This window comes from Streptomyces sp. NBC_00212 (assembly GCF_045206365.1).
GTDB lineage: Bacteria > Actinomycetota > Actinomycetes > Streptomycetales > Streptomycetaceae > Streptomyces.
The window spans coordinates 4,537,414-4,594,152 of record NZ_CP108115.1; the positions used below are offsets into that span (position 1 = coordinate 4,537,414).

General features: G+C 71.8%; 50 protein-coding genes, 1 pseudogene and 1 riboswitch (2 of these 52 cut by a window edge). Of the genes and pseudogenes, 29 read left to right on the forward strand and 22 right to left on the reverse strand.

The window, feature by feature from the left end:
- Positions 1–153, reverse strand: partial view of a hypothetical protein gene (locus tag OHA17_RS20820; RefSeq protein WP_406507839.1) — the start only. Its footprint begins 738 nt before the window's first position; the window shows 153 of its 891 coding nt (coding positions 1–153); it begins with the start codon at positions 151–153; its stop codon lies off the left edge, out of view.
- Between the two features lie 95 nt (positions 154–248).
- Between OHA17_RS20820 and OHA17_RS20825 the strand changes: the two genes are divergently transcribed.
- From OHA17_RS20825 to trpS, 4 genes are all read left to right on the forward strand, one after another.
- Complete coding sequence (locus OHA17_RS20825) at positions 249–644, forward strand: hypothetical protein (RefSeq protein ID WP_406507840.1); 396 nt, start codon at positions 249–251, stop codon at positions 642–644.
- 79 nt (positions 645–723) lie between these two features.
- Positions 724–852, forward strand: a complete 129-nt coding sequence (locus OHA17_RS20830; RefSeq protein ID WP_398874606.1) for a DUF6126 family protein — start codon at positions 724–726, stop codon at positions 850–852.
- A gap of 231 nt (positions 853–1,083) precedes the next feature.
- The gene (locus tag OHA17_RS20835; protein ID WP_406507841.1) at positions 1,084–3,210 is read left to right on the forward strand and encodes an FG-GAP-like repeat-containing protein; all 2,127 of its coding nucleotides are present in this window, start codon (positions 1,084–1,086) and stop codon (positions 3,208–3,210) included.
- Positions 3,211–3,470: 260 nt separating this feature from the next.
- A complete protein-coding gene (gene trpS, locus OHA17_RS20840) occupies positions 3,471–4,499 on the forward strand; it encodes a tryptophan--tRNA ligase (protein WP_406507842.1) in 1,029 nt (342 codons plus the stop codon).
- A gap of 137 nt (positions 4,500–4,636) precedes the next feature.
- Here trpS and OHA17_RS20845 read toward each other — a convergent pair whose 3' ends face one another.
- Positions 4,637–5,539, reverse strand: coding sequence for a LysR family transcriptional regulator (locus tag OHA17_RS20845; protein WP_406507843.1), 903 nt, complete (start codon positions 5,537–5,539; stop codon positions 4,637–4,639).
- Between the two features lie 186 nt (positions 5,540–5,725).
- On the opposite strand from OHA17_RS20845, the gene OHA17_RS20850 reads away from it, so the two are divergent.
- From OHA17_RS20850 to OHA17_RS20860, 3 genes are all read left to right on the forward strand, one after another.
- On the forward strand, positions 5,726–6,178 hold the full coding sequence (locus OHA17_RS20850; protein WP_406507844.1) for a nuclear transport factor 2 family protein: 453 nt from the start codon (positions 5,726–5,728) through the stop codon (positions 6,176–6,178).
- A 46-nt stretch (positions 6,179–6,224) separates the two neighbouring features.
- A complete protein-coding gene (locus OHA17_RS20855; protein ID WP_406507845.1) occupies positions 6,225–7,163 on the forward strand; it encodes a zinc-binding dehydrogenase in 939 nt (312 codons plus the stop codon).
- Positions 7,164–7,451: 288 nt separating this feature from the next.
- Entirely contained in the window at positions 7,452–8,153 is a 702-nt protein-coding gene (locus tag OHA17_RS20860; RefSeq protein WP_406507846.1) for a transglycosylase SLT domain-containing protein, read from the forward strand.
- A gap of 19 nt (positions 8,154–8,172) precedes the next feature.
- Here the strand turns inward: OHA17_RS20860 and OHA17_RS20865 are convergent, their stop codons facing one another.
- Positions 8,173–8,874 (reverse strand): DUF2690 domain-containing protein, encoded by a 702-nt coding sequence (locus OHA17_RS20865; RefSeq protein ID WP_406507847.1) that lies wholly within the window; start codon positions 8,872–8,874, stop codon positions 8,173–8,175.
- A gap of 161 nt (positions 8,875–9,035) precedes the next feature.
- Positions 9,036–9,428, reverse strand: coding sequence for an SH3 domain-containing protein (locus tag OHA17_RS20870; RefSeq protein WP_406507848.1), 393 nt, complete (start codon positions 9,426–9,428; stop codon positions 9,036–9,038).
- Between the two features lie 350 nt (positions 9,429–9,778).
- Here OHA17_RS20870 and OHA17_RS20875 point away from each other — a divergent pair, with 350 nt between their 5' ends.
- Complete coding sequence (locus OHA17_RS20875) at positions 9,779–11,401, forward strand: MFS transporter (RefSeq protein ID WP_406507849.1); 1,623 nt, start codon at positions 9,779–9,781, stop codon at positions 11,399–11,401.
- Positions 11,402–11,588: 187 nt separating this feature from the next.
- Positions 11,589–12,104 (forward strand): hypothetical protein, encoded by a 516-nt coding sequence (locus OHA17_RS20880; protein WP_406507850.1) that lies wholly within the window; start codon positions 11,589–11,591, stop codon positions 12,102–12,104.
- A 108-nt stretch (positions 12,105–12,212) separates the two neighbouring features.
- On the opposite strand, the gene OHA17_RS20885 is transcribed toward OHA17_RS20880, so the two are convergent.
- On the reverse strand, positions 12,213–13,523 hold the full coding sequence (locus tag OHA17_RS20885; protein WP_406507851.1) for an MFS transporter: 1,311 nt from the start codon (positions 13,521–13,523) through the stop codon (positions 12,213–12,215).
- A complete protein-coding gene (locus OHA17_RS20890; RefSeq protein WP_406507852.1) occupies positions 13,520–14,479 on the reverse strand; it encodes a RimK family alpha-L-glutamate ligase in 960 nt (319 codons plus the stop codon). Before OHA17_RS20890 ends, OHA17_RS20885 begins: the two co-directional genes overlap by 4 nt.
- A 396-nt stretch (positions 14,480–14,875) precedes the next feature.
- On the opposite strand from OHA17_RS20890, the gene OHA17_RS20895 reads away from it, so the two are divergent.
- Positions 14,876–15,343, forward strand: coding sequence for a hypothetical protein (locus tag OHA17_RS20895; protein ID WP_406507853.1), 468 nt, complete (start codon positions 14,876–14,878; stop codon positions 15,341–15,343).
- A gap of 12 nt (positions 15,344–15,355) precedes the next feature.
- Here the strand turns inward: OHA17_RS20895 and OHA17_RS20900 are convergent, their stop codons facing one another.
- From OHA17_RS20900 to OHA17_RS20910, 3 genes and pseudogenes are all read right to left on the reverse strand, one after another.
- Positions 15,356–15,586, reverse strand: a complete 231-nt coding sequence (locus OHA17_RS20900) for a hypothetical protein (RefSeq protein WP_406507854.1) — start codon at positions 15,584–15,586, stop codon at positions 15,356–15,358.
- 25 nt (positions 15,587–15,611) lie between these two features.
- Entirely contained in the window at positions 15,612–15,938 is a 327-nt protein-coding gene (locus OHA17_RS20905) for a DUF397 domain-containing protein (RefSeq protein ID WP_406507855.1), read from the reverse strand.
- Positions 15,935–16,762: pseudogene (locus OHA17_RS20910) on the reverse strand (Scr1 family TA system antitoxin-like transcriptional regulator). Before OHA17_RS20910 ends, OHA17_RS20905 begins: the two are co-directional and overlap by 4 nt.
- A gap of 167 nt (positions 16,763–16,929) precedes the next feature.
- On the opposite strand from OHA17_RS20910, the gene OHA17_RS20915 reads away from it, so the two are divergent.
- The 5 genes from OHA17_RS20915 (at position 16,930) to OHA17_RS20935 (ending at position 23,246) form a co-directional block, all read left to right on the forward strand.
- Complete coding sequence (locus OHA17_RS20915; protein ID WP_406507856.1) at positions 16,930–18,861, forward strand: APC family permease; 1,932 nt, start codon at positions 16,930–16,932, stop codon at positions 18,859–18,861.
- A 226-nt stretch (positions 18,862–19,087) separates the two neighbouring features.
- Positions 19,088–20,107 (forward strand): alpha/beta hydrolase, encoded by a 1,020-nt coding sequence (locus OHA17_RS20920; RefSeq protein WP_406507857.1) that lies wholly within the window; start codon positions 19,088–19,090, stop codon positions 20,105–20,107.
- The gene (locus tag OHA17_RS20925; RefSeq protein ID WP_406507858.1) at positions 20,100–21,272 is read left to right on the forward strand and encodes an acyltransferase; all 1,173 of its coding nucleotides are present in this window, start codon (positions 20,100–20,102) and stop codon (positions 21,270–21,272) included. The genes OHA17_RS20920 and OHA17_RS20925 overlap by 8 nt, the downstream gene beginning before the upstream one ends.
- A gap of 10 nt (positions 21,273–21,282) precedes the next feature.
- Positions 21,283–22,587 (forward strand): sensor histidine kinase, encoded by a 1,305-nt coding sequence (locus tag OHA17_RS20930; RefSeq protein WP_406507859.1) that lies wholly within the window; start codon positions 21,283–21,285, stop codon positions 22,585–22,587.
- Positions 22,588–22,616: 29 nt separating this feature from the next.
- Positions 22,617–23,246 (forward strand): response regulator, encoded by a 630-nt coding sequence (locus OHA17_RS20935; protein ID WP_406510773.1) that lies wholly within the window; start codon positions 22,617–22,619, stop codon positions 23,244–23,246.
- Between the two features lie 343 nt (positions 23,247–23,589).
- Here the strand turns inward: OHA17_RS20935 and mgtA are convergent, their stop codons facing one another.
- Positions 23,590–26,316 carry a magnesium-translocating P-type ATPase gene (gene mgtA, locus OHA17_RS20940; protein WP_406507860.1) on the reverse strand — a complete coding sequence of 909 codons (2,727 nt, stop codon included), beginning with the start codon at positions 26,314–26,316 and terminating at the stop codon, positions 23,590–23,592.
- Between the two features lie 433 nt (positions 26,317–26,749).
- On the opposite strand from mgtA, the gene OHA17_RS20945 reads away from it, so the two are divergent.
- Both OHA17_RS20945 and OHA17_RS20950 read left to right on the forward strand, forming a co-directional pair.
- Positions 26,750–26,992 (forward strand): hypothetical protein, encoded by a 243-nt coding sequence (locus OHA17_RS20945; protein WP_406507861.1) that lies wholly within the window; start codon positions 26,750–26,752, stop codon positions 26,990–26,992.
- 59 nt (positions 26,993–27,051) lie between these two features.
- Positions 27,052–27,873: a trimeric intracellular cation channel family protein gene (locus tag OHA17_RS20950; protein WP_406507862.1), complete on the forward strand. Its 822-nt coding sequence runs from the start codon at positions 27,052–27,054 to the stop codon at positions 27,871–27,873.
- Here the strand turns inward: OHA17_RS20950 and OHA17_RS20955 are convergent.
- Complete coding sequence (locus OHA17_RS20955; protein ID WP_406507863.1) at positions 27,769–28,641, reverse strand: lytic polysaccharide monooxygenase; 873 nt, start codon at positions 28,639–28,641, stop codon at positions 27,769–27,771. The genes OHA17_RS20950 and OHA17_RS20955 overlap by 105 nt on opposite strands.
- Before the next feature lie 442 nt (positions 28,642–29,083).
- Here OHA17_RS20955 and cbiE point away from each other — a divergent pair, with 442 nt between their 5' ends.
- Both cbiE and cobM read left to right on the forward strand, forming a co-directional pair.
- Positions 29,084–30,352, forward strand: coding sequence for a precorrin-6y C5,15-methyltransferase (decarboxylating) subunit CbiE (gene cbiE, locus OHA17_RS20960; protein ID WP_406507864.1), 1,269 nt, complete (start codon positions 29,084–29,086; stop codon positions 30,350–30,352).
- On the forward strand, positions 30,349–31,092 hold the full coding sequence (gene cobM, locus OHA17_RS20965) for a precorrin-4 C(11)-methyltransferase (protein ID WP_406507865.1): 744 nt from the start codon (positions 30,349–30,351) through the stop codon (positions 31,090–31,092). Before cbiE ends, cobM begins: the two co-directional genes overlap by 4 nt.
- 334 nt (positions 31,093–31,426) lie before the next feature.
- Here the strand turns inward: cobM and OHA17_RS20970 are convergent, their stop codons facing one another.
- Complete coding sequence (locus OHA17_RS20970) at positions 31,427–32,548, reverse strand: cobalt-precorrin-5B (C(1))-methyltransferase (RefSeq protein ID WP_406507866.1); 1,122 nt, start codon at positions 32,546–32,548, stop codon at positions 31,427–31,429.
- 63 nt (positions 32,549–32,611) lie between these two features.
- Between OHA17_RS20970 and OHA17_RS20975 the strand changes: the two genes are divergently transcribed.
- Positions 32,612–33,358, forward strand: coding sequence for a cobalt-precorrin-6A reductase (locus OHA17_RS20975; RefSeq protein WP_406507867.1), 747 nt, complete (start codon positions 32,612–32,614; stop codon positions 33,356–33,358).
- On the opposite strand, the gene OHA17_RS20980 is transcribed toward OHA17_RS20975, so the two are convergent.
- The 3 genes from OHA17_RS20980 to OHA17_RS20990 all read right to left on the reverse strand — a co-directional run bounded on the left by OHA17_RS20980 (position 33,343) and on the right by OHA17_RS20990 (position 36,936).
- Positions 33,343–34,830 (reverse strand): precorrin-2 C(20)-methyltransferase, encoded by a 1,488-nt coding sequence (locus tag OHA17_RS20980; protein ID WP_406510774.1) that lies wholly within the window; start codon positions 34,828–34,830, stop codon positions 33,343–33,345. The genes OHA17_RS20975 and OHA17_RS20980 overlap by 16 nt on opposite strands.
- Positions 34,831–34,844: 14 nt before the next feature.
- Positions 34,845–35,486: a precorrin-8X methylmutase gene (locus tag OHA17_RS20985; RefSeq protein ID WP_406507868.1), complete on the reverse strand. Its 642-nt coding sequence runs from the start codon at positions 35,484–35,486 to the stop codon at positions 34,845–34,847.
- A gap of 91 nt (positions 35,487–35,577) precedes the next feature.
- Entirely contained in the window at positions 35,578–36,936 is a 1,359-nt protein-coding gene (locus tag OHA17_RS20990; RefSeq protein ID WP_406510775.1) for a cobalamin biosynthesis protein CobG, read from the reverse strand.
- 806 nt (positions 36,937–37,742) lie between these two features.
- Positions 37,743–37,836, forward strand: a riboswitch (cobalamin riboswitch).
- Positions 37,837–37,908: 72 nt separating this feature from the next.
- Between OHA17_RS20990 and cobN the strand changes: the two genes are divergently transcribed.
- On the forward strand, positions 37,909–41,538 hold the full coding sequence (gene cobN, locus OHA17_RS20995) for a cobaltochelatase subunit CobN (RefSeq protein ID WP_406507869.1): 3,630 nt from the start codon (positions 37,909–37,911) through the stop codon (positions 41,536–41,538).
- 59 nt (positions 41,539–41,597) lie between these two features.
- On the opposite strand, the gene OHA17_RS21000 is transcribed toward cobN, so the two are convergent.
- Together OHA17_RS21000 and OHA17_RS21005 are read right to left on the reverse strand one after the other, a co-directional pair.
- On the reverse strand, positions 41,598–43,241 hold the full coding sequence (locus tag OHA17_RS21000; RefSeq protein WP_406507870.1) for a sigma-70 family RNA polymerase sigma factor: 1,644 nt from the start codon (positions 43,239–43,241) through the stop codon (positions 41,598–41,600).
- Between the two features lie 259 nt (positions 43,242–43,500).
- Positions 43,501–44,319 carry a class I SAM-dependent methyltransferase gene (locus OHA17_RS21005; protein ID WP_406507871.1) on the reverse strand — a complete coding sequence of 273 codons (819 nt, stop codon included), beginning with the start codon at positions 44,317–44,319 and terminating at the stop codon, positions 43,501–43,503.
- Positions 44,320–44,375: 56 nt separating this feature from the next.
- Between OHA17_RS21005 and OHA17_RS21010 the strand changes: the two genes are divergently transcribed.
- From OHA17_RS21010 to OHA17_RS21030, 5 genes are all read left to right on the forward strand, one after another.
- The gene (locus OHA17_RS21010) at positions 44,376–45,104 is read left to right on the forward strand and encodes a GntR family transcriptional regulator (RefSeq protein ID WP_406507872.1); all 729 of its coding nucleotides are present in this window, start codon (positions 44,376–44,378) and stop codon (positions 45,102–45,104) included.
- Positions 45,105–45,307: 203 nt separating this feature from the next.
- Entirely contained in the window at positions 45,308–45,655 is a 348-nt protein-coding gene (locus OHA17_RS21015; protein ID WP_406510776.1) for a DUF6415 family natural product biosynthesis protein, read from the forward strand.
- A gap of 231 nt (positions 45,656–45,886) precedes the next feature.
- Positions 45,887–46,990, forward strand: coding sequence for a protein-L-isoaspartate(D-aspartate) O-methyltransferase (locus tag OHA17_RS21020; protein WP_406507873.1), 1,104 nt, complete (start codon positions 45,887–45,889; stop codon positions 46,988–46,990).
- A gap of 50 nt (positions 46,991–47,040) precedes the next feature.
- On the forward strand, positions 47,041–47,283 hold the full coding sequence (locus OHA17_RS21025) for a hypothetical protein (RefSeq protein WP_406507874.1): 243 nt from the start codon (positions 47,041–47,043) through the stop codon (positions 47,281–47,283).
- A 340-nt stretch (positions 47,284–47,623) separates the two neighbouring features.
- Complete coding sequence (locus OHA17_RS21030; protein WP_406507875.1) at positions 47,624–48,769, forward strand: Dyp-type peroxidase; 1,146 nt, start codon at positions 47,624–47,626, stop codon at positions 48,767–48,769.
- A gap of 200 nt (positions 48,770–48,969) precedes the next feature.
- Here the strand turns inward: OHA17_RS21030 and OHA17_RS21035 are convergent, their stop codons facing one another.
- Genes OHA17_RS21035 through OHA17_RS21055 form a run of 5 tightly spaced genes read right to left on the reverse strand, consistent with a single transcriptional unit; the run spans position 48,970 to position 54,688 of the window.
- Positions 48,970–49,995, reverse strand: coding sequence for an ABC transporter ATP-binding protein (locus tag OHA17_RS21035; RefSeq protein WP_406507876.1), 1,026 nt, complete (start codon positions 49,993–49,995; stop codon positions 48,970–48,972).
- Positions 49,992–51,008, reverse strand: coding sequence for an ABC transporter ATP-binding protein (locus OHA17_RS21040; protein WP_406507877.1), 1,017 nt, complete (start codon positions 51,006–51,008; stop codon positions 49,992–49,994). Before OHA17_RS21040 ends, OHA17_RS21035 begins: the two co-directional genes overlap by 4 nt.
- Positions 51,005–51,994 (reverse strand): ABC transporter permease, encoded by a 990-nt coding sequence (locus OHA17_RS21045; RefSeq protein ID WP_053726484.1) that lies wholly within the window; start codon positions 51,992–51,994, stop codon positions 51,005–51,007. The genes OHA17_RS21040 and OHA17_RS21045 overlap by 4 nt, the downstream gene beginning before the upstream one ends.
- Positions 51,991–52,926, reverse strand: coding sequence for an ABC transporter permease (locus OHA17_RS21050; RefSeq protein ID WP_406507878.1), 936 nt, complete (start codon positions 52,924–52,926; stop codon positions 51,991–51,993). The genes OHA17_RS21045 and OHA17_RS21050 overlap by 4 nt, the downstream gene beginning before the upstream one ends.
- Before the next feature lie 13 nt (positions 52,927–52,939).
- Complete coding sequence (locus OHA17_RS21055) at positions 52,940–54,688, reverse strand: ABC transporter substrate-binding protein (protein ID WP_406507879.1); 1,749 nt, start codon at positions 54,686–54,688, stop codon at positions 52,940–52,942.
- 243 nt (positions 54,689–54,931) lie between these two features.
- Here OHA17_RS21055 and OHA17_RS21060 point away from each other — a divergent pair, with 243 nt between their 5' ends.
- The 3 genes in view from OHA17_RS21060 to OHA17_RS21070 are tightly spaced (at most 57 nt apart) and all read left to right on the forward strand, a layout consistent with a single transcriptional unit that may run on beyond the window.
- Positions 54,932–56,101: an NAD(P)/FAD-dependent oxidoreductase gene (locus tag OHA17_RS21060; RefSeq protein ID WP_406507880.1), complete on the forward strand. Its 1,170-nt coding sequence runs from the start codon at positions 54,932–54,934 to the stop codon at positions 56,099–56,101.
- A 57-nt stretch (positions 56,102–56,158) separates the two neighbouring features.
- Positions 56,159–56,473 carry a (2Fe-2S)-binding protein gene (locus OHA17_RS21065; protein ID WP_406507881.1) on the forward strand — a complete coding sequence of 105 codons (315 nt, stop codon included), beginning with the start codon at positions 56,159–56,161 and terminating at the stop codon, positions 56,471–56,473.
- On the forward strand, positions 56,454–56,739 hold the 5' portion of the coding sequence (locus tag OHA17_RS21070; protein ID WP_406507882.1) for an FAD-dependent oxidoreductase. 1,196 nt of this gene lie beyond the right edge of the window; the window shows 286 of its 1,482 coding nt (coding positions 1–286); its start codon is at positions 56,454–56,456; the stop codon falls past the right edge of the window. The genes OHA17_RS21065 and OHA17_RS21070 overlap by 20 nt, the downstream gene beginning before the upstream one ends.

Here is a 56,739-nt window from a genome sequence, read left to right on the forward strand (position 1 = left end):
GCCGCGCACGGCTTCGTTCCCGGCGAGCGGGGCCATGGCGGCGACGTACCGGTCACTGTCGCCGATCTCCGCCTTCGCCCAGGCGGCGATCGCGCCGAGCGGGACGAGGACGGCCGCGAGCACGATCAGCACCGCCGACAGGAAGCTGCGCACCCGTCCACGAAATCCCGGGTTGCCCATCGGCGCGCGCGGGTGTGGGCTATATGGGGGACGCACACACGCCCCGGGCAAGCGGAAGGAGTGCTGCCATGGCCGCACACGCTTCGGTACCCGCCACGAGCCACCGCACGGCTCACCATCTGAGCAGGGCCGTCCTCGCCGTCCCCGTCGTCCTGGGGGTGGCCTACGGGTTGTACACCTTCGCCAACCAGCGCGGCGGCGGCGCGATCACCGGCGGCCAGATCGCCCTCGGCATCGTGTCCGGTCTAGCCGTGATGGGCCTGGGCATCGGCCTCCTCAGCATCCAGTCCGCCCTGCCCCGCGAGCTCCGCGCGGGGGCGTACGGCACGCTGTTCGGCGCCGCGATGGGCTTCCTGTACAGCCTGTCCGACCACAGCGTGCTGAAGTCGTCGGGCATGGGGGCGATCTTCGGCGGCGCGATGTTCCTGGTGTCGTTCTACGTGTTCTACACACACGAGGACTGACCACTCGCCGGTCCCATCGGCCCCGGGCCACCTCCCCCGTACCCTGGAACGCGGCGGTACGGGACGAAGGAGGTGGCCGGTGGCCGACAGCGAGAAGGGCCAGGAGCGCAGCATCGCCCTGCGCGCGGGCTTCTACATCTTCGGCACCCATGTCTTCGCCGGCTTCGTGTGGCTGCTGTTCTATGTGGGAAGCCACGCCCACAAGTAGCCTGGCAGCCCCTCCTGCGCCGACAAAAACTAGTCCCCGCAGGGGAGTTCGGGATTCCGAATCTGCTGTTAACCTCCCGGCTACTCGCATGCTGGGCCCGAGCCGGGCGGCTTCTCTATCCTCGCGCGGCATGCACGCGCGGCTTCGCGTACCCCGCATGCCTCCCACGCATGAGGCGGAGTACTTGTGGCAGAGAACAGGCACGGCCGGCGGAGCACGCTGCTGCGGCGGGTGTTAACCACGGCGCTGACGTCCGCACTCGCACTCGGCGCCCTCGGTACGACGGGCGCCGAGGCCAGCCCCGGACCTCACCCGGCCATCGAGACCGACCAGTGGGGCGCGCCGTACGCGCTCACCGACGGTACGACGATCCAGACGCTGATCGACACCCGAACGGCCAAGGACGGCACGGTGGTCGCCCTCTGGTCCAGACTCGCGGCCGACCGCTCGCAGCGCGATCTCCTGGTGGCGGTGCGTCCGGCGGGGATCACCAAGTGGGGGCCGGTGCGCACCCTGGCGAGCTCCACGTACGACACGTCCTCGCCCGTCGACGCGCACCTCCTGGCGGCGCCGGACGGCTCGGTCACCGTCGCCTGGGTCGACGTGGCCGCCGCCGGATCGGTGCTGCGCACCTCGGTGCTGCCCGCCGGGGCCACGTCCTGGTCGGCCCCGGTGCAGATAGCCACGGCCGACCGCATCCAGGACATCCAGCTCGCGGGCACCCCCTCGGGCCGCACCGTCGTGGTGTGGGCACACAGCGTCGACCCGCAGTACGAGGTGTACGCGGCCGAGCGCACCGGGGCGGGCGGTGCCTGGTCGGCGCCGGCCCGGCTCGACGCCACGGGCGCCGGGGCGCAGGACGCGTACCCCCAGGTCGCGGTGGCCGCCGACGGCTCGGTGTCGGTGGTGTGGACGGAGTACGGGGCCACGGGCGCGGCCTTCAAATCGGCCGAGCAGGCCGCGTCGACCGCCACCTGGAGCGCCCCGCACGACACGTTCCCCACCCCGGTCCCGGCGGCCGAGGCCAGGCTGGCGGCCGGCCCGGGCGGAGCCCTCGCGATGACGTGGCTCGCGAACGGAGCCCTCAACTACGCGCAGAGACCGGCCGCGAGCAGCCCCTGGGGGCCCGTCGAGAGCGCGGCGAGCACCGACAGCTTCGGCGACGCCGTGCCGGCCCCGCTCACCGGTCCCGACGGCGCCGTCACCCTCGTCTGGTCCGACTACCAGTCCGGTACGGACGGCTTCTACATCCGCACCTCGACCCGGGCCGCCGCCACCGGCACCTGGTCCCCGGTGCAGACCCTGTCGACGCAGTACGCGGGCATGACGCCGTTCGGCGCGGACATCACGGCCGACGGCACCGTGCACGCCGGGTGGAGCCAGCCCGCCGACGACGGCAACTCCGACCGCTTCGTGGTGGCCTCCCGCATGGCCGGCGCCTGGAGCACGCCCAAAGAGCTCAGCGCCAACACGACCGGATACGCGCGGGGCGGCATATCCGTGGGTGGTCCCGACAACCGCCCGACCGCCCTGTGGGAGGACCCCACCGGCACCTCCACCACCCGCCTGATGACCGCCACGACCGCCCCGGGCCCCGCCACCTGGCGCGACTACAACGGCGACGGCCGGGGCGACCTCCTCGCCCTCACCCCCGGCGGCACCCTCACCATCCGCACCGGCAACGGCAGCGGCGACGTCACCCCCGGCCCCTCCGCGCCGGGCTGGCCGACCACCTCCCGCTACGTCCCGGCGGGCGACCTCACCAACGACGGCAACAACGAGCTCCTCGTACGCGACGCCTCCGGGCAGCTCACCCGCTACGACGGCGCCGCGAACAAGGCCTTCGCGCCCGGCGGCCCGCACCTCGCGCTCGGCGCCGGCTGGAACGCGTACGACCAGCTCACCGTCCCCGGCGACCTGACCGGCGACAGCCGCCCCGACCTGCTGGCCCGCACCCCCTCCGGTGATCTGTACATGTACGTCGACAACGGCGCGGGCCGCTTCAAGGACCCCGTCAAGATCGGCTTCGGCTGGGGGATCTACAACACGGTCATCGGCGCCGGTGACCTGAACGGCGACGGCTTCGGCGACCTGCTCGCGCGGGACACGTCCGGGGTGCTGTGGCGCTACGACGGCAACGGCAAGGGCACCTTCGCCGACCGGGTCCGCCTCGGCGCGGGCTGGGGGATCTACAACGCGCTCGCCGGCGTCGGCGACATCACGGGCGACGGCAAGGCGGACCTGGTGGCCCGCGACACCGACGGCGTCCTGTGGCGCTACCCCGGCAACGGCGCCGGCGCGTACACCGACCGCGTACGGATAGGCGGCGGCTGGCAGACGTACCAGAGCCTGTACTGACCCTGAGCCCCGCGCGGCGCGTGCCCGAAGACCCTGGGCACGCGCCGTTCCGCCGGGCTACAGTGAACCCATGTCGTCCGCGTCGCAGTGCCGTACTCACCTCTGCTGGTGGCGCTCCTCCTAGGAGCGGCCACGACTCACACGCGCGACATCGTCAGCGGGCCGTTCATCACTGGACGGCCCTTTTTGTTGCCCTCGCTGGATCCCGCAGTGGGCGCCGTCCAGGCCCGCCCCACCCCACTGCCCACGAGGAGCCCAAGATGACCACCCTGACCACCACCCCGAACACCACCACCCCCACCGCCCAGGACCGCATCCTGACGGGCGACCGCCCCACCGGCCCCCTGCACCTGGGCCACTACTTCGGCACGCTCCAGAACCGGGTCCGCCTGCAGAACGAGGGCGTGGACCTCTTCCTGGTGATCCCGGACTACCAGGTCCTGACCGACAGAGACGTGGCGGAGCGCCTGACCGAGAACGTGGAGGACGTGGTCCTCGACTATCTCGGCGCGGGCGTCGACCCGACCCGGGCAACAATCTTCACCCACAGCGCGATCCCGGCCCTGAACCAACTCCTGCTCCCCTTCCTGAGCCTGATTTCGGTGGCCGAGCTGAGCCGCAACCCCACGGTGAAGGACGAGATCGCGCACTCCCGCCAGGCGGCCGTCTCGGGCCTGATGTACACCTACCCCGCCCACCAGGCCGCCGACATCCTGTTCTGCAAGGCGAACCTGGTCCCGGTCGGCAAGGACCAGGTGCCGCACCTCGAACTGACCCGCACGATCGCGCGCCGCTTCAACGAGCGGTACGGCCCGGTCTTCCCCGAACCGCGCACCCTCCTCTCCGAGGCCCCGCTCCTGCTCGGCACGGACGGCACGAAGATGAGCAAGAGCCGCGCCAACTCCATTGCTCTGAAGGCGAGTTCGGACGAAACGGCCCGCCTGGTCCGAGCCGCGAAAACGGACCCGATCCGCACGATCTCGTACGACCCGGAGACCCGCCCCGAAGTGAGCAACCTCGTCCTCCTCGCCGCCCTGTGCCAGGGCCGCGACCCGCACGAGGTGGCCTCCGAAATCGGCGACGGAGGCTCGGCCGCCCTGAAGGCGACGGTGACGGAATCCGTCAACACCCACTTCGCCCCCCTGCGGGCCCGCCGCGCCGAGTACGCCCAAGACATGTGCTACGTAAGGAAGTTGATCGGCGAGGGCAACGAGCGGGCGAACGCGATCGCCGAGGTCACCCTGGACGAGGTGAGGGAGGCGATGGGAACGTTCCGGATGGCGGCGTAGGCGCCCCGCCTATCCAGGGGCGCGGGGCTGCGTCCGTGCGGCTCCGCTGCGCAACGCTGGGCAGCCATCCAGGGGCGCGGGGAACTGCGCGACCGGCCACCGACGGCCCGCAGTCGAAGCACAGGACGCGGGAGCTCCTACGCGCGCAGCCACCCCTCACTCCGGGCCGTCTCCGCCGCCGTCCGCAGCAGCCGGGCGACGGCGGGGCGGCGGGCCCGCCCCCGGGTCAGGAGGTGGAGCTCGATCGTCGAAGCCGGGTGCAGCGGCCGCCACACCAGGGTGCCGGGAAGCCCGTCCACCGCCGACTCCCCCAGGACGGACACCGCCTCACCCCGCGCCACCGGAGTGTGCGCCGCGTCGAACGACAGCTGCCGCAACAGGAGTTGAGGTGAAACCCCCGCCCCCGCGAAGATCGCCAGAATCGCGTCGAAGTGCCCCGGGTTCGCCTCACGCGGGTGAACCAGGAGCCGTTCGCCGGCCAGCGAGGCCACCTCGACCGAATCCCGGGCGGCCAGCGCATGCGACGCCGGGAGCAGCACCCCCTGCGGTTCGAGGCGTACGACGGTGCGGACCAGCTCCGGGGTCGGGGGCGGGCACCTGACAAGGCCCGCGTCGAGCGTGCCGTCGGTCACCCCGGACACGATGTCGGCGGTGGGCATCAGGCGGGTGGTCACGGCGAGCTGGGGGTGGGCAGAGGCGAGCGCCGCCAGCAGAGCGGGCGCGGTGCCGTACCCCGTGCTGGTGCTGTACCCCAGCGTCAGCGCGTCCCGCTCCGACTCGGCGAAGCCGCGTACGTCACGCCACAGCCGGTCGGCCTCCTCGCAGAGCTCCGTGCCGCGCTCCATCAACAGGCGCCCCGCGTCGGTCGGTTCGACGGAGTGCGTCGTGCGGTCCAGGAGGCGTACCCCCAGCTCCTGTTCCAGTTGGCGGATCTGGCGGCTGAGCGCGGGCTGGGCGATGTGCAGGCGTTCGGCGGCGCGCGTGAAGTTCCGCTCCTCGGCGACGGCCAGGAAGTAGCGCAGGCGGCGGAGTTCGGACATGCCGAGCAGCTTACGACCGTGGATGAACAGCCGTTATGCCGGTACGGCATGGGCCGGTCCCTAACAGGTCTTTCCCTCAGCGCAAGCCCCCTTCCTAGTGTTCAGGTGTCGGAACGAGACACCCCGGACGCACCCAGGACGCCCCCCCCCGGGCGCCCTGCCGAAACCCACCCCGAGGAGCAGGAAATGACCACCGCTGCCGCCGCCCCCGTGAAGACCCCCGCCGGCGCCTCCGCGAACGTCACCGAAGCCAGCCGCGCCGTGATCCTCAACTACATGGACACCCTCACCACCGGCGACTTCGACGCCCTGCGCGAGTTCTTCGCGCCGGACGCCACCTGGACGCTCGCCGGTGACCTGCCCCTGTCGCGGACCTGGGTCGGACCCAGCGCGATCCTCGACGAGTTCATCCCGGCGATGGTGTCGCGGCTGGACCCGGAATCGCTTGAGCTCGAATTCGAGGGTGTCATCGCCGACGGCGAGCGGGTCTTCGCCGAGTGGAACACCCGGGCCATCGCGAAGTCGGGCCTGCCCTACGACCAGCACTGCCTGGCCGTCTTCACCGTCCGGGACGGGCGGATCGCCGAGGTGCGCGAGTACTTCGACACCTTGCACGCCAAGAACGTCGTCTTCGTCTGAGCCCCACCCGCCCCTGAGAGCCCGAGTCCCCCGAGAGGAAAGCGTCATGAAGGCCCTACTGCCCGGCTCCCCCGGCGACGCCGACAAGCCCGTCATCCTAGGCGAGGCACCCGAACCCACCCCCGCCGACGACGAGTTGGTGGTTTGCGTCGAGGCGTATTCGGTCAACCGGGGCGAGACGTTCCAGCTCGACGGGCAGCTCGACCGGACGTGGCCGGGCTGGCGGCCAGGCAAGGACGTGGCCGGTACGGTCGTACGCCCCGCCGCCGACGGGAGCGGCCCCGCCGTGGGCACCCGGGTGGTGGCGCACCCGCCCGCGTTCGGCTGGGCCGAGCGGGTCGCGGTGGCGAGCGCGAGTGTCGCCGAACTCCCCGACAGCGTCGATGCCGTGACCGCCGCGGCTCTGCCGCTCGCGGGCATCACCGCACTGCGGCTGCTCCGCGCGGCGGGCTCCGTCGCCGGCCGCCGCATCCTGATCACCGGCGCGAGCGGTGGCGTCGGCCACTATGTCACCGAGCTCGCCGCGTCCTGCGGCGCGGCCGTCACCGCTGTGGCCGCGACCCCTGAACGAGGGGCCCGGTTGGTCGAGTTGGGCGCCGCCGAGCTCGTCACGTCCGTCGCCGCGGCCGAGGGCCCGTACGACATCGTCCTCGAATCGGTCGGCGGCGACTCCCTCCCCGCCGCTCTCGCCCGGCTCGCCCCCGGCGGGCTGCTCGTGTGGTTCGGCCAGGCCGGCCGCACCCCCGTGACGCTCGACTTCTTCGACTTCTTCAAGGGCCCGAACCAGGCCCGCCTCGCTCACTTCGACTACACCTCCTCCGACACGTCGTACGGCCGCGACCTCGCCGCGCTCGTCCGCCTGGTCGAAGCCGGGCGGCTGCACCCCGAGATCGGTTCGGTCCGCGACTGGTCCCGCACGTCCGAGGTCATCGCCGACCTGCGGGCCCGCAAGGTGCGCGGAAATGCCGTACTCACCTTGTCCTGAACGGTATTCGAGCGGCCGCCGCGGCGGCTCCCCCGCGTGGGGGAGACGGATGGTCCGCTCGGGGGATGGAACGGGCCGTGCCGTGCGAGAACCTGAAAGGGCACGGGGGAGCGGACGGGGGAGTGGCGGCGACGGTGGCCCATGGGGCCGGCTCGCCGCCACTCGCACCCCACACCTCCCGCACTCCGACGTGGTCCGAGAGGGGAGACGAGTTGAGTAATTACCGTCAGGCAGCCGGGGCGCCTCGAAAGGCACTTTCCTAGACTGGGCTTTCCTGGAACGGGCGCTATGGACCCGGACTCGACGGACGGGGTGGCGATGGCTGAACAGCGCAGGCGGGGCGGGCGTGCCCAGTGGTTGCTGCTTCCGATTGCCGCGCTGATCGGCTGGGGATGCGTACACGCCGGGCTGCTGGGCTCCGATTCGGGAGGCCCGGCGCGTACACCGTCGCCCGGAGCGTCCTCGTCCGCGAAGCCGTCGGCGACTCCGTCGGCGCCGAGCGGTTCGTACGACCCGGCCGACTACGCACCCCAGGTCCGCAAGTACGCCAAGAAGGCGGACATCAGCGCGCAGCTCCTGATGGCGATCCTCTACAACGAGGACTACAAGCCGCACGACGCGGCCTTCGAGCGGAGCTGGCAGAAGTACAAGCCGGACGCGGCCTTCGGCATCGCGAACATGCACCGGGCCGCGTTCGACCAGACGAAGCGGGGGCGGGACTTCGCGTCCCGGAAATGGGAGGAGCTGCCGGACGACCGCGCGCTCGCGGTGGAGGCGGCGGCCTGGTACCTGCACGACATGTCCGCCGAGCTCCCCGCGCACTGGGCGGGCTCGTACACCAGGGAGGAGCTGATGGCGCTCGGGTACAACGCGGGCGGCGGCAACATGGCGGCGTTCGCGCGGGGCGCGAAGATGGGCAGCCAGGCGTCGGACTACCTGACGCGGCTGCGGGACAACTGGAAGAAGGCCGGGTCGGCGGTCGCGGGTTAGACATCTGACCGCAGGGGCCCTAACCCGGCGGCACGTCCCCCGTGCACAGCATTTTGTGGTTGACCTCCGCGCACGCCTCGGCCTCCTGCGGGTCGGGGGCCACCAGCATCGGGCTCTCGGTGTCGGCGCCGGTGGAGCTGTTGCGGACCTCGGACCAGATGGTGTCGCAGGACGGGCTGTAGCGGAGCTTCACCGCGTACGAGGCCGTGGTCAGGGCGCTCTGCGTGCGGGCGTCGGTGCGGCAGGGGGAGGTGGAGGGGGCGTCGCCCTGGCAGCTCGCACCCTGGCAGGCGGTCGGCGCGGGGGCGGCCGGGCTCGCCTCGTGCGGGTGCGGGAGGGCGGCCCAGGCGGCGCTTCCGACCAGCGCGAGCGCTGCGGCGGCGGTGATCGTACGGCGGTGGGGGCGGCGAGCGGGCGGGTCTTCGGGCAGCTCCGGCTGTGACGGGGCCGTGGGCTCGGGAGGTCGTACCGAGCGGTCCCAGAGTTCGAGGAGTCGCGCGTGGTGCTCGGCGCCGCCGAGGGCGCCGAAGGCGTCGACCGCGTCACGCGGCGGGAAGTTGTCCCCGTTGAGATAGCGGTGCCAGGCGGATTTGCTGTACGCGGTGCGGGTGGCCAGGCCGGCCAGGCTCAGGCCCGAGGTCTGTTTGAGATGCCTCAACTCCTCGATGAGGAGCCGGAGTTCTGGTCGGGTCGACTCGGGCAACTGTCGCCACTGGGTCACGCGGGCCCTCCCAAAAGTCCACAACATCCTGTTCCGGGGGCATCTGTACCCCAGAGGGGCCGGAGTCAAGCTCCGGCCCCGCGGGCGAACGGGCGATGGAGTGGATCGGGCCCTGACCGCCAGTCCCCGATGGTCAGGGCCCGACCGTCAGATCCCGGTGCTCAGCACCACGGCAGGGAGGACCGGGCCGGGACCCGTACGTAGTGGGCGGAGACGTAGCGGCCGTGGTGGCCGGCCAGGCGGTACCAGACATGGTTGCCGTGCACCGAGGTGCCGTTCTTCTTGCAGGTCAGGTACACCTTGTGGCCCGAGCGCAGGGTGCCGGTGGTCCGGTAGGAGGTGCCGGCGCCGGAGCGGACGTGGAGCGGGCGGCCGTATCCGGTGACCACCACACCACGGGCGTGGATCCTGTGGTGGTGGTAGGCGGTGGCGACGCTCGCCTTCGCCGGGGCGGCCGACGCGGCCGTGGGGGTCGCGGCCATCGCGGTGGCCGGGAACAGGGCGAGCAGGGCGGCGACGGCGACGACGCCGCTACGCACGGTGCTTCGGTTCATGTGTGTCTCTCCAAGGTGCGGGGTCCCCGAGTAAGTGACCCTGTGTCAGCAAATGTGTCCGGGGAGCGACGCCGGAATTCGTCCCAGCCGTGCCTGGGACGAATAGGGACGGGGCTGCTGGGGCCCGGCCCGGCACGGCGGGCGAGTACCGGCGCTCGCCGTGCCCGCGTTCACTCGCGTGGCGGAACGCCTGGGCCTCACTTAGCGTGAGGAAGGGCGATCGCCGACCGGCTGCTTTTCGCCGCGAAGCCGGTTGCTGTGCTCCGCGAAGGAGGCGGTCACGGGAGGCTCCGCGAAGGAGGCGGCCACAGGAGATCGCGGCCACAGGAGATCACCGAGGAGACCGGCACATGGGCCGTCACACCAAGGACTCTGTCGAGGTAGGACGTGCCGAGCGCATAGCGGCCGCGTCCGACCAGTTGTCAACGGCCGGACAGTCCGGGCAGTCGCCCCCGCTGCCCAACCCGCCCCCGGCCGTCGCGTACGCCGGTGAAGGTGTGCCGCCGCCCCAGGCCCCGCACACCGGGGCCAAGCACGAGCACCGCTGGCTCGTCCTCGGCGTGATCGCGCTCGCCCAGCTCATGGTCGTCCTCGACGCGACCATCGTGAACATCGCGCTGCCCTCCGCGCAGCGCGATCTCGGCTTCACCGACGGAAACCGCCAGTGGATCGTCACGGCGTACGCCCTCGCCTTCGGCTCGCTCCTGCTGCTGGGCGGACGGATCGCCGACCTCGTCGGACGCAAGGTCGTCTTCCTGACCGGCCTCGTCGGCTTCGCGCTGGCTTCCGCGATCGGCGGCGCCGCACCCAACTTCGAGGTCCTGGTCACCGCCCGCGCACTGCAGGGCGTGTTCGGCGCGCTGCTCGCCCCGGCCGCCCTCTCGCTGCTCACGACGACGTTCACCGATCCGAAGGAACGCGCCAAGGCGTTCGGCATCTACGGCGCGGTCGCGGGTACGGGCGGCGCGGTGGGACTGCTGCTCGGCGGAGTGCTCACCGAGTACCTCGACTGGCGCTGGTGCCTGTACGTCAACCTCCTCTTCGCGGCCCTCGCCTTCCTCGGCGCGTTGCGCCTGCTGCACCCGGGCGCCCCGCAGGACCGCCCGAAGCTGGACATCCCCGGCACGGTCCTCGTCTCGGCCGGCCTGTTCTGCATCGTGTACGGCTTCTCCAACGCGGAGACGCACGCGTGGAGCTCGGTGCAGACCTGGGGATTCCTGGCCGTCGGCGGAGTACTGCTCGCGACGTTCGCGGGATGGCAGACGAGAGCGAAGCACCCCCTGCTCCCCCTCCGCGTCGTACTGGACCGGGACCGGGGAGCCTCCTACCTGGCCATGTTCATCTCGGGCGCGGGCATGTTCGGCGTGTTCCTGTTCCTGACGTACTACCTCCAGCAGATCCTGCGGTACTCCCCGGTCAAGACCGGGCTCGCCTTCCTGCCGATGGTGTTCGCGATGATCGTGAGCTCGGTCATCGCGCAGAACAAGCTGGTCCCCAGGCTGGGCGCGAAGCCGATCGTGCCGCTGGGCATGGGGCTCGGCGCGGCCGGACTCGCGTGGATGACGGCCCTCGACGCGACGAGCGGATACGCCGGGCACGTACTGCCCCCGCTGCTCGTGATGGGCGTCGGCATGGGCCTGATCTTCGCCCCCGCGATGAGCATGGCCACGGCGGGGGTGGCCGCACACGACGCGGGCGTCGCCTCGGCGATGGTCAACACCAGCCAGCAGGTGGGCGGTTCGATCGGCACGGCGCTGCTCAATACGCTGGCGACGAGCGCGGCCACGAACTACTTGGTGGGCCGCGAGCCCACCCCTGCGGCGAGGGTCCAGGCCCAGCTGCACAGTTACTCGACCGCGTACTGGTGGTCGGCGGCGTTCTTCGCGCTGGGCTTGGTGGTGTCGGTAGCCCTGTACCGAAAGGGCCCGCCACGGACGGCGGTGGGACCGGCGGAGGGGCCGGTGCATATGTGAGCGGTGGGGGTGTGGGGGTCACTCACATATGGGTGGCTCACATGTGAGTGACCCACATGTGCTGCCGATGACATTTGTCCTGCGGCAGTCGGGATTCTTCGCTCTGCCGCGGGGCCCCTCACCACCGGGAGTATCAGTGGTGTCGGCAAGGGGCCGGCGGCACTGGGAAAAGGGTGAGGGGAACGCCATGAGCGCCACGGTTGCGATGGGGATGCCGGTTCAGGTCAGCGCCGAGGTTGAGGCGCCGGTTCAGGTCGACGCTCAGGGGGCCGCCGCCGAGGGCGTCACTCTCAAGGGGCTGCCGAACTGGTACTTCCCGCTCGTCGGTCTCTTCGCGGGGATCTTCGACATCGCCCGTGCCTACCCGATCCTCTACGCGCTGATCCCGGTCGTCGCCATCGTCCAGATCGTGCTGGCGTTCACGGTCCTCAAGGCCCGGATCCGGTACATGAAGTCGCTGTGGAAGAACAAGCGGACCCGGTTCCTGGCGCTTGGTCTGCTGGCCGTGCGGTTTGTCATCCGGTACGGGCTGGGTGTGGCCGGTCTCGCGCTCGGGGCGGCCACCGGCCAGCTCACGCTCGGCATCGTGATGGCGGTCATCGGTACGGCGATGGCCTGGGGCGACCAGTGGCTCATCCTGCGCACCCTCAAGCACGCCCAGGCCGCCCAGGCCGCTCAGGTCACCCACCTCAAGACCATCTGACCCCGCCCCCAGGGCTACTTCCCCGGCCGCCCGCAGCCCCCGTCCTCCAGCCCCCAGGAGGACGGGGGCTGCTGGCATGTTCCAGGGCCCGAACCAGCAGAGGCACCGTCACCGCGCGGGAGCGGGTGTGGGAGCGGGTGTGGTGACGGCGGGCTGGCTGCCCGTGTGGGCCGGTGGTCTGCGGTGGAGCACGCTGACGGTGACGGCCGCGGCCGCGGAGACGGCTCCGCCCAGAACCAGTGCGGCACGGGGACCGGCCGCGTGGGCGAGCCATCCGATGCACGGGGCGACCAGGGGTGTGGTGCCGAGTGAGGCCAGCATGTAGAGACTCATCACCCGCCCCCGTATGTCGTCGCTGACGCCGAGCTGGAGCCGGGCCTTGGCGGCGGTCAGGAACACGAGCAGCGCCGTACCCGTCGGGATGAGCATCAGCAGGAAGGCGAGGTGACCGGGCATCAGGCTGCTTGCCACTTCGAGGACGCCGAAGACGGTCGCCGCCGCCGCCATGTGGGCGCCGCTGGGCCGCTGGTAGCGGACGGCGAGCAGGGAGCCGAGCACGGATCCCGCGGCGAGTGCCGCGTTGCCGAGTCCGAAGGCGGCGGCCGGCGCCCGGTAGACGTGCGTGGCCATGAGGGCGGTGGTGATCTGGAAGTTCATGCCGAACGCGGCGACGACCGCGACGAGGACCAGCGTCCGCGCGAGATCGGGGCGGTCGCTGACGTATCGCAGCCCTGCCCGCACCTGACCGGCCGCGCGTGTGGTGGGCGGGCCCGGGTTCAGGGACCGGGGGTTCATGCGGAGCAGGCAGACGATCACTGCCAGGTAGGACAGCGCGTTGGCCACGAACGCGGGTGCCGGGCCGCACACCACGATGAGGGGGCCGGCCAGCGCCGGACCCGCCATGCGAGCGAGGTTGAGGACGGCGCTGTTGAAGGCCAGGGCGCTGACCAGCTGGCCAGGGGCGACGGATTCCGCGATGAAGGCCTGAAGCGCCGGTTTCTCGACGACCATGGTCAGCCCGAACGTCAGGGCCAGGAGGTAGAGGGCGCCCAGACTGACCGTGCCCGTCACCACCAGGGCTGCGGGAGCCAGCGCGATCACGCCCATCACCGCCTGGGTGGCCATCAAGGTCCGCCGCCTCGAATACCGGTCCACGAGGACGCCGCCGTAGGGGCCGAGCACCAGCAGCGGCAGAAACTGCAGGGCCGTGGTGATGCCGAGCACGGTCCCGTCACCGTGCGACAACTCCAGGGCCAGCCAGTCCTGGGCCACCTTCTGCATCCACGTTCCGGTGTTGGAGGCCGTCTGGCCCAGGGCGAAGAGCCGGAAATTGGGGCTCTTCAGCAGGGGCCAGCGCCGCGACGGGCGGGGCGGCAGGGGCAGCGCCCATCTCCTGGCCGGCGAGGCGTCGGTGTTCACCAGGCGGCAGGCACCTTCTGGGCTGCCGCGCCCAGACGGGCCCGGCAGGCCGCCACGACGGCAGGGGTGACGCCCGGCATCACGGCCCGCCAGCCGACATTGGCGTTGACCTCGCACAGGGTGAAGCCGCCGCCCGGCGCGAAGAGCAGATCGACCCCGGCCACCCGCAGGCCCAGCACCTCCGCGGCCCGCACGGCAAGCGCCTCGCCCTGCGGGTAGCGGCCCGTGCAGATGCGCGCGGTCCCGCCCAGCGCCAGGTTGGACCGGAAGTCCCCCTCCGGCGCGGTACGGACCTGCGCCGCCACCGCGCGCCCGTCGACCACGATCACGCGCAGGTCGCGCCCGTACGAATACTCCAGGTACTCCTGGAACAGGTACGGGCCGTCCTGGCTGAGGCTGCCCTGAATGCCTTGGAGCATCGCCCTGTGGGGAGCCAGGAACACCTGCTCGCCGCGGTGGCCCTGCACCGCCTTCACGACGCACGGCTGCGGCGCCCCCGCGGGGATCGCCTCCGCCAGCGGCGCATCGGCGTACGTCCAGGTGTCGGGCACCGGAAGGCCCGCCAGCGCGAGCTGTTGCAGGTGCCAGAACTTGTTCAGACACGCCAGCACCGCATCGACCGGGTTCAGCAGAACGGTTCCCATCGCCTCCAGGTGCCGCAGCAGTGTGATCTCGCGGTCCGTGCGCACCGCGGGAGTCCACACCCGCGCATACGCGAGTTTCGGCGGGTCCAGTTCGCACCCGTCCAGGTCGAACAGCGTCAGCCGACCGCCCCGCACGGCCATCAGGAGATCCTTGCTGCACACCACGGCACAGCGGTCACCGAACTCCGAGGAAAACGCCTCCGCGAGACGGCCCGTCAGTTCCCGCCCCTTCAGGCCCGTCCCCAGTACGAACCAGAAATCGGCCGCACGTCCCCCCAGACACCCACCACCGGTCGACTCGACATCCGCCATGGACACACAACTCCCCTCACCCACCAGGTACGCGGACTCAGTCCGGGCCGCTGTGGCGCGGCCGGGGCTGCCTCAGGAGTGCCCTTCGTACGCGGCGCTTGGGCCCGGAGAGGGCGGATCTCTCCGATCCGCTTACCGGACTGAACGTACACACTGATTGGCATTCCATAGCGCCAATAACTCCCGCTTTGCGGCATATGGGTGAGTACCCCTTTCCTGTACCACCGGCCGTTCGGGGGACGCCGGGGTCAGTCGTCACCCCCTGTCTCGGCGCTCAGGACATTTGTCCTGCGGGAGTCGGGATTCTTCGCTCTGCCGCGGGGCCCCTGCTGGACGGGAGTATCAGTGGTGTCGGCAAGGGGCCGGCGGCACTGGGAAAAGGGTGAGGGGAACGCCATGAGCGCCACGGTTGCGATGGAGATGCCGGTTCAGGTCGAGGCCCAGGGGGCTGCCGCCGAGGGTGTTGTGCTCAAGGGGCTGCCGAACTGGTACTTCCCGCTGGTGGGTCTCTTCGCCGGGATCTTCGACATCGCCCGTGCTTACCCGATCCTGTACGCGCTGATCCCGGTCGTGGCGATCGTCCAGATCGTGCTGGCGTTCACGGTTCTTCGGGCCCGGATCCGGTACATGAAGTCGCTGTGGAAGAACAAGCGGACCCGGTTCCTGGCGCTCGGTCTGCTGGTGGTCCGGTTCGTCATCCGGTACGGGCTGGGTGTCGCCGGGCTCGCGCTGGGTGCGGCTGCCGGGCAGCTCACGCTGGGCATCGTGATGGCGGTCATCGGTACGGCGATGGCCTGGGGTGACCAGTGGCTGATCCTGCGCACCCTCAAGCACGCCCAGGCCGCCCAGCTCAAGACCGCCTGACCCCGCCCGGGGTTACTTCCCCGGCGCCACGATTCCCCGGTTCTCCAGGAACATCAACACGTGCCCGCACTCACGACAGGCCAGCGACGTCAGGTAGGTCTTGCTGGCGAACATCTTGTCCGGCCGATAGAACTTCGCCGAGACGGGGGCCGCGTTGGACGCGTACAGCTCGACGGTCTCAAGCCCCCCGCCGCACAAAGGACATGACTCCGGGGGCACGGGGGAAAGCTGCGGTATCGCCATGCCGGGATCTTACGTACGACCCCGCTCAGGACGCCTTGACCGTGCTCACGAACTGCGTCCACGCGGCGACACCCACCACGAGTACTGGCCCGCCCGGGTTCTTGCTGTCCCGGACTGGGACTACCGTCCCGAAGCCGTCCGCCACCTCGACGCAGCTCCCGCCGTCCGCGTTGCTGTACGACGACTTGCGCCAGGCTCCGTCGGCCACCTCGACGCAGTCGCCGCCCTCCGCGTTGCTGCACGAGGACTTACGCCACGCGCCCTCCGCCACCTCGACGCAGTCGCCGCCGTCCGCGTTGCTGTAGGACGACTTCCGCCAGCGGGCGGTGGCCAGAGTGCGCGATATCTTCATGCTGCGTAGTCCTCCATCGCCGCCCGGATCATTTCGAGGGATGCCTTCGGCGGCAGTGCGGCGGCCCTGCCCAAATCGTAGGTCTTGAGGTAACTCGCCACCAGGGCCGGACTGTCCAACAGCTGCCCTGAGTAAGCGGATTCGGTGTACACGACGGGCGGCGCATCAGTGAACGACATGACGGCGAACATGCCGTGCATGAGCGGGTGGGCTCCTGCCGACAGCGGCATCACCTATACCAGTACGCGATGGTGCTCGATCAGCTCGACGATGTGGGCCAGTTGGGCTCGCATCACCTGCGTGCCGCCAACGGCCGCACGCAGCACCACCTCATGGACGATGAACCACACCTCTGGTGTCTCTGGCCCGTCCAGCAGCTGAGCTCGTTCCTGCCGCGCGATGACGCTCTTCTCAATCGACTCCTCGCTCGTGAACGGCCGGGACGCGCGGATCAGGGCGCGGGTGTAATCCGGGGTCTGGAGCAACCCAGGCACGATCATCGGGGCGTACGCGCAGATGGACGAGGCCATCGCCTCAAGCTCCGCCGCCAAGCGGAAATACTCCGCATGCTGCGAAGCCTGCTCCATCGCGACGCACATCCGGGTCAGGATCCCGTCCGTATTCAGCGCCGCGTCCAGCAGCTTGGCCATTTCCCTCGTCGGGCGCCGGGTTGCCGACTCCATCAGGCCGATGTACGTGCCCGAGCAGAAGACCAGCGCCCCCAGCTCCTCCTGGGACAGCCCCGCCTCCTCGCGTTTGCGGCGCAGCTCGGTGCCGTAGAAGGCGCGGGGTGAGTCCCACGGGTTGAGGTCCTTGGGTCGCATGGGCAACTCCCTTGTGCCACACCGGTGTTGGATGGATCAGGCGTACCGTCCATCGAGGGTAGCTGCGTACGGTCACCTCACGCGCACAGAACGTGAAATCACCCGTACGGCCCCAGCCGGTGCGGCAAACCATTAGATATGCGGCATTGCGGCTACTTTCCTCAGTTATGGGAGTTTCGAGTTCTGCCAAGCGGATGCTGGTCGGACGGCCGCTGGACACCAGTCGGCTCGGTGAGACGCTGCTGCCCAAGCGGCTCGCGCTGCCGATCTTCTGTAGCGACCCGCTCTCCTCGGTCGCGTACGCCACCGAGGAGATCCTGCTGATCCTCGCGCTCGGCGGAGCCACCCTGCTGCACCTCACCTGGTACGCGGCGGCGGCCATCATCTTTCTGCTGGTGGTCGTGGTGGCCTCGTACCGGCAGACCTGTTACGCCTATCCGGGTGGTGGTGGCGCCTACATCGTCAGTGCCGAGAACCTCGGGCCCACCGCCGCGCTCACCGCGGCAAGCGCGCTGCTCGTCGACTACGTGCTCACCGTCGCCGTGTCCGTGGTCTCCGGTGTTGCTGCCATTACGTCGGCCATCCCCTCGCTCGCCGATCACCAAGTCGCCCTGTCCGTCACGTTCGTGGTGATCCTCACCGTCATGAATCTGCGCGGGGTGCGGGAGTCGGGGCGGGTGTTCGCGATTCCCACGTACGGCTTCGTGTTCGTGATCTACGTGATGTTCGCGTTCGCCGCCGTGCGGCTCGCCACCGGCACCACCATCCGCGCCGAGTCCGCTGCGCTGCCCATCCACGCGGCCGGGACGTACGCCGGGATCGCCGTCGTGCTGCTCGCCATGCGGGCCTTCGCCTCCGGGTGTACGGCCCTGACGGGCGTGGAGGCGATCAGCAACGGCGTACCCGCGTTTCAGAAGCCGAAGAGCCGCAACGCCGCCAACACCCTCGCCGCGATGGGCCTGTTGTCGGTCACCATGTTCGCCGGGATCACCGCGCTCGCCATGGTCTACAAGGTCCATGTGGCCGCTGATCCAACGGAGTTGGGGCTGCCGGCCGGGACTGCCATGTCCACCGCGCTCGCGCAGATCGCGCGGGCCACGTTCGGGCACGTGGACATCATGTTCTACCTGGTGCAGGCCTTCACCGCGGGCGTGCTGATCCTCGCCGCGAACACCGCGTTCAACGGGTTCCCGATGCTCGCCTCGATCCTGGCCCGCGACCGGTACGCGCCGCGCCAGCTCTACAACCGGGGCGACCGGCTCGTCTACTCCAACGGTGTCGTGCTGCTCGCGCTCGCCGCGATCGCGCTGATCGTGGCGTTCGACGCGGAGCTGTCCCGGCTGATCCAGCTGTACATCATCGGCGTCTTCGTCTCGTTCACGCTGTCGCAGGCCGGCATGGTCAAGCACTGGCGCAAGGAGCTCGCGACCCCGCAGGGTCAGGAGAACCGGCGGCACATCCACCGCTCGCTCGCCATCAACTCGGTCGGCGCGACCATGACCGCGATCGTCCTCGTCATCGTGCTGATCACCAAGTTCACGCACGGGGCGTGGCTCGTCATCATCGCGATGCCGCTCCTGTTCGTCGGGATGAAGGGCGTACGGCGCCACTACGACCAGGTGGCCCGGGAGGTCGCCGTCGCGCCGGACGCCAAGCCGCGCAGGCCGTCCCGTCACCACGCGTTCGTCCTCGTCTCCAGCGTGCACGCACCCACCCTGAAGGCGATCGGCTTCGCCCAGGCGCTGCGGCCCGACACCCTGACCGCGCTCACGGCCGCCGCCGACGAGGACGCGGTCAAGCTGCGCGAACAGTGGGCCACGCACGACCTGGGCGTACCGCTGAAGATCATCAACTCGCCGTACCGGGAGGTCGTCGGGCCGGTCCTCGCCCATGTGAAGGAGACGGCGGACTCGGATCCGGGCGCGATGGTGTCGGTGGTCATCCCCGAGTACATCGTGGGCCACTGGTGGGAGCAGCCGCTGCACAACCAGAACGCGCTGCGGCTGAAGGCCCGGCTGCTGTTCATGCCGGGGGTGACCGTGATCGACGTGCCGTACCGGTTGCACTCGGCGCGGAAGGACGAGCCGGTCAAGCAGTGAATCCGTAGTGCTCCCGTAGTACTGGGGAGCCACCCCGTAGCACTCGGGAGCTACCCGCGAAGTGGGCTCTCCAGCGCGACGCCGATGACATCGTCCGATTCATAACTTCCTTACCGACAGCAGTGATTCATCGCTGCACCTCATCGGTACGGAAGGGTCCCTCATGGCGTCGCCCCGCTCTCCGCACGGTCGGCAACCGCACGGCAGGCATCCCCGTGCCGGCCGGATGCGCCGGACCCTGGTCGCACTGCTCGTCGCCGCGTCGGTGGCGGTGCCGCTGTCGGGTGCGGCCCGGCCGGCCGCGGTGCCCGCCCCCGCTCCGGCCGCGCTCGCCCCGCTGACGGTGGCCGGTCTCGACGCCCGGTACGCGGCCAACCGCGGCAACATCCTGGCCGCCGAGAAGATGGCCGAGGACTCCGGAAACCGGCGCAGGGCTCGGGCGCTGGACGACATGGCAGGCCCCGGCCGTACCTTCCTCTCCTTCGACGGGCGCGACGGCGGGCGCACGGCAGAGGTCTTCGGCGACCTGGCCCACGCCGAGCGGATCGCGGTCCTGGTCCCGGGCTCGGACACCAACCTCGACCTGTACGCGCGGCTCGGGGACGGCGCGCTGGCCCTGTCGAAGCAGCTCGGCCCGGGCGCGGCGGTCATCGCCTGGATGGGGTACGAGACCCCGGCGACGGTGAGCCCCGAGATCCTCACGCCGGGGCGGGCGGGTGACGCCGCACCTCAACTAGCCTCATTTGCAAGGGAGTTGAGGTCGTCCAAGCCTTCAGCCCGTACCACTCTCCTCTGCCACTCCTACGGCTCGGTGGTCTGCGCCAAGGCCGCGTCGGGCGTGGATGTCGCCGACATCGTCCTGTACGGGAGCCCCGGTACGGGCTTCGACACGGCGGCCGCCCTGCACACCCGGGCCACGGTGTGGGCGGGCCGGGGCGGGGCCGACTGGATCGGCGACGTGCCGCACGCCAGCCTCCAACTCCCGTTCGTGACGCTCGGGTTCGGCACCGACCCCGTCTCCCGCCACTTCGGGGCCCGCCTCTTCGACGCGGGGCCCGGTGGCCACAGCGACTACCTGAAACCCGGCTCCGTACCGCTGAAGAACATCGCCCGGATCGTGAACGGCCAGCCGCCGGTCGGCCAGCCGCCGGTCGGCCAGCCGCCGGTCGGCCAGCCGCCGGTCGGGCCGACCCGGATCGGCCAGACCCCGATCGGACCGTCATCGCAGGAGGATCGCCATGCGTGAACTCATCCAGCGCATCGAGGAGGCGACCCCGGCCGACCGCGACCGTGCCGTGGACGCGCTGCGCGCCTTCGCCATCCTCGGGGTGGTGCTCGGCCACTGGCTGGTCACCGCGCTCGTCTTCGACAGCGGGACGGTGCACGGCGCGAGCCCGCTCCAGCACATGCCCCAACTGGCGCCCATATCCTGGGCGTTCCAGACACTGGCCGTCTTCTTCCTGGTGGGCGGGCAGGTCGCGACGAAGAGTTACGCGTCCGCCCGCGCCCGGGGCACGACGTACGGGCAGTGGCTGAGAGCGCGGCTCGGCAGGCTGTTCCGGCCGGTGGCGGCGGTGCTCGTGGTGTGGCTGGTCGCGGCGGGCGGGATGCTCGCGTCGGGCGTGGGGCTCGACACGCTGCACACCCTGTTCAAGCTGGTCCTGTCGCCGCTGTGGTTCCTGCTCGTCTTCGCGGCCCTGACGGCGGCGACGCCGCTGGTGTCCCGGGTGCATCCGCTGTGGCCGCTCGCGGTCGTCCTGTACGTGGACGTGTACCGCTTCGGGAGCGGCGGGGCGCAGTGGACGGGGTGGCTCAACCTGCCGGCGGGGTGGCTGGTGCCGTACTGCCTGGGGGCGCTGTGGGCCCGGCGGGGTGTGGGCACGTCGCTGCGTGCGACGGGGTGGGTGCTGCTGGTCGGGGGCTCTGCGGTCACGGTGCTGCTCGTGCTGTTCGCGGGGTATCCCGCCTCGATGGTCGGGGTGCCGGGGGCCGCGATATCCAACCTGAACCCGCCGACGCTGGCCGCCGTGACGTTCGGGCTCGCGCAGTGCGGCGCGGCGCTGCTGCTGCTCGGCCCGCTGCGCAGGGCGCTGCGGCGGCCGACGCTGTGGGCGGCGGTGGCGCTGGTGAACCTGTCCGCGATGACGATTTTCCTGTGGCACCAGACGTCGATGATCGCGGTCACGTGCCTGGGTCTGCTCGCGGGCGGCGACCTGCCCGGGCTGCACACCGTGCCCGACGGCAGCGCCTGGGTGCTGGCCCGGCTGGCCTGGCTTCCGGTGTTCGCGGTGATGCTGGTGGTGTGCTGGGTGACGTTCCGCGCGTACGAACAACCGAGGCGCGGGCGCGGGGGGTCGAGGGTGGTGCGCGAAGGGCGTCCCGCTCGGACCGGGGAGATGGGGCGTGCCTAGGGTGAGCTTCGTGAAGACGGGGGAAGTCGAACGCGGGCGGGGCGTGCGACGGGTGATGGCAGCCGGGCTGCGGGCGGTGCCGCGCGCCCTGCGCGAGGACCTGATTCCGGTCTCGGAGTCGTCGCCGCCCCGGTCGCAGCCGGACTGGATGATGTGGCGGCCCGCGCTCATGGTTCCGCAGCTGTTCGGCGCGGTGTTCGCGGTCGCCGCCGGCGCCGACCAGTATGCCCACCGCTTCCACCTGGGGGTGGAGACGGGTGTGGTGCTGGCCGGGATCCAGGCCGGGGCACTGATCCTGGCGCTCTACCGGCCGCTGGCGGCCTGGTGGGCGGCGACCACCGTCATGCTCGTGGCCGCTCTGTGGGCGGAGTCCCGGGTCGACCTGGACGCCGTGTATCCGTGGAGCGGGCCCGGGATCGCGGTCCAGACCGCGGTACTCCTCTTCGTCGCGCTGCGACACCGGCCCCGGGTCGCGGTCGAGACGCTGGCGATCAGCCTGGGTACGGGCATGCTCTGCTCGGTCCTCCACACCCGGCCGCACAGCTCGACGAGCGCCGGGCTCGCGCTCGTGTTCTTCTCGATCGCCGTCGTGGTCGGGGCGGCGCTGCGCGGCCGCCGGGTGGCCCGTACGCAGCTCGTCGTACAGGAGGAGATCACCGCGGAGGAGCGGGCCCGGCGCACGCTGCTTGAGGAGCGCAACCGGATCGCCCGCGAGCTGCACGATGTGGTGGCCCACCACATGTCGGTCATCTCCATCCAGGCGCAGGTTGCCCCACACCTTGTGGAGAACCCGTCGGACGAGCTGAAGGAGAACCTGGCGGGGATACGGCAGAACGCGGTCGAGGCGCTCACCGAGCTGCGGCGGGTGCTGGGCGTACTGCGCTCCGAGGATCCGGCGGCGGAGGGTGCCCGCCATGCCCCTCAGCCGTCGCTCGATCGTCTTGATGAGCTGGTGGCGAACGTGCGGGGGGCGGGGGTGTCGGTGACCGCCGATGTGGTGGGTACGCCGCGCGGGCTCTCGCCCGGGGTTGAACTGTCCGCCTTCCGCATTGTGCAGGAGGCGCTGAGCAATGCGATGCGGCATGCGCCGGGGGCGGCGGTGCGGGTGCTGATCGCGTACCACCGGTCGGGCTTGGTCGTACGGGTCACCAACACCGCGCCGGACCGCCCGGTCGCCCCGTCGCCCGGAGCGGGGCACGGGTTGCTGGGGATGCGGGAGCGGACTGCGATGCTGGGGGGCGAGCTTGCCGCGGGGGCAACGCCGGACGGGGGGTACGAAGTGAGCGCGAGGCTTCCGCTGGAGGGCAGGCCGTGACGATCCGGGTGCTGATAGCAGACGACCAGATGATGGTCCGTCAGGGATTCACGGTGCTGCTCAACGCGGAGCCGGACATCGAGGTGGTGGGGCAGGCGGTCAACGGCCTCGAAGCGGTGGCGCTCGCGGCCGAACTCGCCCCCGACGTTGTCCTGATGGACATCCGCATGCCGGAACTGGGGGGTATCGAGGCGACCCGTCGCGTTACGGGGGAGGCCGGGTCGCAGGTGAAGGTGCTTGTTCTCACCACCTTCGACCTCGACGAGTACGTGTACGAGGCGCTGCGCGCGGGGGCGTCGGGGTTCTTGCTGAAGGATGCCTCCGCCGATGAACTCGCCCATGCGGTACGGGTGGTGGCGTCCGGGGACGCCCTGCTCGCCCCGAACATCACCAAGCGCCTGATCGCGGAGTTCTCGCGGCTGACGGAGGCGCCGCGGGCTCCGCTGAAGGAGCGGGTGGGTGTCTTGACGGAGCGCGAGACGGAGGTGCTGTCCCTGATCGCGCAGGGCCTGTCCAACGCGGAGATCGCGGCGGGGCTGGTGCTGGCTGAGCAGACGGTGAAGACGCATGTCAGCCGGGTGCTGGTGAAGCTGGGGTTGCGGGACCGTACGCAGGCGGCGGTGTACGCGTACGAGTCCCGCCTGGTAACCCCGAGCTGACCAACCCCCTGGGGGTTCGCCCCAGACCCCGGGGGTTTGCCCACCCGCCCACCCGTGACGGGGGTGGGAAGGTTCAGCCCTGGGGCTGCGCCCCAGACCCCTGCGGGGACTTCGTCCCCTGCACCCCTCTCGGGGGCTCCGCCCCCGGGCCCCCGTTCGCGCCTTGAGGGCGCTCGTCCTCAAACGCCGGACAGGCTGAAGATGCCGATGCGGGCCAGGGGTGATCCTGCTAGGGGCGCGGGGAACTGCGCGAGCAACCACGCAGGGTCCGCAGCCGAACCACCCCCCCCCGGAGGGTTTCGGGAAGGGGTGGGGTGGGGCGGGGTGCCCCAGGGGGCAGCCCCTACAACCACCCGTACCGCCGCGCATACCACCCCTTCACCACCTGCGTAAGCGTGCAGTACGCCAGCAGCACCCCCACCAGCCACGGGAAGTAGCTCATCGGTACCGGTACGAAGCCCAGCGTCGGGGCCAGTGGGGAGAAGGGGAGGTACAGGCCCGTCGCCACGGCCAGGATCGTCATCACCATCACCGGCCACGTCGCCCGGGACTGGATGAAGGGGATCTTACGAGTACGGATCATGTGGACTATCAGGGTCTGCGACAGCAGGCCCTCGATGAACCAACCCGACTGGAACAGTGCCTGGTTGGATTCGGAATTCGCTCCGAAGACGTTCCACATGATCACGAACATGGCTATGTCGAAGATCGAGCTGATGGGCCCGATCGTCACCATGTAGCGCCCGATCCCCTTCGCGTCCCAGTTGCGCGGCTTGCGCAGGTACTCCTCGTCCATGCGGTCCCACGGCGTGGCCAGCTGGGCGATGTCGTACACCAGGTTCTGGACCAGGAGCATGATCGCGAGCATCGGCTGGAAGGGGATGAAGGCGGAGGCGACCAGGACCGAGAAGACGTTGCCGAAGTTCGACGACGCCGTCATCTTGACGTACTTGATCGTGTTGCCGAAGGTGGTGCGGCCCTGCACCACGCCCTGCTCAAGGACCGTGAGGTCCTTCTCAAGCAGGATGATGTCCACCGACTCCTTGGCGATGTCGACGGCTGTGTCGACGGAGATGCCGACGTCCGCGTCCCGCAGCGCCGCCGCGTCGTTGATGCCGTCCCCGAGGAAGCCGACCGTGTGCCCGTCGGCCTGCAGAGCCCGTACGATGCGGGCCTTCTGCACCGGGTTGATCTTCGCGAACACCGTGGTGTGCGCGGCCAGTCGGCGCAGGGCCGCGTCGTTCAGGGCGTCCACCTCCGGGCCCGTCACGACCGCGGCGACCTCGATGCCGACGTCCGCGCAGACCCGGGCCGCGACCAGCTCGTTGTCACCGGTGACGACCTTCACCGCGATGCCCTTGTCCGCGAGGCCGCGCAGCGCCGCGGCCGCGTCCGCCTTCGGCGGGTCGAGGAAGGCGAGGAAGCCGACGAGGGTGAGGCCGGACTCGTCCGCGACGGTGTACGTGTCGCGCGCGGTCGGCATCGTGCGGGTGGCGACGGCCAGGACCCTGAGCCCCTGGCGGTTGTTGTCCTCGGCGGTGCGGGTGACATGCCACCGGAGCTGGTCGGTGAGCTCCACGCGCTCGCCGCGGTCCATCATGTGCGTGCACAGGGCGACGACTTCCTCTACCGCGCCCTTGGTGATGAGTACGTGATCCGCTCGGCCCGCGCCGCCGAGCAGGCCGTTGCGATTGAGGACGACGGACATCCGGCGCCGGGCGAAGTCGAAGGGGATCTCGTCGACCATCGAGAACCGTGCGTCGACGACAACCTCCTCGGCCTCGCCGACGCGGTCGATGACCGCCTGGTCCATGAGGTTGCGCAGGCCGGTCTGGAAGTGGGCGTTCAAGTACCCGTACTCCAGAACCTCGTTGTCCGCCGCGCCGTGCACGTCGAGGTAGCGGTCGAGGACGATGCGGTCCTCGGTGAGGGTGCCCGTCTTGTCGGTGCACAGGACGTCCATCGCACCCAGGTTCTGGATCGCGTTGAGCCGCTTGACGACGACCTTCTTCTTCGCCATCGCGACGGCGCCGCGCGCGAGGTTCGCCGAGACGACCATCGGCAGCATCTCGGGCGTGAGCCCGACCGCGACGGCGATGGCGAACAGGAACGCCTCGTCCCAGTCGCCCTTCGTGAACCCGTTGATCGCGAACACGACGGGGACCATCACCAGCATGAAGCGGATGAGCAGGAAGCTGACGTTGCGGACCCCGTGGTCGAAGTTGGTCTGCGGCCGCTCCCCGACGAGCGAGCCCGCCATCGACCCGAAGTAGGTGTCCGCGCCGGTGGCGACCACAACTCCCGTCGCCGCACCGGACGTTACGGACGTGCCCATGAGGCAGAGGTTCCCCGCCTCGACGGGGTCGGCCCCCGGGGCGCTCCGGTTGTCCTCCCCGGGGCGTACGTCCGTCTTGGCCACCGGCAGCGACTCGCCCGACAGGGCGGCCTGACTGACCATCAGGTCCTTGGCGGTGACGAGCCGCAGGTCCGCCGGGATCAGGTCGCCGGCCCCGAGCTTGACCATGTCACCCGGGACGACCTGGTCCATCGGGATCTCGACGGTGGTCGTCAGCGCGCCGCGACCGGCCCGGCGCTGAACGGCGGTGGTCGTGGTGACGAGCTTCTTCAGCGCGTCGGCGGCCCGCCCGGAGCGGAACTCCTGCCAGAACCGCAGCAGCCCGCTGATGGCCACCATCACGGACAGGATGATCACGCCGGGGTCGGCCGGGTCCTGCCAGTACATGACGGCGGCGAGGAAGACGAGTACGGCGATGAACGGGTTCGCGTACGCCCTGGCGAGCTGCGCGTACCAGCGCGGGGCGCGCTCCTGGGCGACGACGTTGAGCCCGTGCCGCTCCTGGCGGTCGAGCACCTCGGCCTGGCAGAGCCCGTCGCGGTCGACGCCGTACTCCTTGAGGACCTGCGCGGTGGGCTGCGCGGCGATGGCGCCGAGCCGCTCGCCGACGGTGCGGGTGCGGGCCTCCAGCTCGGCGGCCCGCCGCTCGCGACGCCCGCGCCGGCCCGGCGGTGCGAGCTTCTCGGGGGTGGGGGTAGGGGTGAGCATGGTCATGACGAGACCTCCCTGGGGTCGTCAGAGGTGACGCTCCCGCGAAACGCGGGCACGCGGACATGGGAAAGGCGTGCGCGAAGGGCGCACGCCGCGAGGGGGAGAGGGGCCGGTCGGGTCAGCCGACGGGCAGGGCGCGGCGAGGACTTCGGTCGGGACTCATTCCCGAACACCTCCTCGCTGCGGGCACGGCGGCGCCGAGAAGACGGCGACCGTGCGGTGTGGGCACGGTGATGACGTGAACCGTGCGGGTGTGGGCACGGTGATGACGGCGACCGTCATGACGACCGTGCAGGTATTTGCGTCGATACGAAAGTAACATACTTGCGCGGACGCGAAAGTACTGGTTCCGGGCGCGGGGCTCGTACTTTCGGCGGACCGGGGTCCGGCCCTATGGGCGATCCGCGACGCCCGCGCGGCCCGGCACGATCGTGGAATGCAATTCTCCCGTCGTACCGCGGTGGGGGCCGCGGTGGGAGTCGCGGTGGCGGGAGCCCTCGCCGTTCCGGCCCTGTGCACCGGACCGGCGCTCGCGGCCGCGTCCGCGTCCGCCGAGCAGCCCCACCCCGTGTCCCGCGCGGCCGAGCAGGCCGACCCGGCGCTCGACGTCGTCGCCGTCTCGATCGCGGCCGTCGCCTCCGCGGGCGGACTGCTGTACGCCCGCCGCCGCCCGCGCTGACCTTCCGCCGTCTTCGGCGCTTCTTCCGCTTCCTCTGCTCTGCCCCGGGGGTCTCCTCAATGCTGCACGTGCTGTACCTGATAGGTGTCGCCGCGTTCGCGGCCAGCGGTGTGCTGGCCGCGCACCGGGCGAACATGGACCCCTTCGGCGGCCTGGTCCTGGCCTTCGCCGCGTCGGTGTCCGGCGGCACCCTGCGCGACCTGATCCTCGACCGGCACCCGCTGTACTGGACGCACGACTGGGTCCTGCTGACCGTCATCGCCTGCACGGCCGTCGCCACGATGCTGTACCTGAGGCGGTGGGAGCTGCCGCAGCGTTCCCTGATGGTGGTGGACGCGGTCGGCCTCGCCGTGGTCACGGTGATGGGCGCCCACGCCGCGGTGGGCGCCGGGGTCACCCCGGCCGCGGTGGTGATCCTTGCCGTGCTGACCGGCGTCACGGGCGAGGTCGTACGCGACGTACTGTGCGGCCAGTTCCCGCCGCTGCTGCTCCGCGAGGAGGTGTACGCGACCGCCGCGTTGGCCGGCGCGCTCTGCTACCAGCTCCTGCACTGGCTGGAGGCGGGCCCGACCCCGACGACGGTCGCCGCCGCCGGGGTCGTCCTGTCACTGCGGTTGACGGCGGTCTTCCGGGACCTGCACCTGCCGAGGTTGCAGGGCGTGCGTCGAGGCGCGTCCGGTGGTGCCGAGTGCCCTGCCGAACACGCCCGACACGTTGAACACGCCGAACACGTCGCACATGCCGAACACACCGAACACGCCGGACGGGCGCTCCGGTCAGCCGCGGCGGCGGCGCAGGAGGAGGAAGCCGCCGGCCGCGACGCTTGCGGTGGAGACCGCGGCCAGGGCTTGCGGGGCGACGGAGTTGTCGGACGGCGTTGACGGGGCCGGGGCCGGGGCCGCGGCGGGGGTCGGGGTTGCCGGGTCGACGCCGTGGCCGTGGTGGCTCACCGTGGAGCGGGGTGCGTCCGCGGCGATCTTCTGCTCCGACGGCGCCGCGGCGGCCTTCGCGGTGCTGCCGTACACCACGTCCGAGCAGCTGTAGAAGGCCTCCGGGCTGTCGTCGCGCTGCCAGACCTTGTAGATGATGTGGCGGCCGGTGCGGGCGGGCAGCGTACCGGTGAAGTTGTAGTAGCCGTCCGTCGCCGTTCTGGAGGTCTGGTAGGTGGCTACGGGGGTGTCGTCCAGGTCGGACCACTTCAACGGCTTGGTCGGGTCGAAGCCCTGCTTGGTGATGTACACCGTCATCGTGCCCGAATGGGCCGCCGTGACGCGGAACTTGAAGTCGAACTGGCCCGCCGCGACGCTGGTGGACGGCCAGTCGGTACGGGCCCAGTCAAGGGCCCGGTACTTGTCCCGGTTCGCCGAGCACAGCTTGCCGTCCGGGATCAGCTGTCGGGACTGGCCGTTGGCGTTGGCGATGTTCACCTCGTTCCAGTCGTACAGCGGCTGGGTGCCCGAGTCCGCGACGAGGTCCTTGCACACCTGCGACACCGGGTGCTCCGGGCCCTCGGCGTAACAGGCGGCGATCCGGCTGACCGGGTTGAACATGGCTCCGTGCGCGGAGGCGGGCGTCGGGGCGAGGGTGAGGAGCGTCAGGGAGGTCGCCCCGAGGACGCCCAGGGACGCTGCGGTACGCCGTGCGGACATGCGAGTGCTCCTTGATCGTGGGGAGGCGGGGCGGCTGCGGCGGTTCGCGGGCGCGCCAAGTCGCCCTCTGGTAGCGGTAGTTGAGAGACTGGCATTGGTCTGGACCAAGTCGCAAGAGGTGTGCGGGCACCTGTCGGGAGCGGTTGGTGCCGGGAAGGCCGGTGGCGGGGTTTCGAGGAGGTCGGTGTTCGGTGCTGGGAAGGTCGGTGGTCGGAGCCGGGAAGGACGGTGGTCGGCTGTCCGCCCAGGGTCCTCCGGCCGCGGAAGCGGCCTGTCCGCGGCGCGGCAGCCGTCCCCCGGCGGCCGCCGGGGCGGGGGCGGGGTCAGCCAGGCCCGGGAACCCACCGGGCGGGGTGACCCGGGCCCGGGAAGCCACCCCCGCCGGCCCGGACAGTAGAGTGCGGCTCCGTCCCCCGCGCGCTCACACCGAGGTACCCACACCGTGACCCCCCACTCTCCGAACCCCCTCCCCGACGTCACCGTCATCGGGATCGGGGCCGACGGGTGGGCCGGGCTCGCCCCCCGGTCGCGGGACGCGCTCACCCGCGCCGATGTCGTCATCGGCGGGGTGCGCCAGCTCTCGCTGCTGCCCGACGCGTGCGGAGCGGAACGAGTTCCCTGGCCCAGCCCGCTCCGCCCCGCCGTCCCCGCGCTCCTCGAAGCCCACCGCGGGCGTCGCATCGCCGTGCTGGCCAGCGGTGACCCCATGTTCTACGGGATCGGGCGGACCCTCACAGAGCTCCTCGAAACCCCGCCACTCGTCCTGCCGCACCCCTCCTCCCTCTCCTACGCCTGCGCCCGCCTCGGCTGGGCCGTCGAGGAGACCGAGGTCGTCACCGTCGTCGGACGGCCGCTCGCCCGGATCGCCGCCGCCCTCCACGACGGGCGTCGGCTCCTCGTGCTCAGCGCCGGTGCCGACACCCCCGCCGACGTCGCCGCCCTCCTGCGCGACCGCGGGTTCGGGCCCAGCCGGATGCGCGTGCTCGAACAGTTGGGGTCCGAGGGCGAAGGCTGCGTCGAAGGGAGCGCCGACGGGTGGGACCTGCCGCCCGGCGACGCCCTCAACGTCATCGCCGTCGACTGCCGCCGCGCCCCCGACGCCCTCCGCCTCGGCGCCGTACCGGGACTCCCCGACGACGCGTACGAGCACGACGGGCAGCTCACCAAGCGGCACGTCCGCGCCGCCACCCTCGGCGCGCTCGCGCCGGCGCCCGGCGAACTGCTCTGGGACATCGGCGGCGGCTCCGGCTCCATCGCGGTCGAGTGGATGCGCACGCACCCCTCCTGCCGGGCCCTCACCGTCGAGCGCGACCCGGTACGGGCCGACCGCATCGCCCGCAACGCCGACCGGCTCGGCGTGCCCGCGCTGCGCGTCGTCACCGGCCCCGCTCCGGCCGCCCTGGCTCAACTCCCCACCCCCGACGCCGTGTTCATCGGTGGCGGCCTCACCGCACCCGGGCTGCTCGCGGCCTGCTGGGACGCGCTTCCCGTCGGCGGACGGCTCGTCGCCAACACCGTCACCCTGGAGTCCGAGGCGCTGCTCGCCGAGTGGTACCGGCGGCACGGCGGCGAACTCGTACGGCTCGCGGTCGCGCACGCCGTGCCGGTCGGCGGGTTCACGGGGTGGCGACAGGCCATGCCGGTCACTCAGTGGGCGGTGGTCAAGTCCGGCCCCGTACCCCTCAACACCCTTTCAGGAGACGACAGATGACCGTGTACTTCATCGGCGCGGGCCCCGGTGCCGCCGACCTGATCACGGTGCGCGGCGCCCGTACGCTCGCCTCCTGCCAGGTCTGCCTGTACGCGGGGAGCCTCGTCCCGCGCGAGCTCCTCGCGGAATGCCCCGAGGGCGCCCGCCTCGTGGACACCGCGCAGCTCAACCTGGATGAGATCGTCGGGCAGTTGGTACGCGCCCACGAGGCGGGGCAGGACGTGGCCCGGCTGCACTCCGGCGACCCTTCGGTGTTCAGCGCCGTCGCCGAGCAGATGCGGCGGCTCGACGCGGCCGGGGTGCCCTACGAGGTCGTGCCGGGGGTGCCCGCGTTCGCCGCGGCCGCGGCCGCCCTCAAGCGGGAGCTCACCGTGCCCACGGTCGGCCAGACCGTCATCCTGACCCGCATCGCCCAGCGTGCCACGGCCATGCCGGAGGGCGAGGACCTCGCGACGCTGGGGCGCAGCGGGGCGCTTCTTGTTCTGCACCTGGCTACGGGGTACGTCGACCGGGTCGTCGAGGAGTTGCTGCCGCACTACGGTGCGGACTGCCCTGCGGCGGTGGTCGCCTTCGCCTCCCGGCCCGATGAGCTCGTCCTGCGCGGGACGCTCGCCGACATCGCGGGGCAGGTCAAGGAGGCGGGTGTCGTGCGTACGGCTGTGATTCTGGTGGGGCGGGTGCTGGGGGCGTCCGAGTTCAGGGACAGCCACCTGTACTCGGCCGACCGGCACCGCTGCTAGGGGGCTGCCCCCTGACCCGGGGTCGCTGGGGGCGCTGCCCCCCGACCCCCGCTCCTCAAACGCCGGAGGGGCTGGTTCGGTTGGCTGCGGACCGTGGTCGCTTCTCGCGCAGTTCCCCGCGCCCCTAACAGGACTGGTGTCGGCCAGTACTGGCGTCTTCAGCCCGTCCGGCGATTGAGGACGAGCGCCCTTCAGGCGCGAACGGGGTCTGGGGCGGAGCCCCAGGAAAACCGGCTTCACCTCTTTCCAACCCCCGGCGGGTTTCGGGAAGGGGCGGGGTGGGGGATCCCGGGGTCTGGGGCGGAGCCCCAGCACCTCCCGGTCCAGCGTGACGTCACGGCCCAGCCGGCTCGCTTCGGCCCACCACGTTCCCCGCCCGGTCGATGCAGATCACGTCCACCACCACCGGCGCCCCCCGCAGCACCCCCAGCGCTTCGTCCCGGGCCCGTGCCGCCACCAGGTCGCCCAGGGGGACCCCCGCTGCCGTGCAGGACTGGAGTGCCGCCAGGCCTGTGTTGGCCTCCGCCACCTCCGCCGCCAGCGACTCCGTCGCGCCGCCCTCGCGGGCCAGTTCCGCCAGGAATTGCTTGTTCACCTGGGAGCGGGCCGAGTGCAGGTCCAGGTGGCCCGCCGCCAGTTTCGACAGTTTCGCGAAGCCGCCGCAGATCGTCAGGCGGTCCACCGGGTGGCGGCGTACGTACTTCAGGACTGCTCCCGCGAAGTCGCCCATGTCCAGGAGGGCGTCCTCCGGCAGCCCGTACTCCGTCACCACGGTCTTCTCCGACGTCGAGCCCGTGCACCCCGCCACATGCGTACGGCCCGCCGCCCTCGCCACGTCCACCCCGCGCCGGATCGAGTCGATCCACGCCGAGCAGGAGTAAGGGACGACGATGCCCGTGGTGCCCAGGATCGACAGGCCGCCCAGGATCCCCAGGCGCGGGTTCCACGTCGAGCGGGCGATCTCCTCTCCGTGGTCCACCGAGATCGTGATCTCCACGTCTCCCGGCGCGCCGTGCCGGCCCGCCACCAGCGCCACGTGGTCCCGCATCATCTGGCGCGGAACCGGGTTGATCGCCGGTTCGCCCACCGGCAGCGGCAGGCCCGGCAGGGTGATCGTGCCCACCCCCTCGCCCGCCCGGAACACCACGCCCGAGCCCGGCGGAAGCAGTCGCACCGTCGAGCGGATCAGCGCGCCGTGCGTCACGTCCGGGTCGTCGCCCGCGTCCTTCACCACCGCCGCCATCGCCCGCCCGGCCGCCAGCTCCTCCGCCGCCAGCGCGAACGCCGGGGTCTGGCCGCGTGGCAGCGTGATCGTCACCGGGTCGGGGAACTCTCCGGTCAGCAGCGCGGTGTACGCGGCGGTCGTGGCCGCCGTCGCACAGGCACCGGTCGTCCAGCCGGGGCGAAGACCGGTGTGCTTGAGTTGGGCGCCGCGCCCGCCCTTCGCCTCACTCATCACCCACGGCCCTGCCCGCCCTGCTCACGCCCTTGGCCTCACTCACGAACGGAACCCGATCCTGTGCACGTCTTGATTCTGGGGGGTACGGGCGAGGCCCGTCGGCTGGCGGGGCTGCTGCACGGCGCCGAGGTCGCCGGGCTGCGCGTGACCAGTTCGCTCGCGGGGCGGGTCGCCGCGCCCCGGATGCCGGACGGGGAGGTCCGTATCGGCGGGTTCGGCGGCGTCGAGGGCCTCGCGCGGTGGCTGCGTACGCACGAGGTGGACGCGCTCATCGACGCCACCCACCCTTTCGCCCGGACGATCAGTTTCAACGCTGCGGCGGCCGCAGCCGCAGCCCATGTTCCCCTGCTCGCGCTGCGCCGGCCCGGCTGGGTCCCCGGCGAAGGCGACCGCTGGCACCCGGCGGACTCCCTCGACGAGGCCGCGGCCCTGCTCCCCGCCCTTGGCCGCCGCGTCTTCCTCACCACCGGACGCATGGGGCTCGCGGCCTTCGCCCACCTCGACGCGTTGTGGTTCCTCATGCGGTCCGTCGACGTGCCTGAGTCTCCTTGCCCGGCTCACATGGAGGTGCTGCTCGATCGGGGGCCCTTCACCTTGGAGGGGGAGCGGGACCTCTTGCGCGCCGCCGCCATCGACGTACTCGTCACGAAGGACAGCGGGGGCGCCGCCACCTCGCCCAAGCTCACCGCCGCCCGCGAGGCCGGCATTCCCGTCGTCGTCGTGCGGCGGCCGCCCGTGCCGGAAGGGGTGAGCGTGGCGGCCACCCCCGAGGAGGCGGCCGCCTGGGTGGGTCAGTTCTCCGGGTAGCGGCGCGGGGTCCAGACGATCTCCTCGCCGTCCCCTCGCCGTACGGTCCGGGTCTGCGAGGAGCCGATCAGCAGGATCGTGCGCATGTCGACCTCGGCCGGGTCGAGGTCGGTCAGGCGCACGATGCGGACCCGTTCGGTGGGCCCGCCCACGTCCCGGGCGACCACGACCGGGGTGTCCGGCGTCCGGTGTTCCAGGAGCAGCTCGCGGGCCTTGGCGACCTGCCAAGTGCGGCTTGCGGAGCCGGGGTTGTAGAGCGCGAGTACGAGATCGGCCGAGGCCGCCGCGTGCAGGCGCTCCGCGATGACCTCCCAGGGCTTGAGCCGGTCGGACAGCGAGATCGTCGCGTAGTCGTGGCCGAGCGGGGCGCCCGCGCGGGCGGCGGCCGCGTTCGCGGCGGTCACCCCCGGCAGGACCCGCACGGGGACGTCCGCGTACTCCGGCTGCGAGGCCACCTCAAGGACGGCGGTGGCCATCGCGAAGATGCCCGGGTCGCCGCCCGACACGACAGCAACTCGCCTGCCCCGCATGGCCAGTTGGAGGGCGAACTCGGCGCGCTCGGACTCCACCTTGTTGTCCGAGCCGTGCCGCCGCTGCCCGGGGCGCTCCGGCACCCGGTCGACGTACGTGGTGTAGCCGACCACGTCGTCGGCCGAGGCGAGGGCCCCTCGCGTCTCCGGGGTCAGCCACAGCGGGCCCGCCGGACCCGTGCCGACGACCACGACCTCGCCGCGCTCGCGCTCCGGCGGGACGGCGTCGATGCGGCTGGGGAGCACCGCGACGGAGAAGTACGGCACCGACTCGGCGTCGATGTCGACGAGCCGGCCGGTGCGCTCGCCCTCCATCGTGGCGCGCTCCACGTACCGCGCCTCGTCGAGGCGGCCCGAACGCTCAAGGGCGCGGCGGACCTTGGTGAACGTGCGGCCCAGCTTCATCACCACCGCCGAGTCGGTCGCCGCCAGGCGCGCGGTGAGCTCCTCCTCCGGCAGCGTGCCGGGCAGGATCGTGAGCACCTCCTCGGCCTCCACCAGCGGCTCCCCGAGCCGGGCGGCCGCCGCGCTCACCGAGGTCACACCGGGGATCACCTCGGTGGGATAGCGGTGCGCGAGCCGCTTGTGCATGTGCTGGTACGAGCCGTAGAACAGCGGGTCGCCCTCGGCGAGCACGGCGACCGTGCGGCCCGCGTCGAGGTGCTCGGCGAGCCGGGCCGAGGCCTCCTCGTAGAAGTCGTTCAGGGCGCCCCGGTAGCCGCCGGGGTGGTCGGTGGTCTCCACCGTGAGCGGGTAGACCAGCTTCTCCTCGATGTGGTCGGCACGGATGTGCTTCGCCGCGATCGAGCGCGCTATGGACCGGCCGTGCCGCGCCGAGTGGTACGCCACCACGTCCGCCTCGGCGATGGCCTCCACCGCGCGTACGGTCATGAGGGACGGGTCGCCGGGCCCGAGCCCGACCCCGAAAAGACGGCCGGGCATGCTGCTGTTCTCGTTCATTCCGCCTCGCTCGCGATCGCGTTGAGCGCTGCCGCGGCGATCGCGCTGCCGCCGCGCCGGCCCCGCACCACCAGGTGTTCCAGGCCCGAAGGGTGCGCGGCGAGCGCGTCCTTGGACTCGGCGGCGCCTATGAAGCCGACCGGCACGCCGATGACGGCGGCCGGGCGCGGCGCGCCCTCCTCGATCATTTCGAGCAGCCGGAACAGCGCGGTGGGCGCGTTGCCGACGGCCACGACCGCGCCGTCGAGGCGGTCGCGCCACAGCTCCAGGGCGGCGGCGCTGCGCGTCGTGCCCATCTTCGCGGCGAGCTCGGGCACCGACGGGTCGGCCAGCGTGCACAGGACCTCGTTGTCGGCGGGCAGCCGCTTGCGGGTCACCCCGCTGGCCACCATCCGCGCGTCGCACAGGATCGGCGCGCCCGCGCGCAGCGCCTCGCGGGCCCGGGCCACGACGCCGGGCGTCCAGCCGAGGTCGCGGGTCAGGTCCGTCATGCCGCAGGCGTGGATCATGCGGACCGCGACCTGGCTCACGTCGGCGGGCAGGCCGGTGAGGTCCGCCTCGGCGCGGATCGTGGCAAAGGACTGGCGGTAGATCTCCGCGCCGTCCTTCTCGTAGTCGAACACTGTGCTCTCGCTCATCTCGTCGTTGTCCCCGATTCCGTTCCGAGTCCGGTGCCGTCGCCGGTGGCCGGTCCGGTTGTCCCGCGTACCGCTCCCGCTCCCGTCGCCGTCATGCCCGGCCGCTCCGAGCGGCCCTCACGGCCGCCGCCAACTCGCCCTCCACCACCGGCACTTGATGCTCCCGTGCGCCCCGTACCGCCACCGTGTAGTGGCCGTCGGTGGTCGCGGTCACGTCCACCCAGTCGCCGTGCGGGTGCCCGCAGCGGCGTTCGCAGCCCGACCAGTGGACGGGGAGTGCGCCCGGGTCCGGCAGGGCGTCCCGGCGCACGTCGGCCAGCGCCTTGGCGCAGCCGGGCCGGCCGGTGCACGCCCCGACCCCGGTCCACGGGGCGTCGGGGGCGGTGATGAACCCGGCGTCGTCGAGCTGCCGCAGCTTCTCGTGGGCCGCGCGCTCGTCGAACCCGGGGAGGACGAGGCCGCGCCACGGGGTGGTCCTGACCTCGCCGCCGGAGCCGGCGAGCGCCCGCAGCTGCGTGCTGGTCACGCGGCCCAGGACGGGGGCCACGATCACGGCATACGTCCCGTCCGGGGCGGCAGCGGTGCCGGGTTCCGGGGCGGTCGCGTGCGCGTCCGGTACGGGGGTGGGCTCGGCCGGGATGCCCGCGTGGGCCAGGGCGTCCGCCAGGGCGACCTCGTGGCCCGGGGGGAGTTCGCGTACGCGCCAGGCGCCGGTGTCGGCGGCGGCCGCGGTGGCGAGGAACGCGCGGGCGGCTTCGAGTGCCGCGCGGGGGGCGTCGGCCGCCGCCACGCGCAGCGCGCTCGCCCCGACCCGTACGACGGCGGTGCCCTCCGCCTGTGCGAGCAAGGTCACATCGGCGCCGAGGCCCGCGACGTCGCCGCGGCCGTCGTCCAGGGCGAACAGGAAGCGGCCCGAGAGCGCGGTCGTCCAGTCCCGGCCGCACAGCAGGGTGTCCAGTTCGCGCAGCCAGGGGTGCAGGGTGCCGTGGCCGAGGCCGTCGAGCCCGGCCAGTGGCGAAGCCACGATGTTACGGATCCGCTCGTGCCGCTCGGAGGGCAACAGGGCGGTGTGGCGCAGGAGTTCGGCGAGGCCGGTGCCGCAGCTGTCACCGATGCCGCGCAACTCGGCGTTGCCGCGGGATGTGATGCCGAGGTGGCCGTCCCCGTACCGCTCGGCCGCGACGGCCAGGGCCTCGACCTGACGGTTCGTCAAGATGCCGCCGGGGAGCCGGAGTCGGGCCAGCTTGCCGTCGTCGGCGCTGTGCAGGCGGAGGGCGCCGGGGCAGGCGTCGCCGCGGTCCCGTACGACGGGGGCCGGGCGGGCGGGTGCGCCGGTCGCGTCCCGGTCCGTCGCTCGGACGTCGTGCACGACAGCTCCCAAGGGGTCCTCTATGCGGGGTTCGCCCTGGTTGGGGGGTGTTGAGGAGGGGGGCGGCATGGCGGCGAGCATACCCACGAGCGAGCCGGTGGCCACCCTGCGAGGTCTTCCCCACCCCGCCCCTTCCCTAGACCCTCCGGGGGTTGTCGTTGGGCTGCGGCCCGGTGGTCGTCCCCTGGGGCTCCGCCCCAGACCCCGTTCGCGCCTGAAGGGCGCTCGTCCTCAAACGCCGGACGGGCTGAAATGCCCTGGTGCGGGCCAGCACCGACGCCGCTAGGGGCGCGGGGCTGTGACATTGTGCGGCTCCGCCGCCTGGGCACGACCAGTAGCGCTGGGTGCCCTACAGGGGCGCGGGGCTGTGACATTGTGCGGCTCCGCCGCGTGGGCGCGAGCAACCACGCACGGTCCGCAGGGTGACGGGCGTCGGGAGGTCCGGGGCGCAGCCCAGGGGGCCCGCACCGCACCCTGCCAGGGGCGCGGGGAACTGCGCGACCAACCACGCACGGTCCGCAGCCAACGGACGGCATGCCCGCAGGAGCACCCGGCCTCGCTCACCGGCCGGGCGCATCACCATGCCGCTGGGGGCGCGGGGAACTGCGCGACAAGCCACAGACGGCCCGCACCGAACCTCACCACCCCGCGGAAGCGCCCCGCACCGAACCTCACCACCCCGCGGAAGCGCCCCGCACCGAACCTCACCACCCCGCGGAAGCGCCCCGCACCGAACCTCACCACCCCGCGGAAGCGCCCCGCACCGAACCTCACCACCCCGCGGAAGCGCCCCGCACAACCCGGAGCGCCCCGGGTCGCCCCCGGCGGGGTCGCTACTATGCAGGCACCGGGCCGCCTGGCCCGGCACGCCGGTGACGGCGTCAGGGGAGGAAGCCCGGTGTGATTCCGGCGCGGTCCCGCCACTGTGAGCCCGGATCCAAGCCCCTCGCGGAGCTTCGGCGCCGGGTGAGTCAGGAACTCCCCCCTCCCCTCGGGGAGACCCATTCCGACACCACCCGGGGCGCGGACACCCCGAGGAAGGCCTGACGCCGCATGCTGCACACGTCCGGGGAGCCCGCAGAGGACCCCCGCCCCATCCTGCTCCTGTCGACGTCCGACACCGACCTCCTCAGCGCCCGCGCCGCGAACGGCCCGGTGCCCTACCGGTTCGCCAACCCGTCCCGGCTCGCGATGGACGCCCTGCCCGGTCTCATCGACGGCGTCGGGCTCGTCGTCGTACGCCTGCTCGGCGGCGTGCGCGCCTGGCAGGACGGGCTCGACCAGCTCACCGCGAGCGGCCTGCCCGTCGTCGTGCTGACCGGCGAACAGGCCCCGGACGCCCAGCTGATGGCCACCTCCACCGTGCCCGTCGGCATCGCCGCCGAGGCGCACGCCTACCTCGCGCACGGCGGCCCGGCCAACCTCGACCAGCTCGCCCGCTTCCTGTCCGACACCGTGCTGCTCACCGGCCACGGCTTCGAGCCGCCCGCGCCCGCCCCCTCCTGGGGCCCGCTGGAGCGCACGGCCCGTACGGTCGACGGTCCCACCGTCGCGGTGCTCTACTACCGCGCCCACCACATGAGCGGCAACACCGCCTTCGTGGACGCCCTGTGCGGCGCGATCGAGGACGCCGGAGCCCGCGCGCTCCCGCTGTACGTGTCCTCGCTGCGCTCCCCCGAGCCCGAGCTCATCGACGAACTGGGCGCCGCCGACGCCATCGTGACCACCGTCCTCGCGGCCGGCGGCACCAAGCCGGCCACCGCGTCGGCGGGCGGCGACGACGAGTCCTGGGACGCGGGCGCCCTCAGCGGCCTCGACGTACCGATCCTCCAGGCGCTCTGCCTCACCGGCTCGCGCAGCGCCTGGGAGGAGAACGACGAGGGCGTGTCCCCGCTGGACGCGGCCAGCCAGATCGCCGTCCCCGAGTTCGACGGCCGCCTGATCACCGTCCCGTTCTCCTTCAAGGAGATCGATGAAGATGGTCTGCCCGCGTACGTCGCCGACGCCGAGCGCTCGGCGCGCGTCGCCGGGATCGCCGTACGGCACGCCCGCCTCAAGCACATCCCGGCCGCCGACAAGCGCATCGCGCTCGTGCTGTCCGCGTACCCGACCAAGCACTCCCGGATCGGCAACGCGGTCGGCCTCGACACCCCCGCGAGCGCCGTCGCGCTGCTTCGCCGGCTGCGCGCCGAGGGCTACGACTTCGGGCCCGAGGGCGAGATCCCGGGCCTGGTCTCCGGCGACGGCGACGAGCTGATCCGCGCCCTGATCGACGCGGGCGGCCACGACCAGGACTGGCTCACCGAGGAGCAGCTGGCCGCCAACCCGGTCCGCATCCCGGCCGCCGACTACAAGCGCTGGTACGCGACGCTGCCCGAGGAGCTGCGCAGCGGCGTCGAGCAGCACTGGGGGCCGCCGCCCGGCGAGATGTTCCTCGACCGGTCCCGCAACCCCGAGGGCGACATCGTGCTCGCGGCCCTGCGCCGCGACAACCTGCTGATCCTCATCCAGCCGCCGCGCGGCTTCGGCGAGAACCCGATCGCGATCTACCACGACCCCGATCTGCCGCCCTCGCACCACTACTTGGCCGCCTACCGCTGGATCGCGGCGTCCGCCGTCGACGGCGGATTCGGCGCCGACGCGATGATCCACCTCGGCAAGCACGGCAACCTGGAGTGGCTGCCCGGCAAGAACGCGGGCCTGTCCGCCGCCTGCGGCCCGGACGCCGCCCTCGGCGACCTCCCGCTGGTGTACCCGTTCCTGGTCAACGACCCGGGCGAGGGCACCCAGGCCAAGCGCCGCGTGCACGCCACGCTGATCGACCACCTGGTGCCGCCGATGGCCCGCGCCGACTCGTACGGCGACATCGCGCGCCTGGAGCAACTCCTCGACGAGCACGCCCAGATCGCGTCCATGGACCCGGCCAAGCTCCCCGCGATCCGCGCCCAGATCTGGACGCTGATCCAGGCCGCGAAGCTCGACCACGACCTGGGGCTCGAAGACCGCCCCGAGGACGAGGGCTTCGACGAGTTCATCATGCATCTCGACGGCTGGCTCTGCGAGATCAAGGACGTCCAGATCCGCGACGGCCTGCACGTGCTCGGCAACGCCCCGGCCGGCGCCGACCGCGTCAACCTGGTCCTCGCGATTTTGAGGGCGCGTCAGATCTGGGGCGGCACCACCGCCCTGCCCGGCCTGCGCGAGGCGCTCGGCCTGGACGAGTCCGCTGCCACCCGCACCTCCGCCGACGAGGCCGAGGAGCAGGCCCGCGCCCTGGTCCAGTTGATGGACGACGCCGACTGGGACCTGGCCGCGATCCCCGCCGACCAGTCCCAACAGGTCGCCGCCATCCTGGAGTTCGCGGCCCGCGAGGTCGTCCCGCGCCTGGCCGCGACCACCGCCGAACTCGACCACACCGTCCACGCCCTGAACGGCGGCTTCGTCCCGGCAGGCCCGTCGGGCTCCCCCCTCCGCGGCCTCGTCAACGTCCTCCCGACCGGCCGCAACTTCTACTCCGTAGACCCCAAGGCCGTCCCCTCCCGGCTCGCCTGGGAGACGGGCCAGGCCCTCGCCGAGTCCCTCGCCAACCGCTACCGCACCGACAACGGCGACTGGCCGACCTCGGTCGGGCTCTCCCTGTGGGGTACGAGCGCGATGCGCACGGCGGGCGACGACGTGGCCGAGGCGATGGCGCTGCTCGGTGTGCGCCCCGTCTGGGACGACGCCTCGCGCCGGGTCACCGGCCTGGAGCCGGTCCCGCTCGACGAGCTCGGCCGCCCCCGCATCGACGTGACCCTGCGCATCTCGGGCTTCTTCCGCGACGCCTTCCCGCACACCATCGGCCTGTTGGACGACGCCGTGCGCCTGGCGGCCTCGCTCGACGAGCCCGCCGACCAGAACTACGTACGCGCCCACACGCAGGCCGACCTCGCCGAGCACGGCGACGAACGCCGCGCCACCACGCGCATCTTCGGCTCCCGCCCCGGCACGTACGGCGCGGGCCTGCTCCAGCTCATCGACTCCCGCGACTGGCGCACCGACGCCGACCTCGCCGAGGTCTACACGGTGTGGGGCGGCTACGCGTACGGCCGCGAGCTGGACGGCCGTCCGGCGCGGGACGAGATGGAGACGGCGTACAAGCGGATCGCGGTCGCGGCGAAGAACACCGACACCCGCGAGCACGACATCGCCGACTCGGACGACTACTTCCAGTACCACGGCGGCATGGTGGCGACCGTCCGCGCGCTGCGCGGCACCGCCCCCGAGGCGTACATCGGCGACTCGACGCGCCCGGAAACGGTCAAGACCCGCACCCTGGTCGAGGAGACCAGCAGGGTCTTCCGGGCCCGGGTCGTCAACCCCAAGTGGATCGAGGCGATGCGCCGCCACGGCTACAAGGGTGCCTTCGAACTCGCCGCGACCGTGGACTACTTGTTCGGCTACGACGCCACGACGGGCGTGGTCGCCGACTGGATGTACGACAAGTTGACCGAGACGTACGTCCTGGACCCGACCAACCGCGAGTTCCTCCAGGCCGCCAACCCGTGGGCCCTGCACGGCATCGCGGAGCGCCTGTTGGAGGCCGAGTCCCGCGGCATGTGGGCGAAGCCGGACCCGGCGGTCCTCGAAGCCCTTCGCCAGGTGTACCTGGAGACCGAGGGCGACCTGGAGGACGAGGGCTGAGTTCCCCGCAGGACGGCGGGCCCGGGTTGGAGAACCCGGGCCCGCCGTTGTTCGTGGGTCTAACCCTGAGTGCCGAAGTCCTGCGTCCACCAAGGGCCACCGGAGCCGTAGTGCACCCCTATCCCGATCTCCTTGAACGCGCAGTTCAGGATGTTGGCGCGGTGCCCGGGGCTGTGCATCCAGGAGTCCATGACGGCGGCCGCGTCGGCCTGCCCCCGGGCGATGTTCTCGCCGTACGTACTCCACTTGTACCCGGCGGCGGTGATGCGCTCGCCGGGCCCGGCGCCGCTGGGGTCGGTGTGGTCGAAGAAGTTCTGCGCGGCCATGTTCTCGGAGTGCTTGAGCGCGGCGTCGTACAGCTTGGGGTTGCTGGTGAGCGCGGAGCAACCAGCCTTGGAGCGCTCGGAGTTGACGAGCGCGAGCACGTCCTGGACGGCGGCCGGCTGGCCGGAGTCGGTGCTGGGAGCCGCGCGCTTGGTGCTGGGGCTGGGCTTGGGCGGCGCGGGGCGCGAGGAGGGCTTGGCGGGCGGAGCCGGGCGCTTGGCGCTGGGAGAGGGTGAACTGCTGGCCTTGGCAAGGGAGTTGGAGCTAGAGGGGGACGGCGGAACAGGCTTGGTGCCGACCCCGTCGGCGGCGGCCTCGGTGGTGGTGGCGGGGGCGTCGGCGACGGCGTGCGACGCGTCGGTCCCGGAGTCGGTGAAGAAGTGGAAGGCCCCGCCGAGGGCGGCGACCGCGGCGACCCCGGCGATGACGGCGGCGGCCCGGCGCCGCCGCCGCGCCCGCTGGTCGCGCCGGTCACGCCGGGAGGCGGGGCCGCGGCGCTTGTGGGCGGCGTGGGTGCCTCGCGGGGCTTGCGGGGCTTGAGGAGTGGGCTGGGTGGTGGCGTGGGCGGCGGTCTGCAGATCGGGCGTCTGCCCGTGCAGCGCGGCCAGCAGACCGGCCGTCGCCATGGCTGGTACGAGAGCGAGGCCGACGAGAAGCCCCTCGGCGGGTATGAGCCCGCTCCAGTGCCCGGAGCAGACGGCGCAGGTGCGGGCGTGCCGGGCTATTCGCTTGCGCCAGAGGGCGGAGGGCAGGCCGTCCCAGGAGAGGGCGAGCCCGGAGAGCTCGCCGCAGCGCTCGATCCCGGCGAGCGCGCGGACGACGACGCGGGCGGTCTCCAGCTGGCCCTTCATGCGCTGGATGCGTACGGCGGCGTGCTCGGGGGACAGGTCGAGCGCGGAGGCGACCTCGCCCCGGGTGAGTACGCCGGCCGCCTCCAGCCACCACAGCGAGAGGAGCGCGCGGTCGTCGGTCTCCAGCCAGCGGGTGGCCTCGGTGACCTCCTTGCGCTGCCCGGAAAGCCCGAGCTGGACGATGGTGAGGTCGACGAAGTCGGCGCCGGGGTCGGCGACGTCGTAGGCGTCCTGGAGTCCGCCGTCGACGGGCGTACGGCGATGTCCCTGCCAGTACCGCCGGATCTCGTTCATGGTGACGGCGACCAGCCAGGACCGGAAGGCCTCCGGGTCGCGCAGCGAGCCGAGCCCGTCGAGCATGCGCAGCAGGCTCTCCTGCACGACGTCGTCGACGTCGGCGTGCCCGTTCAGGGCGCGGCCGACGATGTTGTACACGAGCGGCAGATACCCGGCGACGAGCTCGTCCCGCGCCCGCTGATCCCCGGCCCGGGCCGCGACGACCACCGCGGCTACCTGTTCACTGATCACGCTCGTCCACTCTCCCCGGCATCGACCGAACCTAACTGGCCCGACGGAGAGGAGAACAGTCCGGCCGTGACCGGATAACAGAAATCTGGTGATGGATACCGGCTGATGCGTGACAGGTTCTGACGGGTTCTGGCTGGTGGGGGCCGTGCCCCGGGGCGGGGGTGGTGAGGGGTGTGGGCCTCGTCACGCTTGTTGGGCTGGTCGGGTGAGGACGGTGGGCGGCCGGTCGCGCCCACAGGGCGGGGCCTCGCCATCCGGGTCACCCAGGCGCATGCCCCACCGCCAGCATGTGGGAGCTGGCCGACAGGAGCTCGGGGTACGGCTCGGCGAGCCGGGCCGCGGCGAGCGCGGCGCGGAACATCGCCGAGTCCCGCAGCGACGCCTTGCCGTGCACCTCGGCCGCCTTCAGCGCGCCCCAGGACGGCCCCTCGATCCCGATCACCCGCACGCCGACGACACCGGCCTCCGTCAGCTCCTCGGCCAGCGACTCGGCGGTGTGGAAGTAGGCCGCAGTGAACCCCTTGCGACCGGGGTCGTGCCGCCCCGTCCTGAGGATGTCGAAGACGGCGTCGTGGACGCGCTCGACATCGAGCAGCGTGGTGGCGACGTGCTCGAAGAGCGAGGCATAGCGCCCGATCGCGGCGGCCGCGACGAGCCCGCCCGGCTTCACGACGCGCAGCGCCTCGCCGATGGCCCGGTCCCGCTCCTCCCGCTCCAGGAGGTGGTAGAGCGGGCCGAGCAGAAGGACGACGTCCTGGGAGTCGTCGGCCGCGGACAACTTGCGGGCGTCACCGACCTCGGCCGTGACGCCGAGGGGCGCCTGCGCGACATGGCGGGGCACGGGGTCCACGATGTGCACCGTGTACCCGGCCTCGGCCAGCCACTGGGCATGGATGCCGGGCCCGCCGCCGACATCGAGGACGCCGGCCGGCGCGGGCGGAAGGTGGCGCCGCAGGATCTCCTGGGTGCGGATCAGTTCGAGCGCGCCGTCGGCGCTGGACGTCAGGCGGACCGACTCGTCGATCGTCTCCGTGTAGAAGGCCAGGACTTCCGGGGCGAGTACGGGGTCTGATGTCATGGTCCGGATCGTCCACCCCGACCGGTCAACCTGTCCACTGTCCGAGGAGAGATGAAATGGCCGTCCTGAAGTACGAGCAGATCGCCGATTCCTTGCGGGCAAGGATCGCCGACGGCGAGTTCGGAGCGGACGACCTCCTCCCATCCCAGCGCGACCTCTGCGCGCAGTGGGACGTCAGCCGGGCCACCGTGATCAAGGCGTACGACACCCTGATGGCCGACGGCCTTGTGACCGCCCGACAGGGGCAGGGTTTTCGGGTGACACAGCTCCCCTTGGCCCGCCCGGCCGGCGGGCGCAAGGCCGGCACGGCCAGGACGGAGGGCGGCCGGGCCTTCGACATCCTGGGCGCGCCGACCCGGGCGGTTCCCCCGGAGAGGATCGCAGTTGCCCTCGGGCTGCATAGCGATGCGCTGGGGCTGCGACGCGACCGCTTGGTGCGTCTCGCGGACGGCGCACCGCTTTCCGTGGTGCAGGCCTGGTTCTCTTCGGAGATCGCGGATGCATGCCCCCGCTTGGAGCAGACGGCCCAGATCGCCGAGGGCACCACCCGGTACGTCACCCGGATGACCGGCCGCGGCCCGGTGCGAGGTGTCGACACGAAGACGGTCCGGCTGGCGACCCAGGAGGAGTCCCAACTCCTGGAGCGCGAGCGCCCGTTCGCTGTGGCAGTCGTTCTGCACACCGCCTACGACCAGGGCAACCGGGCAATCGCCGTGGAACAAGGCGTCACCCCGGGTGACCTGTGGGAGGAGACGGAGAGCTACCCCATGGGGCACGGCTGCTGACGGTTCATCAACTGAAATCCGTACGGGTGGGGTTCGGTCAACCTTCTTGACTGGACCGGTCCACCGGTCCAATGTGTGAGTTGCGGCCCATGCCGTGCCTGCTCAGTCGACACCGGAGAAGTGCATGAACCGGACGTGACCGATGCTGCCCGTTGTCAAGAACTCGCCTGCACTGCCGACGAGTTGGGGCAGACGTGAACGCAATGGACGCGAAGCCTTTGACGCCCACCGAGCGGGAGCTTGCCGCGCTGGACTGCGACCGGGTCCTTGTCGGATTCCAGTTCAAGCCGAGCCCGCTGGAGATCGGCCGCCTGACCGTGACCATCCGGAATCACGGCGAGCGCCTGCACGCATCGGTGCGGGCCCTGCCGCCGACGAACCGGACCCGGCGGTCAGATGCGGTGCTGCGCGACTGGGGCGACCTGATTGCGCAGGGCCCCCGGCCCGTCCCGCTCGGCGCGTGGACCTATCTGCGGGCGCTGGCCCGGACGGTGCGGGGTTTCCTGGAAGTCCTGGCCGACGCCGGCGCTGCGAAGGGCGGAGCCCGGTGACCGGCGCGGAGCAGGAGCGGCTGGCGCTTCCGGTCCGCATTCCGGGTGCGGCTTCCCGTGGTCAACCCCGCAGCGCTCAACTGCCAGACATCGCGACGTAGTTGGAGGAAAAATGCCAGGAGGGAAGCACAGCGGGAAGCCGGACACCGCCCCGCAGGACGGGCATCGGGACAGGCCGCCGAACCTGCCCTCCCCGCCCAGCCCGCCGGCCCCGAAGAAATGAGCCCGGCCATGACGAACCCCCAGCACCTCGCGGACGCCCTCGAAGGCGAGGGCGTTCTGCCGCCGCAGTGGGCGAAGGCCGTACGGGCCGTCGACCGGGGCCTGTTCATCCCCGACAGGACCCGCGAGCTCGACCGGCACTCCGCCCCGCAGGCCTGGCTGGACGCGGTGTACTCGGACACCCCGGTCGTCATCCAGTGGGACGACGGCAGGCCGGGCGGCCACGGCTTTCCCACCTCCTCGTCGTCGAAGCCGTCCGTCATGCTGGAGACCCTGGCCCTCGCCGACGTCCGCCCCGGCGACAGGGTGTACGAGCTGGGTACCGGCACCGGCTACAACGCGGCCCTGCTGTCCGAGCAGTGCGGCGACGAGCAGGTGACCACGGCAGAACAGGACGAGGGGCTGTACCTGCGGGCCCGCCGGCACCTCCGCCTCGCCGGGTACCGGCCGCACGCCTTCCACGGCGACGGCCTCCTCGGCCGGCCCCAGCGGGCGCCGTTCGACAAGGTGATCGGGACCTGCACGCTGCGCACGCTCGGGCGCCACCTCCTCGCGCAGACGGCGGACGGAGGCCGGATCGTCACTCCGTACGGCGAGTCGTTCCACTCGTACAGCTTCCTGGTCCTGGATGTCGCCGACGGCGAGGGGCTGGGCCGCTTCACGGGGAACCCGGCGTTCATGTGGGCCCGGCAGCAGCGCGGACGCATGGCGGCGATCGCGGACGTGTACCACCGGGAACAGGGCGACACCGGCACCACCCGCATCAACCCGTACGACCTCGCCCGTGACGCGGATGCTGAGTTCTACCTCTCCCGGAAGGTTCCCGGCGCCTGGCCCCAGCTCGTCCATGGCGGCGAGGAAGCCCCGGCCGAGGCCACGTATTGGCTGCTCGCCGACGACGAGAAGTCGTGGGCGACCGTCGAGTACGTGGACGGACGTGACGAGTTCGAGACCGAGCAGTACGGGCCTCGCCGACTCTGGGACGAAGTCGCCTCGGCGGTAAGGGAGTTCGACCAGTACGGGCGTCCGGCGCGGGAGCGGTTCGGGCTGACCGCCACGCCCGAGGGCGAGTTCGTGTGGCTGGACGAGCCCGCCAACAGGATTACGTCCTGACTGGTGAGAATCGCCAGGACCGCGGTGCGGTGCTGGGTACGCTCCGGCGCATGAGCCACATCTCCGGATCCGGGACCGGACGGCCTCCGGTGGCCGGCAGCGCGCCGACGCCGGACATCACGTACACGCAGTGCAAGCGGTGCGGTACCGAGCTGGCCGGGTTGGACGGGCGGTATTCGTGCGGGGTGTGCGGCTGGTCCAACCACTGGTCCGAGGGGCATCGGCCCCTCCCCGTCGCCGAGGACGACCCGGATGCCCCGCCGCCGCCCGTCAATCCCTTGGGGGAGCGGTAACGACCGGGCGTATGGCCGGAGTTGGAGGCGGGCGGAGTGCGCTGGGGCTTCGCCCCAGACCCCGGGATGCCCCGCCCCGCCCCTTCCCGCTGTGACACTCTGCGGCTCCGCCGCGTGGCCTCCGGGGGTGTGGATGGTCCGGCTGCGGACCGTGGATGGCTGGTCGCGCAGCTCCCCGCGCCCCTTAGGTCGCCGTTCGGCTCGGACCTGGGCGTACGTGTGCCGCTCCCCCCGGGCGGCCCGCTGCGGCACGCAGAGCTGAGAAAGCAAGGCGGCCCGGCGCCGCAGGTGTATCGTGCGCAGCACCTTTCTCACGGAATGTACTGTTTTGTACGATGACTTGAGTGCACCCGGGCCCACCAGGATCCGTCGCCGCACCCTCCTCGCCACCCTCCCCGTGGCCTCCGTGCTGAGCGGGTGCGACTCCGCACCCCCGCGCGAGCGCCCGCGGCGGCCCGCTCAGGGGGCGCCCCGCGGGCCCGTCCGGCAGGCCGGGGTGACCGAACCGCGGACCCAGCACGCGCTCTTCCTCTCCTACGACCTCACGCCGGGCACTCGCGGAGCCCCCGGGCGGGACGCCGTGCGGCGGCTGCTCGCGCGGTGGAGCGAGGCGCTCTCCGGGCTCGAAGCGGGGGCTACCGCGACCGTCGGCATCGGGCCCGCGCTGCCGGCGCGGCTCGGCGTCGGGGCGCCCGAGGAGCTGCGGGAGCTGCCCGCGTTCGACGGGGAGCACCTCGACGCGGGGGCCGGCGGCGGCGAGATCGGGGTCCAGATCTGCGCGGGGGACCCGTGGGCGTGCGAACGGGCCGCCGGGCTGCTCGCGGGCGCCGGCACGGGGGTGCTGCAGCCGCGCTGGCGGCAGGCCGGGTTCCTGCCGGCCGAGCTGCCCGGGCGGCAGTCCAGTCCCTTCACGTCCCTGCGCGACGGCGAGACCCCGCGCGATCTGCTCGGCTTCAAGGACGGGTCGACGAATCCCACCGCCGCAGAGAGCGAGCGCTGGGTGTGGCTGTCGGGGCAGGGTCCGTACGTGGACGGCACCTTCCTCGTCGTACGCCGGGTACGGCTGCGCGCCGATCAGTTCGGGCGGCTGCCCGTCGCCCGGCAGGAGCAGATCATCGGGCGGCGCAGGCGTGGGGGTGAGCCGTTGGGGGGCGGGGCGGAGCGCGTCCAGGCCGACCTGGACGCGCGGACCCCGGAGGGCGGTTACGTTCTGCCCTCCGACGCGCACGTGCGGCTTGCGAACCCCCGGCTCGACGACGGTGCCCGCATGCTGCGGCGCGGCTACTCCTACGAGAACAGTCCCGCTGACCGGGGGCTGCTCTTCCTGGCCTATATGAAGGACCCCGCGCTCTTCGTGCGGGTCCAGCAGCGGCTCGTCGCGGGCGACGCCCTCAACTCCTTTGCCGAGCACTATGGTTCGGCGCTGTTTTACGTGCTGCCGGGGGCGGTGCTGCCCAATCGGCCGCTCGGCAGCGGGGTGCTCTGACGCTCCGCTGGGGGTGCGAGGGATTCGGGTGCGCCTTTCGGGTGCGGGCCGGTGGGGGCTGGTCGCGCAGTTCCCCGCGCCCCTAGCGGGGTGGTGCTGGCCCGCACCAGGGCATTTCAGCCCGTCCGGCGTTTGAGGACGAGCGCCCTTAAGGTGCGAACGGGGTCTGGGGCGGAGCCCCAGCGCACCCCGCACCAGGGTCAGCCCGCGCCCGGGAAGTGGCATGCCACTTCCCGGCCCTCCCCCGGCCCCACCACCCGCAGCACCGGCGCCTCCGTACGGCAAACCGCGGCCGCCCGCGCGCAGCGCGGATGGAACGTGCACCCCGACGGCGGCGAAGCCGGGCTCGGTGGGTCTCCCAGCAGCGTGATCCGCTCGCGGGCCCGCTCAGCCGCAGGGTCCGGCAACGGCACCGCGGACAGCAGCGCCTGGGTGTACGGGTGGGCCGGCGCCCCGTACACCCGCTCCTTCGCGCCGATCTCCACCACCCGCCCCAGATACATCACTGCCACCCGGTCACACACCCGCTTCACCACCGACAGGTCATGCGCGATGAACAAGTACGCAAGGCCCAGCTCCTTCTGCAACCGCTCCATCAGGTTCACGATCTGGGCCTGGACGGAGACGTCAAGCGCGGAGACCGGCTCGTCCGCCACCACCAGCTTCGGGTCGAGGGCCAGCGCCCGGGCTATGCCGATCCGCTGGGCCTGGCCGCCCGAGAACTCGTGCGGGTAACGGTCGATGTGCTCGGGAATCAACCCCACCAGATCCATCAGCTCAACCGCACGGGCGCGCGCAACCGCTGCCGAACCGCCATGTGCCAACAGGGGATCGGAGATGATCCGGGCCACCGTCTGGCGCGGGTTCAGGGAGGAGTGCGGGTCCTGGAAGACCATCTGGAGGTCCTTGCGCACCGGTCGCAGCCCGCGCCGGTTCAGGCGGCTGATGTCGCGGCCCTCGTACGCGATCGTTCCCGACGTCGGCTCAAGGAGGCGCACGATCATGCGGCCCGTCGTCGACTTGCCGCAGCCCGACTCCCCGACCAGACCCAGCGTCTCGCCCGCCGCCACGTCGAAACTCACGCCGTCCACCGCCCGGACGGGCGCCGAGCGGCTGCCCCGGCCCGGGAAGTGCATCTTCAACTCCCGTACGGACAACAGGGGTTGAGAAGTATCAGCGGTAGCAGCGGCAGTAGCAGTAGTAGTAGCAGTGGGGACATCGCTCATGACGCTACGCCTTCGTACGCGGGGAGGTGGCAGGCCACCGGGTGGCCGACGGGGCCGCCCAGCAGGGGGCGCTCGGTCTCGCAGCGCTCCCGCACATCCGGACCGGCGCCCGCCGCGCGCGGGCAGCGGGGTGCGAACGCGCAGCCCGGGGTCGGGTCGAGCAGGGAGGGCGGGCTGCCCGGGATGGCCCGCAGGGGGGCGTCGTCGCTGTCGTCCAGGCGGGGGAGCGAGTCCAGCAGGCCTCGGGTGTAGGGGTGGGCCGGCATGGCGAACAGGTCGTCCACCGGGGCCTGTTCGGCCGCCCGGCCCCCGTACATCACCAGGACCTCGTGAGCCACCCGGGCCACCACCCCCAGGTCGTGGGTGATCATCACGACCGCCAGGCCCCGTTCCTCCTGTAGGCGGGCGAGCAGTTCCAGGATCTGGGCCTGGACGGTCACGTCGAGGGCCGTGGTCGGCTCGTCCGCTATGAGCAGCTCCGGCTCGCAAGCCAGGGCCATCGCGATCATCGCGCGCTGGCGCATGCCGCCGCTGAACTGGTGCGGGTACTCGCCCGCCCGTCGCGCCGGCTCCGGGATGCCGACCTCCGCCAGCATCTCCACCGCCCGCTTACGGGCCTGCGCACGGCCGGAGTTGAAGTGCACCCGGTGGTGCTCCGCGATCTGCTCGCCGACCGTGTAGTACGGGTGCAGGCTGGACAGCGGGTCCTGGAAGATCATCGCGATGCGGCGGCCGCGCACCCGGTTCAGGGCGCGTTCGGGCAGGCCCACCAGTTCCTGCCCGTCCAGGGTGATGGAGCCGGTGACCTCGGCGCCGGTGTGCAGGCCGAGCACGGCCATCGAGGTGACGGACTTGCCGGATCCGGACTCGCCGACGATGCCCAGGGTGCGGCCCCGGTGCACGTCGAAGGAGAGCGAGTCCACGGCCCGTACCGGACCCCGAGGGGTGGGGAAGGTCACGCTCAACTCCCGTACGGACAGGAGTAGTTCAGGGGTTGGTTCGGGAGCTTTCATCGCAGCCTCACTCGCGGGTCGACTACCGCGTACAGAAGGTCGACGGCCAGGTTGGCGACGACGATGAAGGTCGCGGCGAGCAGCGTCACGCCGAGGATGACGGGCTGGTCGCCGGTGGACAGGGCGCCGTAGAAGAGCCGGCCGATGCCGGGCAGGCCGAAGATGGACTCGGTGATGACCGCGCCCGCGAGCAGCCCGCCCAGGTCCATGCCGAACAGGGTCAGGATCGGGGTCATCGCGGAGCGCAGGCCGTGTTTGACGACGACCGTGCGGCGCGGCAGGCCCTTGGCGCGGGCAGTGCGGATGTACGGCTCCGCCATCGTCTCGATCATCGAACTGCGGCTCTGCCGGGCGTACATGGCGGCGTACAGGATGGCGAGCGCGATCCAGGGAAGGAGCAGGTTGGACGCCCAGTGCACGGGGTCGGAGGCGAGGGACACGTACTGGGGGTAGGGGAGCAGGCCCGCCACCCGGATCAGGCCGTAGATCAGCATGACCGAGGTGAAGTAGACCGGCATCGAGGCCGCGGCCACCGCGCCGACCATCAGGGCGCGGTCGGTGAAGGTGTCTTTGCGCAGGGCCGCCGCGACCCCCGCGGACAGGCCGAGGAGCAGCCACAGCACCGCCGCGCCGAGCGCGAGCGAGGCGGAGACGGGCAGCCGGTCCATGAGCAGGCTCCACACCGACTCGCTGTTCTCGTACGAGTAGCCCAGGCACGGGAAGTCGCAGTGCAGCGCGTACTGGCCGGTGCCCATGGTGCGGCCGGTGAAGATCCCGGAGGCGAAGTCCCAGAACTGGCGCCACAGCGGCTGGTCCAGGCCCATGTGGGCGCGGATCGCCTCCAGGCGCTCGGCGCTGCACGACTTGCCGCAGGCGGCGGCCGCCGGGTCGGAGGGCAGGACGTAGAAGATGGTGAAGGTGACGGCGGCGATCGCGATGAGCACGCCGATGACGCCGAGGATCCGGCGGGCGAGGTAGCGGGTCATGTGCGGCTGCCCCTCGGGTCGAGGACGTCGCGCAGCGCGTCGCCGAGCAGGGTGAAGGCAAGGACGGTCAGGAACAGGCAGGCGCTCGGGATGACGAAGTACATCGGGTCGGTGTCGTAGAACGACACGCTCTCGGCGATCATCTGGCCCCAGGACGGGGTGGGCGGGCGCACGCCGACGCCGAGGTAGCTGAGCGCGGCCTCGGTGGCGATCATGCCGGGGACGATGAGCGTGGTGTACGCGATGACGGGCCCGGCGACCCCGGGCAGGATGTCGCGGGTCAGGATGCGCCAGGGTCCTGAGCCGCCGACGCGGGCGGCGTCCACGTACTCGCGGTGTTTGAGCGAGAGCGTCTGGCCGCGTACGACGCGGGCGATGCCGGGCCAGCCGAACAGGCCGATCACGGCAGTCATCAGCAGGATGCGGTTGACGTCCTTGGCCACCGACATCATCGCGATCATGAAGATGAGGGACGGGAAGGACATGGTGAGGTCCATCAAGCGGGACAGGACCGTGTCGGTGCGGCCGCCGAAGTAGCCGGCCGCGATCCCGGCGGCGGTGCCCGCGACGACGACGATCGCGGTGGCGGTCAGGGCGATGAGCAGGGAGACCTGGGCGCCGTAGACGACGCGGGCGAACAGGTCGCGGCCGGTGACGGGTTCGACGCCGAGCCAGTGGTCGGCGGAGATCCCGCCGAGCGGGCCGAGTGGCTGGCCGCCGAGGTAGGGGTCGATGGCGGTCTTGTCGAACTCGTCGGGCGACCAGCCGCCGAGCGCGCCGAGCAGCGGGGCGCCGGCCGCCATGAGGAGGAAGAGGACGACGACGGCGAGGGAGATCTTCACAGAGGTACGGCGGCGCAGTTCCTCGCGGGCGAGCTGCCACGGCCCCCGGCCGGCCGCGGGGGCCGGCGGTTTCAGCAGAGTGCTGGTCATGGTCGGACGAGCCTCAGTTCCCGCTCTTGGCAGGGTTCTTGAGCCCGACCGTGGCGTAGTCGAGCTGCCCGCCGAAGGACGTCTGGCCGTAGCCGCCCGCGATGTTGGTGCCGAGCACCAGGGGCCAGCGCCGCACCAGGACCGGGACGGCGGGGGCCTTGGTGAGGATCTCGCCGTCGAGCTGCTGCCAGGCCTGGGCCGCGGCCTTGGCGTCGGTCATCGCCGAGATCTCGTCGACCCGCTTCATGGTCGCGTCGTCGCGGAAGATGGAGTGGTTGCCCTGGTTGCCCTTCTCCTTGATGTAGCGGCCGTCGAAGACGAACGGCAGGAACGTGGAGCCGGACGGGTAGTCCGGGCACCAGCCCGTGTAGAGGATGTCGGTGCGGTTCTTGACGTCGCCGATGGTGGCGTAGAACGCGGACGGGTCGACGGTCTCGATGGTGACCTTGATCCCGGCCTTCGCGAGCGACTCCTGGATGGCCTCGGCGCGGCCCTTGTCGCCGGTGGAGACGGTCATCTTCGTCTCGAACCCGCCCGGCTTGCCCGCCTCCTTGAGCAGCTCCTTGGCCTTGGCGACGTCACCGGTGGTGGGGATCTTGAGGGTGTCGGGCTGCTTGCCGTCGAAGAGGGTGGCCGGCATGTACGCGGTGGACAGGTCGTTGAACGCGGGCCCGCCGGACGAGGTGAGCACCGCGTCCTTGTCGAGCGCGTACATCACTGCCTGACGCACCTTCACATCGGTGAACGGGGCGCGCCCGGTGTGCATTTGGACCATGTCGGTGCAGTTGGTGGACTCCGCGAGGAGGCGTGAGCGCACGGACGCGTTCGTCAGGACCTTGGGGGCGCTCTCGGGGCGCAGCGCACCCCAGGAGACGGCGGAGGCGTCCGCGCCCTGGCTGGCGATGAGGCGGTCGTCGATCTGGGTGGCCTTGAGCCCCATCGTCACGACGATGCGGTCCGGGTACGCCTTGCGGACCTGGTCGGTGGCGGGGTCCCAGTGGGTGTTGCGGACCAGGGTGAGCTGCTTGTTCCGCTGGTACGACTCGACCTTGTACGGGCCCGACGAGAAGGGTCTGTTGTCGTACTTGGGCCCGTTGTCCTGGGCCTTGGGCACGGGCGCGAAGGTCGGCATGACGGTGGCGTTGGGGAACTCGGCGAAGGGCTTGCGGAGTTCGAAGACGATCGTGTGGTCGTCGGGCGTCTTGATGGAGTCGAGGTGCTTGCCCTGGGCGGGGCCCTGGTAGCCCTCGGCGCCGGTGAGGTAGCGGGCCGCGTAGTCGGCGCCGCCGGGCAGGTCGGGGGAGAAGGACCGCTCGACGTTGTACTTGACGTCCTGCGCGGTGATGGGTGAGCCGTCCTCGTAGGTGAGGCCCTGTTTGAGGTGGAACGTCCAGGTGCGGGCCCCGTTGGAGGAGGTGCCGAGGTCGGTGGCGAGGTCGGGCGTCAGCTGGTTGCCGCCGGCGCCGGGGACCGCCTTGTAGGTCACCAGGGTGCGGTAGAGCAGCCGGGTGCCGAAGTCCATGTCGCTCATGACCCAGTTGCGGGCCGGGTCGAGGTGGGTGAAGTCCTGGTTGGACAGGACGGTGAGGGTGCCGCCCTTGACCGGGGTGCCACCGACGACCTTGCCCACGTTCGCGACGGCCGGGTTCTTGCCGCCCCCCTCGCCCGCGCCCGTGTGCTTCCCCCCGGAACAGCCGGCCGTGCCGAGGGTGAGCGTCGCCGCGAGGGCGACGGCGAGGGCGGTGCAGGTGCGCTTGTTCATCAGTGGTCACTCCGTGAAACAGGTTCGGACAGCTGCCCGCCCGAGGAGGCCGACTGCTGGAATGTGACCCGTAACATAGTAATGTGAAATTGCACTGACAAGGTGTCGGGAACTCTTTTATCCGTCCTTGGCCGTGCGGTACGGGGTCGCGAAGCCCGGTGGGGCCTTGCGGGAGTTGGCCGGGGGCAGGTCCTTGGCAGAGCCAGTGCCATGTGAAATATTACAGAGGTGTCTGCGAGATCAATGAGCTCCACGAGAAGCGCCCCGGACGTCATCGTCGTCGGGGCGGGGGTCGTGGGGGCCGCCTGTGCCTACTACGCGGCCCGGGCCGGCCTGCGCGTCACCGTGCTCGACCGGGGCCCGGTGGCGGGCGGCACCACGGGCTCGGGCGAGGGCAATCTCCTCGTCTCCGACAAGGAACCGGGCCCGGAGCTCGAACTCGCCCTGTTCTCGGCCCAGTTGTGGCAGGAGCTCGCCGAGCTGCTGCCGCGCGGGGTCGAGTACGAACCCAAGGGGGGCCTCGTCGTCGCCTCCGACGAGGCGGGTCTGGCCGCGCTGCGCACCTTCGCGGCGGGCCAGGAGAAGGCGGGCGTGACCGTACGCGAGGTGGCGGCCGACCGGCTGCCCGACCTGGAGCCACACCTGGCGCCGGGTCTCGCGGGGGGCTTCCACTATCCCCAGGACGCCCAGGTCATGCCCGCCCTCGCCGCCGCCCACCTGCTGCGCGCCTCGGGCGCCGAGGTCCGGCTAGGGCCCGGCGAGGAGGTCACCGGCCTGCTCACCGGGCCGGGCGGCGCGGTGCGGGGGGTGCGGACCGCCTCCGGCGTGCGGTACGCCCCGCACGTGGTGAACGCGGCCGGCACCTGGGGCGGCGAACTCGCCCGCCTCGCCGGGGTGTTGCTGCCCGTGCTGCCCCGGCGCGGCTTCGTCCTGGTCACCGAGCCGCTGCCGCGCGTGGTGCGGCACAAGGTGTACGCGGCGGACTACGTCGCCGACGTGGCCAGCGGTTCGGCCGCGCTCCAGACCTCGGCCGTGGTCGAGGGCACCCCGGCGGGCCCGGTCCTGATCGGCGCGAGCCGCGAACGCGTCGGCTTCGACCGGACGCTGTCCGTCGAGGTCCTGCGCCGCCTGGCGGCCGGGGCGACGGTCCTCTTCCCCGTCCTCGCCGGCGTCCGGACGATGCGTACGTACGCGGGCTTCCGCCCGTATCTGCCGGACCACCTCCCGGCGATCGGGCCCGACCCGCGGGTGCCCGGACTGCTGCACGCGTGCGGGCACGAGGGGGCGGGAATCGGGCTCGCCCCGGCGACCGGGCGGATCATCGCGGGGTGCCTCACGGGGGCCCAACTCCCGCTGAAAATAGACCCGTTCGACCCAGGACGCTTCGACGCCGACGCCGACGCCGACGCCTGACCCGTCATCCGTCATCCGTCATCCGTTTCAACGCATCGCCAGGAAAGGAGGGCCACGGTGGCCCGAACCCCCAGGGAACTCGCCGGGGCGCTGCCGGGCCCGGCGTTCGAGGTCCGGGTCGACGGTCGCGCGGTGTCCGCGCTGCCGGGCCAGACCGTCGCCGCGGCGCTGTGGGCGGCGGGCATCCTGGCCTGGCGCACGACCCGGGAAGGCGGTCGACCGCGGGGTGCGTTCTGCGGCATCGGCCAGTGCTACGAGTGCCTCGCGGTGATCAACGGGGTGCCCAACCGGAGGGCCTGCCTGGTGGCTGCGGGGCCCGGCGACGAGATCACCACGCAGGAAGGGGACGGCCGTGCCGGACTCGCTGTCTGAATCACCCGGGCCCGACGGGGGCCCTGCGCAGCGGGGCGAACCGTACGACCTCGCCGTCGTCGGGGCCGGGCCCGCCGGGCTGGCCGGGGCTGTCACCGCCGCCGAACTCGGCCTGCGGGTTGCCCTGTTGGACCTCTCCGACCGGATCGGCGGGCAGTTCTACCGGCAGCCCGCTCCCGCCCTGCGCGCCGCACACCCCGAGCGGCTGCACCACGACTGGAACGCGTTCGCGGACCTGCGGGAGCGCCTTGAGGCGAGCGACGTCT

Coding starts and splice junctions, on each gene's coding strand:
- OHA17_RS21050 (WP_406507878.1), bottom strand. CDS start 52,926: ATGACCAGCACTCTGCTGAAACCGCCGGCCCCCGCGGCCGGCCGGGGG.
- OHA17_RS20900 (WP_406507854.1), bottom strand. CDS start 15,586: ATGGCGATACCGCAGCTTTCCCCCGTGCCCCCGGAGTCATGTCCTTTG.
- cobM (WP_406507865.1), top strand. CDS start 30,349: ATGACCGTGTACTTCATCGGCGCGGGCCCCGGTGCCGCCGACCTGATC.
- OHA17_RS21025 (WP_406507874.1), top strand. CDS start 47,041: ATGAGCCACATCTCCGGATCCGGGACCGGACGGCCTCCGGTGGCCGGC.
- OHA17_RS21055 (WP_406507879.1), bottom strand. CDS start 54,688: ATGAACAAGCGCACCTGCACCGCCCTCGCCGTCGCCCTCGCGGCGACG.
- OHA17_RS21045 (WP_053726484.1), bottom strand. CDS start 51,994: ATGACCCGCTACCTCGCCCGCCGGATCCTCGGCGTCATCGGCGTGCTC.
- OHA17_RS21060 (WP_406507880.1), top strand. CDS start 54,932: ATGAGCTCCACGAGAAGCGCCCCGGACGTCATCGTCGTCGGGGCGGGG.
- OHA17_RS20915 (WP_406507856.1), top strand. CDS start 16,930: ATGGGAGTTTCGAGTTCTGCCAAGCGGATGCTGGTCGGACGGCCGCTG.
- OHA17_RS20880 (WP_406507850.1), top strand. CDS start 11,589: ATGAGCGCCACGGTTGCGATGGGGATGCCGGTTCAGGTCAGCGCCGAG.
- OHA17_RS20875 (WP_406507849.1), top strand. CDS start 9,779: ATGGGCCGTCACACCAAGGACTCTGTCGAGGTAGGACGTGCCGAGCGC.
- OHA17_RS20980 (WP_406510774.1), bottom strand. CDS start 34,830: ATGCCCGGCCGTCTTTTCGGGGTCGGGCTCGGGCCCGGCGACCCGTCC.
- OHA17_RS20860 (WP_406507846.1), top strand. CDS start 7,452: ATGGACCCGGACTCGACGGACGGGGTGGCGATGGCTGAACAGCGCAGG.
- OHA17_RS21035 (WP_406507876.1), bottom strand. CDS start 49,995: ATGAGCGATGTCCCCACTGCTACTACTACTGCTACTGCCGCTGCTACC.
- OHA17_RS20970 (WP_406507866.1), bottom strand. CDS start 32,548: ATGAGTGAGGCGAAGGGCGGGCGCGGCGCCCAACTCAAGCACACCGGT.
- OHA17_RS21020 (WP_406507873.1), top strand. CDS start 45,887: ATGACGAACCCCCAGCACCTCGCGGACGCCCTCGAAGGCGAGGGCGTT.
- OHA17_RS20985 (WP_406507868.1), bottom strand. CDS start 35,486: ATGAGCGAGAGCACAGTGTTCGACTACGAGAAGGACGGCGCGGAGATC.
- OHA17_RS20950 (WP_406507862.1), top strand. CDS start 27,052: ATGCTGCACGTGCTGTACCTGATAGGTGTCGCCGCGTTCGCGGCCAGC.
- OHA17_RS20895 (WP_406507853.1), top strand. CDS start 14,876: ATGAGCGCCACGGTTGCGATGGAGATGCCGGTTCAGGTCGAGGCCCAG.
- OHA17_RS20920 (WP_406507857.1), top strand. CDS start 19,088: ATGCGCCGGACCCTGGTCGCACTGCTCGTCGCCGCGTCGGTGGCGGTG.
- OHA17_RS20855 (WP_406507845.1), top strand. CDS start 6,225: ATGAAGGCCCTACTGCCCGGCTCCCCCGGCGACGCCGACAAGCCCGTC.
- OHA17_RS20935 (WP_406510773.1), top strand. CDS start 22,617: ATGATGGTCCGTCAGGGATTCACGGTGCTGCTCAACGCGGAGCCGGAC.
- OHA17_RS20850 (WP_406507844.1), top strand. CDS start 5,726: ATGACCACCGCTGCCGCCGCCCCCGTGAAGACCCCCGCCGGCGCCTCC.
- OHA17_RS20890 (WP_406507852.1), bottom strand. CDS start 14,479: ATGGCGGATGTCGAGTCGACCGGTGGTGGGTGTCTGGGGGGACGTGCG.
- OHA17_RS21005 (WP_406507871.1), bottom strand. CDS start 44,319: ATGACATCAGACCCCGTACTCGCCCCGGAAGTCCTGGCCTTCTACACG.
- cobN (WP_406507869.1), top strand. CDS start 37,909: ATGCTGCACACGTCCGGGGAGCCCGCAGAGGACCCCCGCCCCATCCTG.
- OHA17_RS20845 (WP_406507843.1), bottom strand. CDS start 5,539: ATGTCCGAACTCCGCCGCCTGCGCTACTTCCTGGCCGTCGCCGAGGAG.
- OHA17_RS20990 (WP_406510775.1), bottom strand. CDS start 36,936: ATGCTCGCCGCCATGCCGCCCCCCTCCTCAACACCCCCCAACCAGGGC.
- OHA17_RS21040 (WP_406507877.1), bottom strand. CDS start 51,008: ATGAAAGCTCCCGAACCAACCCCTGAACTACTCCTGTCCGTACGGGAG.
- OHA17_RS20825 (WP_406507840.1), top strand. CDS start 249: ATGGCCGCACACGCTTCGGTACCCGCCACGAGCCACCGCACGGCTCAC.
- mgtA (WP_406507860.1), bottom strand. CDS start 26,316: ATGACCATGCTCACCCCTACCCCCACCCCCGAGAAGCTCGCACCGCCG.
- OHA17_RS20955 (WP_406507863.1), bottom strand. CDS start 28,641: ATGTCCGCACGGCGTACCGCAGCGTCCCTGGGCGTCCTCGGGGCGACC.
- OHA17_RS21010 (WP_406507872.1), top strand. CDS start 44,376: ATGGCCGTCCTGAAGTACGAGCAGATCGCCGATTCCTTGCGGGCAAGG.
- trpS (WP_406507842.1), top strand. CDS start 3,471: ATGACCACCCTGACCACCACCCCGAACACCACCACCCCCACCGCCCAG.
- OHA17_RS20870 (WP_406507848.1), bottom strand. CDS start 9,428: ATGAACCGAAGCACCGTGCGTAGCGGCGTCGTCGCCGTCGCCGCCCTG.
- OHA17_RS20925 (WP_406507858.1), top strand. CDS start 20,100: ATGCGTGAACTCATCCAGCGCATCGAGGAGGCGACCCCGGCCGACCGC.
- OHA17_RS21015 (WP_406510776.1), top strand. CDS start 45,308: ATGGACGCGAAGCCTTTGACGCCCACCGAGCGGGAGCTTGCCGCGCTG.
- OHA17_RS20945 (WP_406507861.1), top strand. CDS start 26,750: ATGCAATTCTCCCGTCGTACCGCGGTGGGGGCCGCGGTGGGAGTCGCG.
- OHA17_RS20905 (WP_406507855.1), bottom strand. CDS start 15,938: ATGAAGATATCGCGCACTCTGGCCACCGCCCGCTGGCGGAAGTCGTCC.